The sequence below is a fragment of the Caballeronia sp. AZ7_KS35 genome (genome assembly GCF_023631045.1).
Lineage (GTDB): Bacteria > Pseudomonadota > Gammaproteobacteria > Burkholderiales > Burkholderiaceae > Caballeronia > Caballeronia zhejiangensis.
In genome coordinates this window covers 680,850-736,232 of sequence record NZ_JALQDV010000001.1, presented here as the reverse complement: position 1 = coordinate 736,232, position 55,383 = coordinate 680,850, and the positions used below count along the sequence as shown (strand labels likewise).

General features: G+C 61.2%; 60 protein-coding genes and 1 tRNA gene (2 of these 61 running past the window's edge). 39 read left to right on the top strand and 22 right to left on the bottom strand.

Translation table 11 applies throughout. From position 1 onward, the window contains the following. The 4 genes from waaF to NCT05_RS03545 form a co-directional block, all read left to right on the top strand. A protein-coding gene (gene waaF / locus NCT05_RS03560) for a lipopolysaccharide heptosyltransferase II (RefSeq protein ID WP_008351335.1) crosses the window boundary here: on the top strand, window positions 1-648 show its 3' portion. 426 nt of this gene lie to the left of the window's left edge; only the last 648 of its 1,074 coding nucleotides appear in the window; the start codon falls outside the window, past its left edge; its stop codon occupies window positions 646-648. Between the two features lie 165 nt (window positions 649-813). After that, window positions 814-1,260: a nuclear transport factor 2 family protein gene (locus NCT05_RS03555; RefSeq protein WP_008351336.1), complete on the top strand. Its 447-nt coding sequence runs from the start codon at window positions 814-816 to the stop codon at window positions 1,258-1,260. A 33-nt stretch (window positions 1,261-1,293) separates the two neighbouring features. Further along, a complete protein-coding gene (locus tag NCT05_RS03550; RefSeq protein WP_034470719.1) occupies window positions 1,294-2,376 on the top strand; it encodes a YheT family hydrolase in 1,083 nt (360 codons plus the stop codon). Window positions 2,377-2,382: 6 nt separating this feature from the next. Beyond that, window positions 2,383-2,967 (top strand): DUF2946 family protein, encoded by a 585-nt coding sequence (locus NCT05_RS03545; RefSeq protein ID WP_008351340.1) that lies wholly within the window; start codon window positions 2,383-2,385, stop codon window positions 2,965-2,967. A 5-nt stretch (window positions 2,968-2,972) separates the two neighbouring features. On the opposite strand, the gene NCT05_RS03540 is transcribed toward NCT05_RS03545, so the two are convergent. Continuing rightward, window positions 2,973-4,943 carry a M48 family metalloprotease gene (locus NCT05_RS03540; RefSeq protein WP_244807709.1) on the bottom strand — a complete coding sequence of 657 codons (1,971 nt, stop codon included), beginning with the start codon at window positions 4,941-4,943 and terminating at the stop codon, window positions 2,973-2,975. A gap of 167 nt (window positions 4,944-5,110) precedes the next feature. Here NCT05_RS03540 and moaC point away from each other — a divergent pair, with 167 nt between their 5' ends. Further along, entirely contained in the window at window positions 5,111-5,608 is a 498-nt protein-coding gene (gene moaC / locus NCT05_RS03535) for a cyclic pyranopterin monophosphate synthase MoaC (protein ID WP_008351343.1), read from the top strand. A 4-nt stretch (window positions 5,609-5,612) separates the two neighbouring features. On the opposite strand, the gene NCT05_RS03530 is transcribed toward moaC, so the two are convergent. From NCT05_RS03530 to recA, 8 genes are all read right to left on the bottom strand, one after another. After that, window positions 5,613-7,418, bottom strand: coding sequence for a PglL family O-oligosaccharyltransferase (locus NCT05_RS03530; RefSeq protein ID WP_250433790.1), 1,806 nt, complete (start codon window positions 7,416-7,418; stop codon window positions 5,613-5,615). Window positions 7,419-7,580: 162 nt separating this feature from the next. Next, window positions 7,581-8,171: a pilin gene (locus NCT05_RS03525; protein WP_008351347.1), complete on the bottom strand. Its 591-nt coding sequence runs from the start codon at window positions 8,169-8,171 to the stop codon at window positions 7,581-7,583. A 111-nt stretch (window positions 8,172-8,282) separates the two neighbouring features. Beyond that, the gene (locus tag NCT05_RS03520) at window positions 8,283-8,993 is read right to left on the bottom strand and encodes a TerC family protein (protein ID WP_008351349.1); all 711 of its coding nucleotides are present in this window, start codon (window positions 8,991-8,993) and stop codon (window positions 8,283-8,285) included. 108 nt (window positions 8,994-9,101) lie between these two features. Further along, the gene (gene sucD, locus NCT05_RS03515; protein ID WP_008351350.1) at window positions 9,102-9,983 is read right to left on the bottom strand and encodes a succinate--CoA ligase subunit alpha; all 882 of its coding nucleotides are present in this window, start codon (window positions 9,981-9,983) and stop codon (window positions 9,102-9,104) included. 97 nt (window positions 9,984-10,080) lie between these two features. After that, window positions 10,081-11,247, bottom strand: a complete 1,167-nt coding sequence (gene sucC / locus NCT05_RS03510) for an ADP-forming succinate--CoA ligase subunit beta (RefSeq protein ID WP_008351353.1) — start codon at window positions 11,245-11,247, stop codon at window positions 10,081-10,083. Between the two features lie 105 nt (window positions 11,248-11,352). After that, window positions 11,353-11,991, bottom strand: a complete 639-nt coding sequence (locus NCT05_RS03505) for a DUF2889 domain-containing protein (protein WP_034470713.1) — start codon at window positions 11,989-11,991, stop codon at window positions 11,353-11,355. 112 nt (window positions 11,992-12,103) lie between these two features. Then, complete coding sequence (gene recX, locus NCT05_RS03500; RefSeq protein ID WP_250501758.1) at window positions 12,104-13,051, bottom strand: recombination regulator RecX; 948 nt, start codon at window positions 13,049-13,051, stop codon at window positions 12,104-12,106. A 19-nt stretch (window positions 13,052-13,070) separates the two neighbouring features. Continuing rightward, entirely contained in the window at window positions 13,071-14,141 is a 1,071-nt protein-coding gene (gene recA / locus NCT05_RS03495) for a recombinase RecA (protein WP_008351360.1), read from the bottom strand. 282 nt (window positions 14,142-14,423) lie between these two features. Here recA and NCT05_RS03490 point away from each other — a divergent pair, with 282 nt between their 5' ends. The 7 genes from NCT05_RS03490 (at window position 14,424) to NCT05_RS03460 (ending at window position 22,044) form a co-directional block, all read left to right on the top strand. Continuing rightward, window positions 14,424-15,152, top strand: a complete 729-nt coding sequence (locus NCT05_RS03490; protein ID WP_034470819.1) for a response regulator transcription factor — start codon at window positions 14,424-14,426, stop codon at window positions 15,150-15,152. Between the two features lie 5 nt (window positions 15,153-15,157). Continuing rightward, entirely contained in the window at window positions 15,158-16,729 is a 1,572-nt protein-coding gene (locus tag NCT05_RS03485) for a sensor histidine kinase (protein WP_008351363.1), read from the top strand. 233 nt (window positions 16,730-16,962) lie between these two features. Next, the gene (locus NCT05_RS03480; RefSeq protein WP_008351365.1) at window positions 16,963-18,621 is read left to right on the top strand and encodes an MFS transporter; all 1,659 of its coding nucleotides are present in this window, start codon (window positions 16,963-16,965) and stop codon (window positions 18,619-18,621) included. An 88-nt stretch (window positions 18,622-18,709) separates the two neighbouring features. Then, window positions 18,710-18,786: transfer RNA gene (locus NCT05_RS03475), tRNA-Met, on the top strand. Window positions 18,787-18,948: 162 nt separating this feature from the next. Further along, window positions 18,949-20,088 (top strand): ParB/RepB/Spo0J family partition protein, encoded by a 1,140-nt coding sequence (locus NCT05_RS03470; protein WP_250501757.1) that lies wholly within the window; start codon window positions 18,949-18,951, stop codon window positions 20,086-20,088. A gap of 23 nt (window positions 20,089-20,111) precedes the next feature. Beyond that, window positions 20,112-21,125 carry a hypothetical protein gene (locus tag NCT05_RS03465; protein WP_250501756.1) on the top strand — a complete coding sequence of 338 codons (1,014 nt, stop codon included), beginning with the start codon at window positions 20,112-20,114 and terminating at the stop codon, window positions 21,123-21,125. Next, window positions 21,118-22,044: a DNA adenine methylase gene (locus NCT05_RS03460; protein WP_250501755.1), complete on the top strand. Its 927-nt coding sequence runs from the start codon at window positions 21,118-21,120 to the stop codon at window positions 22,042-22,044. Before NCT05_RS03465 ends, NCT05_RS03460 begins: the two co-directional genes overlap by 8 nt. A gap of 108 nt (window positions 22,045-22,152) precedes the next feature. Here the strand turns inward: NCT05_RS03460 and NCT05_RS03455 are convergent, their stop codons facing one another. The 3 genes from NCT05_RS03455 to NCT05_RS03445 are packed head-to-tail and all read right to left on the bottom strand — an operon-like array spanning window position 22,153 to window position 23,996. After that, a complete protein-coding gene (locus NCT05_RS03455; protein WP_250501754.1) occupies window positions 22,153-22,491 on the bottom strand; it encodes a hypothetical protein in 339 nt (112 codons plus the stop codon). Beyond that, window positions 22,472-23,500, bottom strand: coding sequence for a phage integrase (locus NCT05_RS03450; protein ID WP_250501753.1), 1,029 nt, complete (start codon window positions 23,498-23,500; stop codon window positions 22,472-22,474). The genes NCT05_RS03455 and NCT05_RS03450 overlap by 20 nt, the downstream gene beginning before the upstream one ends. Beyond that, on the bottom strand, window positions 23,475-23,996 hold the full coding sequence (locus NCT05_RS03445) for a hypothetical protein (RefSeq protein WP_250501752.1): 522 nt from the start codon (window positions 23,994-23,996) through the stop codon (window positions 23,475-23,477). Before NCT05_RS03445 ends, NCT05_RS03450 begins: the two co-directional genes overlap by 26 nt. A gap of 116 nt (window positions 23,997-24,112) precedes the next feature. Here NCT05_RS03445 and NCT05_RS03440 point away from each other — a divergent pair, with 116 nt between their 5' ends. From NCT05_RS03440 to NCT05_RS03385, 12 genes are all read left to right on the top strand, one after another. After that, window positions 24,113-24,319 (top strand): hypothetical protein, encoded by a 207-nt coding sequence (locus NCT05_RS03440; protein ID WP_250501751.1) that lies wholly within the window; start codon window positions 24,113-24,115, stop codon window positions 24,317-24,319. A gap of 5 nt (window positions 24,320-24,324) precedes the next feature. After that, window positions 24,325-25,635 (top strand): replication initiation factor domain-containing protein, encoded by a 1,311-nt coding sequence (locus NCT05_RS03435; protein ID WP_250501869.1) that lies wholly within the window; start codon window positions 24,325-24,327, stop codon window positions 25,633-25,635. Between the two features lie 12 nt (window positions 25,636-25,647). Continuing rightward, entirely contained in the window at window positions 25,648-25,953 is a 306-nt protein-coding gene (locus NCT05_RS03430) for a hypothetical protein (protein WP_250501750.1), read from the top strand. A 2-nt stretch (window positions 25,954-25,955) separates the two neighbouring features. Further along, window positions 25,956-26,153, top strand: a complete 198-nt coding sequence (locus NCT05_RS03425) for a hypothetical protein (RefSeq protein WP_250501749.1) — start codon at window positions 25,956-25,958, stop codon at window positions 26,151-26,153. Next, complete coding sequence (locus tag NCT05_RS03420; RefSeq protein WP_250501748.1) at window positions 26,150-26,452, top strand: hypothetical protein; 303 nt, start codon at window positions 26,150-26,152, stop codon at window positions 26,450-26,452. Before NCT05_RS03425 ends, NCT05_RS03420 begins: the two co-directional genes overlap by 4 nt. Before the next feature lie 32 nt (window positions 26,453-26,484). Then, window positions 26,485-26,718, top strand: coding sequence for a major capsid protein (locus NCT05_RS03415; protein ID WP_250501747.1), 234 nt, complete (start codon window positions 26,485-26,487; stop codon window positions 26,716-26,718). A 175-nt stretch (window positions 26,719-26,893) separates the two neighbouring features. After that, a complete protein-coding gene (locus tag NCT05_RS03410; protein WP_250501746.1) occupies window positions 26,894-28,492 on the top strand; it encodes a hypothetical protein in 1,599 nt (532 codons plus the stop codon). Between the two features lie 10 nt (window positions 28,493-28,502). Beyond that, the gene (locus NCT05_RS03405; RefSeq protein WP_250501745.1) at window positions 28,503-28,793 is read left to right on the top strand and encodes a DUF2523 family protein; all 291 of its coding nucleotides are present in this window, start codon (window positions 28,503-28,505) and stop codon (window positions 28,791-28,793) included. Between the two features lie 4 nt (window positions 28,794-28,797). Beyond that, window positions 28,798-29,898 carry a zonular occludens toxin domain-containing protein gene (locus NCT05_RS03400; RefSeq protein WP_250501744.1) on the top strand — a complete coding sequence of 367 codons (1,101 nt, stop codon included), beginning with the start codon at window positions 28,798-28,800 and terminating at the stop codon, window positions 29,896-29,898. Further along, window positions 29,895-31,256: a type II secretion system protein GspD gene (locus NCT05_RS03395; RefSeq protein ID WP_250501743.1), complete on the top strand. Its 1,362-nt coding sequence runs from the start codon at window positions 29,895-29,897 to the stop codon at window positions 31,254-31,256. The genes NCT05_RS03400 and NCT05_RS03395 overlap by 4 nt, the downstream gene beginning before the upstream one ends. A gap of 18 nt (window positions 31,257-31,274) precedes the next feature. Continuing rightward, a complete protein-coding gene (locus NCT05_RS03390) occupies window positions 31,275-31,418 on the top strand; it encodes a hypothetical protein (RefSeq protein WP_250501742.1) in 144 nt (47 codons plus the stop codon). 130 nt (window positions 31,419-31,548) lie between these two features. After that, window positions 31,549-31,812: a hypothetical protein gene (locus tag NCT05_RS03385; RefSeq protein WP_250501741.1), complete on the top strand. Its 264-nt coding sequence runs from the start codon at window positions 31,549-31,551 to the stop codon at window positions 31,810-31,812. A 568-nt stretch (window positions 31,813-32,380) separates the two neighbouring features. Here the strand turns inward: NCT05_RS03385 and NCT05_RS03380 are convergent. Next, a complete protein-coding gene (locus tag NCT05_RS03380; protein ID WP_250501740.1) occupies window positions 32,381-32,752 on the bottom strand; it encodes a BP74-related protein in 372 nt (123 codons plus the stop codon). A gap of 55 nt (window positions 32,753-32,807) precedes the next feature. Beyond that, a complete protein-coding gene (locus NCT05_RS03375) occupies window positions 32,808-33,317 on the bottom strand; it encodes a hypothetical protein (protein WP_250501739.1) in 510 nt (169 codons plus the stop codon). Window positions 33,318-33,704: 387 nt separating this feature from the next. On the opposite strand from NCT05_RS03375, the gene NCT05_RS03370 reads away from it, so the two are divergent. Then, entirely contained in the window at window positions 33,705-34,973 is a 1,269-nt protein-coding gene (locus NCT05_RS03370; protein ID WP_250501738.1) for a hypothetical protein, read from the top strand. A gap of 335 nt (window positions 34,974-35,308) precedes the next feature. Continuing rightward, complete coding sequence (locus NCT05_RS03365) at window positions 35,309-35,782, top strand: hypothetical protein (protein WP_250501737.1); 474 nt, start codon at window positions 35,309-35,311, stop codon at window positions 35,780-35,782. Between the two features lie 167 nt (window positions 35,783-35,949). Here NCT05_RS03365 and NCT05_RS03360 read toward each other — a convergent pair whose 3' ends face one another. Further along, window positions 35,950-36,120 carry a hypothetical protein gene (locus tag NCT05_RS03360; protein WP_250501736.1) on the bottom strand — a complete coding sequence of 57 codons (171 nt, stop codon included), beginning with the start codon at window positions 36,118-36,120 and terminating at the stop codon, window positions 35,950-35,952. Between NCT05_RS03360 and NCT05_RS03355 the strand changes: the two genes are divergently transcribed. From NCT05_RS03355 to NCT05_RS03345, 3 genes are all read left to right on the top strand, one after another. Beyond that, a complete protein-coding gene (locus NCT05_RS03355; RefSeq protein WP_244807706.1) occupies window positions 36,113-36,973 on the top strand; it encodes a MurR/RpiR family transcriptional regulator in 861 nt (286 codons plus the stop codon). The two genes, NCT05_RS03360 and NCT05_RS03355, sit on opposite strands and share 8 nt — an antisense overlap. 107 nt (window positions 36,974-37,080) lie before the next feature. After that, a complete protein-coding gene (locus NCT05_RS03350; RefSeq protein ID WP_250501735.1) occupies window positions 37,081-38,412 on the top strand; it encodes an aspartate aminotransferase family protein in 1,332 nt (443 codons plus the stop codon). Between the two features lie 8 nt (window positions 38,413-38,420). Further along, a complete protein-coding gene (locus tag NCT05_RS03345) occupies window positions 38,421-38,975 on the top strand; it encodes a carboxymuconolactone decarboxylase family protein (RefSeq protein WP_175979832.1) in 555 nt (184 codons plus the stop codon). A gap of 16 nt (window positions 38,976-38,991) precedes the next feature. On the opposite strand, the gene NCT05_RS03340 is transcribed toward NCT05_RS03345, so the two are convergent. Further along, window positions 38,992-39,879, bottom strand: coding sequence for a glutamate/aspartate ABC transporter substrate-binding protein (locus NCT05_RS03340; protein ID WP_250501734.1), 888 nt, complete (start codon window positions 39,877-39,879; stop codon window positions 38,992-38,994). A 321-nt stretch (window positions 39,880-40,200) separates the two neighbouring features. On the opposite strand from NCT05_RS03340, the gene NCT05_RS03335 reads away from it, so the two are divergent. Then, entirely contained in the window at window positions 40,201-40,692 is a 492-nt protein-coding gene (locus NCT05_RS03335; protein WP_008351375.1) for a hypothetical protein, read from the top strand. 321 nt (window positions 40,693-41,013) lie between these two features. On the opposite strand, the gene NCT05_RS03330 is transcribed toward NCT05_RS03335, so the two are convergent. Genes NCT05_RS03330 through NCT05_RS03320 form a run of 3 tightly spaced genes read right to left on the bottom strand, consistent with a single transcriptional unit; the run spans window position 41,014 to window position 42,938 of the window. Beyond that, a complete protein-coding gene (locus NCT05_RS03330) occupies window positions 41,014-41,409 on the bottom strand; it encodes a hypothetical protein (RefSeq protein ID WP_008351376.1) in 396 nt (131 codons plus the stop codon). Window positions 41,410-41,417: 8 nt separating this feature from the next. Then, the gene (locus NCT05_RS03325; protein ID WP_033536569.1) at window positions 41,418-41,966 is read right to left on the bottom strand and encodes a lipoprotein; all 549 of its coding nucleotides are present in this window, start codon (window positions 41,964-41,966) and stop codon (window positions 41,418-41,420) included. Window positions 41,967-42,008: 42 nt separating this feature from the next. Beyond that, on the bottom strand, window positions 42,009-42,938 hold the full coding sequence (locus NCT05_RS03320; RefSeq protein WP_034470705.1) for a peptidoglycan DD-metalloendopeptidase family protein: 930 nt from the start codon (window positions 42,936-42,938) through the stop codon (window positions 42,009-42,011). Between the two features lie 314 nt (window positions 42,939-43,252). Here NCT05_RS03320 and NCT05_RS03315 point away from each other — a divergent pair, with 314 nt between their 5' ends. Further along, a complete protein-coding gene (locus NCT05_RS03315; protein ID WP_008351379.1) occupies window positions 43,253-43,504 on the top strand; it encodes a GlsB/YeaQ/YmgE family stress response membrane protein in 252 nt (83 codons plus the stop codon). A 58-nt stretch (window positions 43,505-43,562) separates the two neighbouring features. Here the strand turns inward: NCT05_RS03315 and NCT05_RS03310 are convergent, their stop codons facing one another. Continuing rightward, the gene (locus NCT05_RS03310) at window positions 43,563-44,222 is read right to left on the bottom strand and encodes a DedA family protein (RefSeq protein ID WP_008351380.1); all 660 of its coding nucleotides are present in this window, start codon (window positions 44,220-44,222) and stop codon (window positions 43,563-43,565) included. 181 nt (window positions 44,223-44,403) lie between these two features. Then, the gene (locus tag NCT05_RS03305; protein WP_250501733.1) at window positions 44,404-45,705 is read right to left on the bottom strand and encodes an esterase/lipase family protein; all 1,302 of its coding nucleotides are present in this window, start codon (window positions 45,703-45,705) and stop codon (window positions 44,404-44,406) included. 502 nt (window positions 45,706-46,207) lie between these two features. Here NCT05_RS03305 and mutL point away from each other — a divergent pair. The 3 genes from mutL to NCT05_RS03290 all read left to right on the top strand — a co-directional run bounded on the left by mutL (window position 46,208) and on the right by NCT05_RS03290 (window position 49,706). Continuing rightward, a complete protein-coding gene (gene mutL / locus NCT05_RS03300) occupies window positions 46,208-48,169 on the top strand; it encodes a DNA mismatch repair endonuclease MutL (RefSeq protein WP_250501732.1) in 1,962 nt (653 codons plus the stop codon). After that, complete coding sequence (gene miaA, locus NCT05_RS03295; protein WP_250501731.1) at window positions 48,166-49,113, top strand: tRNA (adenosine(37)-N6)-dimethylallyltransferase MiaA; 948 nt, start codon at window positions 48,166-48,168, stop codon at window positions 49,111-49,113. Before mutL ends, miaA begins: the two co-directional genes overlap by 4 nt. A 155-nt stretch (window positions 49,114-49,268) precedes the next feature. Beyond that, complete coding sequence (locus NCT05_RS03290) at window positions 49,269-49,706, top strand: hypothetical protein (protein ID WP_244807701.1); 438 nt, start codon at window positions 49,269-49,271, stop codon at window positions 49,704-49,706. Between the two features lie 63 nt (window positions 49,707-49,769). Here NCT05_RS03290 and purM read toward each other — a convergent pair whose 3' ends face one another. Next, on the bottom strand, window positions 49,770-50,825 hold the full coding sequence (gene purM / locus NCT05_RS03285; protein WP_008351388.1) for a phosphoribosylformylglycinamidine cyclo-ligase: 1,056 nt from the start codon (window positions 50,823-50,825) through the stop codon (window positions 49,770-49,772). Between the two features lie 250 nt (window positions 50,826-51,075). Here purM and hda point away from each other — a divergent pair, with 250 nt between their 5' ends. The 5 genes from hda to NCT05_RS03260 form a co-directional block, all read left to right on the top strand. Next, window positions 51,076-51,870, top strand: coding sequence for a DnaA regulatory inactivator Hda (gene hda / locus NCT05_RS03280; RefSeq protein WP_008351391.1), 795 nt, complete (start codon window positions 51,076-51,078; stop codon window positions 51,868-51,870). Window positions 51,871-51,881: 11 nt separating this feature from the next. Next, the gene (locus NCT05_RS03275) at window positions 51,882-52,568 is read left to right on the top strand and encodes a histidinol-phosphatase (protein WP_008351393.1); all 687 of its coding nucleotides are present in this window, start codon (window positions 51,882-51,884) and stop codon (window positions 52,566-52,568) included. Further along, window positions 52,561-54,138 carry a polynucleotide adenylyltransferase PcnB gene (pcnB, locus tag NCT05_RS03270; RefSeq protein ID WP_008351395.1) on the top strand — a complete coding sequence of 526 codons (1,578 nt, stop codon included), beginning with the start codon at window positions 52,561-52,563 and terminating at the stop codon, window positions 54,136-54,138. The genes NCT05_RS03275 and pcnB overlap by 8 nt, the downstream gene beginning before the upstream one ends. 78 nt (window positions 54,139-54,216) lie before the next feature. Further along, window positions 54,217-54,771: a 2-amino-4-hydroxy-6-hydroxymethyldihydropteridine diphosphokinase gene (folK, locus tag NCT05_RS03265; RefSeq protein ID WP_008351396.1), complete on the top strand. Its 555-nt coding sequence runs from the start codon at window positions 54,217-54,219 to the stop codon at window positions 54,769-54,771. Further along, window positions 54,768-55,383, top strand: partial view of a deoxynucleoside kinase gene (locus NCT05_RS03260; protein ID WP_008351398.1) — the 5' portion only. The gene runs 65 nt beyond the window's last position; 616 of the gene's 681 nt are visible here — the first part of the coding sequence; it begins with the start codon at window positions 54,768-54,770; its stop codon lies off the right edge, out of view. The genes folK and NCT05_RS03260 overlap by 4 nt, the downstream gene beginning before the upstream one ends.

Genomic DNA, 55,383 nt, shown 5'->3' with positions numbered 1-55,383 from the left:
GCGCCGGGCGCGAAGCTGCCGTTCGTCGACCGGTTCGCGCAGCCGGAAGCCGCCGCGCTTCCCGACGCGCAGACGCTGCCGGTGCCGCGCCTCGAAGCCGATCCGAACGAAGCCGCGCGCGTCTCGACGCGCTTCAACCTCGACACGCGCGCGCCGCTCGTCGTGTTCTGCCCCGGCGCGGAATACGGTCCGGCCAAGCGCTGGCCGCCGGAGCATTTCGCTTCGCTCGCCCAGTTCATCGCGCAGTCGTTTCCGTATGCGCGCATGATCGCGCTCGGTTCGAAGAAGGATGCGCCGATCGCGCAGGCCATCGCGGAGCGCGCGCCTATGGTGCGCAACCTGTGCGGCCAGACTTCGCTCGGTGAGGCGTGCGCGCTGATTTCGCGGGCGAGCGCCGTCGTCACGAACGATTCGGGGCTGATGCACGTCGCGGCCGCCTCGCGCCGGCCGCTCGTCGCGGTCTACGGCTCGACCGATCCGCGCCACACGCCGCCCTTGTCCGATCTCGCAAAGGTACAATGGCTGCATCTTGAATGCAGTCCGTGCTTTGCCCGCGAGTGTCCGCTCGGCCATCTGAACTGCCTTCGCGAACTCTCGGCCGAACAGGTCTTCGCCGATGTGCGCGGCATGCTGCTCGCGCATCGTTGATGTTGCGCTCACGCGTCGAAACGCGTGTTCGTACCGGCGGTTTCCGGCCGTGTGTGCGGGTGCGGACACGCGAATGTCTCCGAACGGGGGCATGCTTTGACCAATGACCGTTGCAGCGCGCCGTTTCGTTGGCGTGAAGCATCGAATGCCAGAGACCCACGAGCCATGCCACGTTTCGCCCGCCTCTTCGAAGCCGCCGCCGATACCCTCAACGCTTACTATCAGGCAGTCGCGGACAACAGCATCGACACGGTGATGTCGTTGTGGATCGACGAGGAGTTCGCCACCTGCGTGTGCGCGGACGGCACGCATCTGCACGGGCTGGAAAGCATCCGCGCGGGTCTCGCGAAGCAGTTCGAGACGCAGCCCGTGACCGTCGAGCCGCTCGATATTCGCGTGTACGACAGCCTGGGCACGGTCGTCTATGCGATCGCCGAGGCGCATCAGCCGGCCGAGCCAGCCAGCGCGCCGCGCATGATCTACACGACGTATGTGATGGTTCACGAACGCGGCGAGTGGCGCATCGCGCATATTCACGCAAGCGAGATGCCGATCGAAACCGCGGGCCAGTTCGCCGCGAAGCTGCGTCACGGTCAGGGACCGCTGCACTAAGAAATTCGAAGAAGACGTCTGTCGGGAGGGGCCATGAAGCGCGATCCGTTGTTGAAGCACGATTCGTCGTTCGTGGACAAAGCGCCCGCCGTGGCACTGAAGGAAACCGCGCGCCTGCTTTCGCCGGGCGCCGCCGAATGGCTCTACAGCGCGCCGCGCTGGCTGCCCACGAGCCATGCGCAAACCATCGTCCCGGCGCTCTTCGGCCGCAAGCCCGACGTGCGTTACCGGCGCGAGCGCTGGAATACGCCCGACGGCGATTTCATCGATCTCGACTTTCTCGCGCACGATCCCGCCGATCCCGCCGATCAACCCGCCGCGAACGCCCCGCTCTTCGTGCTCTTCCACGGCCTCGAAGGCAGTTCCGATTCGCACTACGCTCGCACGATGATGGCCGCCGCCCGGGCGCGCGGCTGGCACGGCGTCGTGCCGCATTTCCGCAGTTGCAGCGGCCCGCTCAATCTGCTGCCGCGCTTCTACCATCTCGCGGACAGCGCCGAAGTCGACTGGATTCTGCGGCGGCTCGCGCAAGTGCATCGCGGGCCGATCGTCGCGGCGGGCGTGTCGCTCGGCGGCAACGTGCTGCTGCACTGGCTGTGCCAGCGCGGCACGGACGCGTCGATCATCAGCGCGGCGGCGGCCATTTCCGCGCCGCTCGATGTCCACGCGGGCGGCCTCGCGATCTCGCAAGGCTTCGGCATGGTCTATACGCGCAGCTTCCTGAAGTCGCTCAAAAAGAAGGCGCTCGCGAAGCTCGGGCAGTATCCCGGTCTCTACGACCGCAACGCCGTGCTCGCCGCGCGCACGCTGTACGAGTTCGACAACGTCGTCACCGCGCCGCTGCACGGCTTTCGCGACACCAATCACTACTGGTCGACGGCGACGATCCGCGCGCATCTGAAGCACATCGAAGTGCCCGCGCTGCTGCTGAACGCGCGCAACGATCCGTTCCTGCCCGAGTTCGCGTTGCCGTCGACGGCGGAAGTATCGGCGCGCGTGACGCTCGATCAGCCGAACCACGGCGGGCACGTCGGCTTCATGACGGGACCGTTTCCGGGCCGGATCGACTGGCTGTCGCAGCGCGTGTTCGGTTATCTGGAGAACTTCGTTTCGTGAACCGTCATGGATGACATCGTCAAGCAGGCGCTCGCCAAATGGCCCAACGTTCCGCACTGCACGGGCTGGCTGCTGCTCGACCGGCGCGGTCAGTGGCGCATGCGCGACGACGCCGCGCAAGCCGCCGGCGAACTCGGCACGCCGATCCGGCATGAGGCGCTGCTGGGCTTCATCAACCGCAACTACGAAAGCGATGCCGACGGCCAGTGGTTCTTTCAGAACGGTCCGCAGCGCGTGTATGTTGAGCTCGTGTACACGCCGTGGATCGTGCGTCTGCATGCGGCGGACGGCGCATTGCGGCTGATCGATCAGGGCGGCGCGCCGTTCGAGCCGGCGCATGTCTGGATCGACGACGCAGGCGGCATTCTCCTTTCCGATGACGCCTCGCCCGCACGCATCGCCGCCCTTCACGATCACGATCTCGAACTGTTCGCGGACCACGCGTCGCTCGACGATGCCGGCACACGCGGCGTGTTCCACTGGCGCGACGGCGTCGATCTGACCGTGCAGCCGATCGCCCGCGCCGATGTCGCCGCGCGCTTTGGCTTCGTCGCGAGTCCGGCCGAACGCGCCGCCGCGAAGAAAGACTGAGCTAGCTAGCCGTTCTTCTCCATCTCGCGCTCTTCCTTGTAGCGCGTCTCGAAATCGCGCAGCCGGGCGGAAATCGTCGAAAGATCGTAGAAACTCGCGGTCTTGACGTCGCGCGCTTCCTTCAGTTGCCGGATCGCGGATGCCCACGCGCCATCGAGCGCGAACTTTTCCGCCATCGCCTGATGCTGTTGCAGCGGATCGTTGAGACCCGCGCTTGCCTGCGCGAGATAGAACCACCAGTCGGGGCGCGTCGGCTCGGCGCGTGTTTCGCGGCGCGCGAGCATCTGGGCGTCGGCGAAGCGGCGCGCGGAAAGCAGCGTCTGCAGATGCACGTCGATGGCGGCGTGCGACGCCGGCCAGCGCTTTTGCGCGAGGTCCGCGAGGCGGATCGCATCGTCGTTGCGACCGGCGCGGCGCGCGATGTCGGCGGCGAGCACGTCGAGGCTCGGCGTGCTGCGCAGCGCCGGCGGTGCGGATTGAGGTTTCGCCGGCGGAGCCGATCGGGCTTCGACGCGAACCGGTGGAAGCACGATGTCGCTCTTCGCGCGCAATGCATTGCCGTTGCCGGAGTCTCCGAGATTGAGCGGCGTGCGCGCGTTGTCGAGCGGCGTCGCAATCGTCGACGCATCCGCGTTGCGCAGCGACGGCTCGCCGCTCTTCTTGCGCGGAGCCGGCTGCGTTTGACCAACCGCGCGATCCTCCTTTTGCACTTGCGCCGATGCCGCCGCCGCGCTCGCCTCCTCGCCCTCGAATAGCGCGCGCGCCTTCGCGAGCGCGTCGCTGGCCGCGTCGTGATTGCCCAGCAGCGATTGCGCGAGCGCGATGCCGTACCAGTTGGACGCGGGATTGAGCGCCGTCTGATCCTCGATTTCCGATTTGAGCCGGCTCGCCACCTCGCGATAATCACTCGCGTAATTCACCTGCAGCACGCGCGCCCGGGCGCGCACGAACGCATATTCGGCCGACTGACGCGGCTGCCGGTACGGCACGCGCCGCGCGCGGCCTTCCATGTCGGCGATGCGGTCGATCGTGAGCGGGTGCGTGCGCACGTACGGCGGCACGCCGTTATCGGCCATCGACGCGCGATCGAGACGCTCGAAGAACGCTGCCATCGCGTAAGGATCGTAGCCGGCGGCCGCGAGCATCTGGAAACCGACGCGGTCGGCCTCGTGCTCGGCCGCGCGCGAGAAGCGCAACTGATTGTCGACGGCGAACGCCTGGCCGCCCATCGCGATGCCCATGCCGAGATCGCCGCTATGGGCGAGCAGGCCCGCGAGCAGGCCGGCGAGCATCCCGGCGAGTGCGGCGTAGGAACTCTTTTCCTGCGTGCTGAGCATCCGCGCGATGTGCCGCTGAAGGACGTGCCCCATTTCATGGCCGATGACCGACGCCAGCTCCGATTCCGTTTGCGTCGCGGCAATCAGCCCCGTGTTCACGCCGATAAAGCCGCCCGGCATCGAAAACGCGTTGATCTGCGCGTCGCGCACGGCGAAGAGATCGAAATCCGGCCGATAGCCGCCGAGATACTGCGTCGCCGCCGCCGCTGAAAGCTTCGACGAGATCGAGTCGAGATAGTCGCGCAGCAGCCAGTCGTCGAGATAATCGGGATCGGCGCGCACTTCGCGCATCATCTTCTCGCCGACCTTGCGCTCGGCCTGCGGCGTGAGGGAGCCGCCGGAGCCGTCGCCGAGATCCGGAAGCTGCACCGACGACAGCGGCGCGCGCAAACCGGACATCGTCCCGGGGCGGTTCGCGAAACGGCTTTCCGCGCCGCCGTAGACGCCGAACACGCCTTCCGCGATGTTGCCCGGCACGTCGCCGCTGGCGCTTTCCTGCGACGCGCGCAGTTGCGCGGCCGCGAGCGTGCCGGTCGAGCCCGCGGAAGGCGAACTGGATTGCGCCAGCGCCGCGGGCGGCATGGCGAGGGCGACGCAAAGGAGGGAGGCGAGCGCGCGGCTCGGACGTGTGAAATGCATGGCGCGAAGCGCCGATAGTCGGCTCGAGAATCGAAACGGGCTTATCGTATCAAGTGTTGCGCGCGGCGCGTCTCAGGTCCGCGGTGCGTCGCGCCGGACCGTGGCTTTGTGCGGAAAATCGCGCGGATTCACGCTGGTATGATAGGCGCCCATTCGAAGGAGACGCTATGTCCGGACTCACCCATTTCGATGCCGCCGGCGAGGCGCATATGGTCGATGTCGGCGCGAAAAACGAAACGCGCCGCGTGGCCGTTGCACGCGGCTCGATCGCGATGCTCGCGCCCACGCTCGCGCTGATCCGCGAAGGCCGAGCGAAAAAAGGCGATGTGCTGGGCGTCGCGCGCATCGCCGCGATTCAGGGTGCGAAGCGCACGGCCGATCTGATTCCGCTGTGTCATCCGCTGGCGCTGACGCGCGTCGCGGTGGATTTCACGATCGATGAAGCGCTACCCGGCGTGCACTGTGAAGTGCGCGTGGAGACGGTCGGGCGCACGGGCGTGGAAATGGAAGCGCTGACCGCCGTGCAGGTCGGATTGCTCACGATCTACGACATGTGCAAGGCGGTGGATCGGGGGATGACCATCACCAATGTGAAAGTGATGGAAAAGCACGGTGGGAAGTCGGGGGATTGGGTGGCGGACGACCAGCCGTCGCCCGCGCCCTGACCGCTCACTCTTCTTCCTCATCCTCCGAAGGCTCCTGATTCGGCAGCGGCACACCATACAGCTTCACCAGATCCGCCTTGAACGACGCCAGCGGCTTGCCCGCTTCGTCCGCCAGATCGTAGACGGCCAAAAGCTGCTTCGGCCAGTCGTGCAACTGCGTCGCGAAGATCTTCAGGCGCGCCATCGTGTCGAGCGCCTCGGCCTTCTGCCCGGCGAGCGCCTGCAACACCGCGTAGCGGCGCAGCACGGTCTCGCCCGGCAACAGCGCAATCGCCTTCCGATGCGCCGCGAGTTTCTCCTCGACGTTCTGCGCGTTGATCGGCAGCAAGGTCGCCGCACCGTATTCGCCCCACGCCGTGAACAGGAAAGACGGATTTTCACGATACTGCTCGGCCGGGCGCGAGCCGTAGTACAGCACTTCCGCGCGGTTGTAGTCGCGTAAGGTCGGATACAACGCCGCGAGCCCGCCGAGCACCAGCACGACATATACGCCATAAGAGAGCGGACGCGGAACCAGCCGCAAGGGACGCGTCTCCAGAAGGCCGATGACGAGCATCGCCGGCATCAGAAAGAACATGTACTGCTGCGGATACTCGACGAGCGCATGCATCATCAGGACGCCGAGCAGCGACAATCCGAAAATGCGCGCCGGCGTCTGCGGCGCGCGCAGCACGCGAATCAGCCAGAAGACGACGCTCGCGACCAGAATCGCGACGCCGAGCGCACCCGTTTTCGCGAGCAGATCGATGAAGATGTCGTGCGCGTTGTTCGCGATCTCGACGCCGCCCAGATCGCGCACGAGGTCGAACTGATAGCGCGGAAACTCGCCCCATCCGACGCCCAGCAGCGGATGCGTCTTGAACATCGTCCAGCCGTACTTCCAGAGCGCGAGCCGCGGCGCGATCTGACTCGCTTCCTGCATGCGCTCCGCCGCCGATTGCGCGAGCCCGAAATCGAAGCGCACGTTCGCCCAGCGCACGGCCGCGTTCACCGCGAAAAAGACGATCGCGAGCAGAATCGGGACGATCCACGCGCGCGTATCGCGGCGGCCGGGGCCGTCGAAGCCTTCCGACGCGACCGGCCGCCCGAGCACGAACGCCATCCAGAAGCCGGCGACGACTATCACCGCCGTCTGCAGCCACGGCCCGCGCGATACGGTCAACGCGAGCCCGAGCGAGTAGATCGCCGACAAGATCAGCCACAGAACGAGCGGCAGCCGACGCGCCTGCACGAAATAAAGCGCGCCCGCCAGCGCGAACGCGATCACGGTCGCGAGGTGATTCGCCTGCGCCATGTTGCCGAACGGGCGCCGTTCGATCATCACGTTGTACGCGACCACGAACGGCGTGAATTTCACTTCGAGATGCAGCAACTGCACGATCTGGCAGAAGACCGCGAACAGTCCGCCGACCATCAGCGCAGCCGCGCCGATACGCAGCGTCTTCTCGCCGAGCCCCGCCCGCACGAGACCGAAGCCCGTATGCACCGCGAGAAACGAAGCGAGCAGATACGCGCCGCCGAGCCAGTTCATCGATGGCTGCGCGATCGGCAACAGCACCGTCTGCGCGACGAGCAACAGGCCGAACGCAAGCGGCATCAATGCGACGACCGGCGATGCGAACGGCACCTTCGGCTCGGAGACGCGCACGAGGAGCGCAACCGTCGCACCGAGCGCCAGATAAAGCGCGAGCGCGCTGTATTCGGCGTAGAAGGTCGGAATCGGATACGTGTGGTTGACGACCGCGAAGGGAAACGTCAACGCAAGGCACAGAACGGCGAAGCAGAGAAAGCGCGCGTATTGGGAAGGCATGAGGAACTGGGAACGTCGGCGACCGGCGCACTATACAAAACTTTGCCCCCGCTGTCCGTCGAACGGCCGGTTTTGCTACCAAATCGCCAACTTTCGCGCAAAAACGACGGCGCGACGGCGCGGCGGCGACGTAAATCCTCCCGCCGCGCTTCGCCTCAGTGCTTACGCGCGGCACTCCGGCGGTGCGAGATTGCCTGGCAATGTCGGCGCCTGCGCGGGCGTCGGACCGGCGCCCGGCGCGGGCAGCGACGACTCGGTCTTCTTGCCCGCGAAGCATTCCCACGTCACCGACCCCGATTGCACGGAACCGCGGCTGAGCGACACGCGCGCCGTAGGTGTATCGGCGTTGTCGGGTGTCGAAGGCACGAGCACGAGCGTGTTCGAACCCGCCGGCGCGACGCGCGTCGTATAGGCGATCGTGATCTGCCCGTTGTCGCTGTCGACGTGAATCGACTCGACGTTGCGCGTGCCCGGCGGCGACGCGAATCCGCCCGCCAGATCCGCGCCGCTCGCCGCGTTCTCCGCCACTGCGAGGCGCGCGGCCGCCGCGAGCGTCATGCCCTCGCCCACGCGGCTTCGGGCAAGATAATCCTGATACGCCGGTATCGCATACGCCGCGACCACGCCGACGATCGCAAGCACGATCATCAGTTCGATCAGTGTGAAGCCGCGTGTCAGCGCATCTTTCGTGCGCCCGAACCACCATGCGCGCCGTTCGCGCGGCACGTCCAAAACCGAAGCCTTCGTCGTCATTGCTACTCCCTGAAAAACAGAAAAGCGCCCTTCCGCGCAATGCGGTCAGGACGCTTCGATCGTATTCAGGGAGCCGCTCCGGCGGCAGTCAGCCGAACGGCCTAGGAGAAATCAACCCGCCGCGCGATTGCCGTCGGCGAGCGCGCGCCGCTTGAGCAGCCAGCCCAACGCGACGACAAGCAACGCGCCCGCCAGACGCGCCGCATATCCGACGAGTTCGGTATTGAGCGCGGGCCATCGGTCGATGAATGGATCGTCGATGATGAGGCCGCCCGCGATCCAGCCGAGCAGACCCGCGCCGAGCAGCACGACGGCGGGCAAGCGGTCGAGCAGCTTCAGCACCAGCGTGCTGCCCCAGACGATAAGCGGAATGCTCACGACCAGGCCGAAGATCACCAGCGTGAGCCTATGACGCGGATCGGCGGCTTCGGCCGCGCCCGCGATCGCGATGACGTTGTCGAGGCTCATGACGGCGTCGGCGACGATGATCGTCTTCACCGCCGCCCACAGCCGGTCGGATGCGTCGATCTGATGATCGTCGTGGTCCGGCTGCATCAGCTTTACGCCGATCCACAGCAGCAGCAAGCCACCGAGAAACTTGAGAAACGGAATGTCGAGCAGAAAGACCGCGAACGCGATGAGCACGACGCGCAGGATGATTGCGCCGAGCGTGCCGAACACGATGCCGCGCGTGCGCTGCCGATCCGGCAGATTGCGGCAGGCGAGCGCGATCACGACGGCGTTGTCGCCGCCGAGCAGAATGTCGATCACGATGATCTGAACGACCGCGCCCCAATGGAGCGTCGAAAAGAATTCAAGCATGAGGCTGAAATGAAAAAAGCGAGGAAGCAGCGCTCCCTCGCTTTTCAATGGCTTTTACGAAAGGAATCAGTAAGAGTACCAAACCCTCGCGAAATTTGCCTGCTTCGATCAGAGAACCGACTTCAGCAGACGTGCCATCTCCGACGGATTCTTCGTGACCTTGATGCCGCACGCGTCCATGATTTCGAGCTTGGCGTCAGCCGTGTCCGCACCGCCCGAGATCAGCGCGCCTGCGTGGCCCATGCGCTTGCCCGGAGGCGCCGTCACGCCCGCGATGAAGCCGACGACCGGCTTCTTCATGTTGTCCTTGATCCAGTAAGCGGCGTTCGCTTCGTCCGGACCGCCGATCTCGCCGATCATGATGACGGCGTCCGTTTCCGGATCGTCGTTGAACATCTTCATCACGTCGATGTGCTTCAGACCGTTGATCGGATCGCCGCCGATACCGACCGCCGACGACTGGCCGAGGCCCAGCGCCGTCAACTGGCCGACCGCTTCATACGTCAGCGTGCCCGAACGCGACACGACGCCGATGCGGCCCTTCTTGTGGATGTGACCCGGCATGATGCCGATCTTCAGCTCGTCCGGCGTGATCGTGCCGGGGCAGTTCGGTCCGAGCAGCAGCGTCTTGCGATTTTCGCGGCGCATGCGGTCCTTGATTTCGAGCATGTCGCGAACCGGAATGCCTTCCGTGATGCAGATCGCGAGATCGAGATCGGCCTCGACGGCTTCCCAGATCGCGGCGGCAGCGCCCGCGGGCGGCACGTAGATGACCGAAACGGTCGCGCCGGTTTCGGCCTTCGCTTCCTTCACGGACGCGTAGATGGGAATGCCTTCGAAGTCTTCGCCGGCCTTCTTCGGGTTCACGCCCGCGACGTACGCTTCGCGGCCGTTCGCGTATTCGCGGCAGGCGCGCGTGTGGAACTGGCCGGTCTTGCCGGTGATGCCCTGCGTGATGACCTTCGTGTCTTTGTTGATCAGAATCGACATGTAGTGACCTCTGTTCGTTTGGCGTCGCCATGCAAAAAGCCAGGCGCCGCCATTCGTATCTGGTGGAACGCTCTCTTAAGGCAACAAGCGAACGCGCTTACTTGCCTTCGGCCGCCGCGACGACCTTCTGCGCGGCTTCTTCCATGCTGTCCGCCGAGATGATCGGCAGGCCCGAGTCGGCCAGCATCTTCTTGCCGAGGTCTTCGTTCGTGCCCTTCATGCGCACGACGAGCGGCACCTTCAGGTCCACGGCCTTCGACGCAGCGATCACGCCTTCGGCGATCACGTCGCAACGCATGATGCCGCCGAAGATGTTCACGAGGATCGCCTTCAGGTTCGGGTTCTTCAGCATCAGCTTGAACGCTTCGGTCACTTTCTCGGTCGTCGCACCGCCGCCGACGTCGAGGAAGTTCGCCGGCTCGCCGCCGAACAGCTTGATGGTGTCCATCGTGGCCATCGCGAGGCCTGCGCCGTTCACGAGACAGCCGATGTTGCCGTCGAGCGAGATGTATGCGAGGTCGAACTTCGACGCTTCGACTTCAGCCGGATCTTCTTCGTCCAGATCGCGGTACGCGACGATTTCCGGATGACGGAACAGCGCGTTCGAATCGAAGTTGAACTTGGCGTCGAGCGCGATGACCTTGCCTTCGCCGGTCACGATCAGCGGGTTGATTTCCGCGAGCGATGCGTCGGTTTCGAAGAACGCCTTGTACAGGCCTTGCAGGATCGCGCGCGCTTGCGGGATCGATGCATCGGGAATGCCGATCTTGCGTGCGAGATCATCGGCGTCCGCGTCTTGCAGACCGGTCGACGGCTCGACGGCGAACTTGTGCAGCAGTTCCGGCGTCTTTTCCGCGACTTCTTCGATGTCCATGCCGCCTTCGCTCGACGCCATCACGACGATCTTCTGCGAAACGCGGTCGAGCACGAGGCCGACGTACAGTTCCTTCTTGATGTCCGCGCCTTCTTCGATCAGCAGGCGATTGACCTTCTGGCCTTCGGGGCCGGTCTGGTGCGTGACGAGCTGCATGCCGAGGATCTGGTTCGCGTATTCGCGGACCTGTTCGATCGACTTCGCGACCTTCACGCCGCCGCCCTTACCGCGTCCGCCGGCGTGAATCTGCGCCTTGACGACCCAAACCGGGCCGCCCAGCTCTTCCGCGGCCTTGACCGCATCATCCACCGAGAACACGGGTTTGCCGCGCGGGACCGCGACGCCGAATTTCCGCAGGATTTCCTTACCCTGGTACTCGTGAATCTTCATGCGTGATTCCTTCAGTCTGAGAGTTGGAGTGAACTTCTGTTTGCTTGAACCGCTGATTCTTTTCTTGTTTGAATTCCGTGCGTGAGCGCGAGCGCTGCTTGCGCGCTACGAGGCGGACTTTGTCTCCGGCCTGTCTTGCACCGTTGTTCCGGATCTGGATGGTTCGCCGGGCGCGTGGCCGAACCAGCGCGGGTAGTGTTCCCTGACCGCGGGTCCGTCGAAACGCAGCGCGTGGCATCGGCCGAGCTGAAACGGCGGCTCGTCGCGCTGCGCGTTGGCGTCGGCTTGCTTGAATGGATTGCCGTCCTCGATCTTCCAGACGTCGCCCGCGAATGCCTGAATGGCTGCGGTCGGCAAGACCCCGCACAACTCGGTGAGATGCGTGCAGCCGGCAGTGCCGCGCAGCAGCGTGTTGGCTTCGCGGCGAAAATTCTGGAGGAGATTGAGCCCGATGAGCTTGCGATAGACCGCATTGGACTCGGCGCACAAACCGCCATACGGCGCCCAGTCGGACGACGCTTCGACGTCGACGATGCTGAGTGTGCGATCGATGGTGATGCGCAGCCAGAGTTCATGGATCGGCAGGCCGTGCGGCCGGACGCCCGTCGCGAGCTGGAAGTCGCGCGGCTTCTCATCGGTTAGACAGGCTTCGATATCCCACAGGCCGTCGTCGCGTTCGAACGCTTCCACTCGAATCGCGCGGCTATGACGCAATTGTCGGGGAGCGGGAGGCGAGAGAGGCATGCTGGAGTGAGCCGGTACGGGGAAAACCGTGGAATTTTAGCATATCGGGTATTTCGAGCCGGGCATGTGCCTGACGAATGGAACGCGCGTGCGGATCAAGCCGAACGGGCGCTCAGTCGTCGACGATTTCCTCGCTCCAATCTTCGTCACCGCCCTTCAATATCTTGCCGATCGTACCGCTCGAAAAACCGCGCGCAGCCAGAAAGCGCGCCTGCTTGGCGCGCTCGGCGGGCGTCTCCGGCGGCACGCCGTATTTCTTTTCCCACACCGCCCTGGCGCGCGCGGTTTCGGACTGCGCGAGCTTGTCGGCGGTTTCGCTGATGAGCGTTTCGCCGACGGCATGCCGCTTCAGCTCGCTGATGATCCTGCTGCCGCCCATGCGCGACGCCCGCCGATGCACGACGCTCTCGACGAAGCGCTCGTTCGACAGCCAGCCATCGCGCTCGAGACTGTCCAACAGGGATTCGAGCGGAGCGGCTTCTTCGACGTACGGACGCAGCTTGCGCGACAACTCCGCGCGGCTGTACTCGCGACGCGACAGGAACGCGAGCGCGCGGCCCTTCAACGAGCGTTGCGGACGTTTGGGATTGTTGACTTCGTTTGCCGATGTCTTGCGGGTGCGCTGGCTGGAGCGGCTATAAACCGTTTCGCCGGAAACGGCTGGCGATGGCTCGGAAGGCACGCATTGTTCGAAGGGCTCGAATCGATCGGCGTCTTCGAATGGGTCCGGCGGGTTAGCGGACGGCGGGCTGCGATCGGCGGGGGGCGCCTTCGGCTGCGCTGTCGCCTGCTTCAGTAAGGCGCGAGCTTGTTCCAGGCGGGCCGCGCGATCATTCGCGTCTACGCTGCTTTCATCCCTTTTAACAGGCTCGAAAACGCGATGCGCCGACGCGAATGACTTCGCGCCGGCGCGTTCCTTGTTGCTGCGCCTGAAGCCGCCTGACTTCGACGATGCACCGCGCCGCTCGCTGCTTCGCTCGTAGCGATCGACGGAATCGGAATCGTCGCCGGTTCCGTTATCCGCCGGGTCTGCCTTGGATCCGAGCCGGCGCGTCTGCATCTTCCTTCAGGCTCGATGCTTACTCGTCGTCGGCCGCTGCGGCGCTTGCGACGACAGCTTCGCCCAATGCAGCGACGCCCAGCGATTCGCGGATCTTGTTCTCGATCTCGCGCGCGATGTCCGGATTTTCGCGCAGGAATTCCCGCGCGTTGTCCTTGCCCTGACCGATGCGATCGCCGTTGTAGCTGTACCAGGCGCCCGCCTTGTCGACCAGCTTCGCCTGCACGCCCAGATCGATGATTTCACCCTGACGCGAAATGCCTTCGCCATAAAGAATGTCGAAGATGGCTTCGCGGAACGGCGGCGAGACCTTGTTCTTCACAACCTTCACGCGCGTCTCGTTGCCGATGACTTCGTCGTTCTTCTTGATCGAACCGATACGGCGGATATCCAGACGCACCGACGAGTAGAACTTGAGCGCGTTGCCGCCCGTGGTGGTTTCCGGGTTGCCGAACATCACGCCGATCTTCATGCGGATCTGGTTGATGAAGATGACGAGGCAGTTCGTGCGCTTGATCGTGCCGGTGAGCTTGCGCAGCGCCTGCGACATCAGACGCGCTTGCAGACCCGGCAGCGAGTCGCCCATTTCGCCTTCGATTTCCGCCTTCGGCACGAGCGCCGCGACCGAGTCGATCACGATCATGTCGATGGAGCCGGAGCGCACCAGCGCGTCCGCGATTTCGAGCGCCTGCTCGCCCGTGTCCGGCTGCGAGATCAGCAGTTCGGGCACGTTCACGCCGAGCTTGCCGGCGTACTGCACGTCGAGCGCGTGTTCCGCGTCGATGAACGCCGCCGTGCCGCCGAGCTTCTGCATCTCCGCGATCACCTGCAGCGTGAGCGTGGTTTTACCCGACGACTCCGGACCGTAGATTTCCACGACACGACCGCGCGGCAAGCCGCCGACGCCGAGCGCGATGTCCAGCCCGAGCGAACCGGTGGAAACCACTTGAATGTCTTCGACCGCCTCACCTGCGCCGAGCCGCATGATCGACCCTTTGCCGAATTGCTTTTCGATCTGCGAGAGCGCGGCGGCCAGGGCCTTGCTCTTCTCCGCAGTCATGCCAGCCGGGCCTTTCTTGCTTTCTTCCATGAATCGTCCTTTGCTATGATGAACGGCGTCTGAGGCAGTGTTCACGGGGTTTTTCGCCGCTCGATCGAGCATACGAAACCGCCCTTCCCACTCACGCAGACACTGTATAAAAAAACAGTAGTTTTTGCAAGCCTGTCGCGGCGTGGCGCAGCTTTTTTTCCACGTCGCCCAAGCACGCAAGAACCACGAACACCTGGAGACCGCCGCGCCGGGCGACACACGGTGCCGGCAATGCCGATGCGCTTGATCGCGCATGCATGGCGTACAAAGGCGCACACGACGATGCGAATCCTCATTGCCGAAGACGACAGCATACTCGCGGACGGGCTCGTCCGATCACTCCGCCAATCGGGATACGCCGTCGACCATGTGAAGCATGGCGTCGAAGCGGACACCGCCCTTTCCCTGCAAACTTTCGACCTGCTGATCCTCGATCTCGGCCTGCCGCTGATGCCCGGTCTCGAGGTGCTGCGCCGCCTGCGCGCGCGCAATTCGCAGATGCCCGTGCTGATCCTCACCGCCGCCGATTCCGTCGACGAGCGCGTGAAAGGTCTCGATCTCGGCGCGGACGATTACATGGCGAAGCCCTTCGCGCTCAACGAACTCGAAGCACGCGTCCGTGCGCTCACGCGCCGCGGCGCGGGCGGCGGTCCGACCGTCGTCCGGCACGGCTCGCTCGCCTTCGATCAGATCGGGCGCATTGCGACGATCGGCGATCAGGTCATCGATCTGTCCGCGCGCGAACTCGGCGTGCTCGAAGTGCTGCTGCAGCGAACCGGCCGGCTCGTATCGAAGGAGCAGCTCGTCAATCACCTGTGCGAGTGGGGCGAGGAAGTCAGCAATAACGCGATCGAGGTCTACGTGCATCGGCTACGGAAGAAGATCGAGCCGAGCGGCGCGAAGATCATCACGGTACGCGGTCTCGGTTACACGCTGGAGAAAGCGGCCGCCACGACGAACGGCGCGGGCGGGCCCCACGCCGGCGAGTCCGCCAGCCATCACTATAAGTAGGCCGCATGGCGTCGCCCGTTTCCCACGAAACTCAGCGAAACGCACAAGCGAACGACGACTCCGACGCGCTGCGCGACGCGCGCTACGCGAATCCGTTCGCGCCGCCCGACGAGCTCGAGCCCGACGCCGAAACGCATCCACGCTCGCTCTTCGGCGAGATTCTCGACTGGATGCTCGCGCCGCTGCTGCTGCTCTGGCCGATGAGCATCGCGGTGACGTATCTGGTCGCGAAATCGATCGCGAACGGGCCGTTCGACCGCGCGCTCGAAGCCGACGCCTACGTGCTCGCGCGCCAGATTCAGCCGGTAAACGGCGTCGCGGAACTCCGCCTGCCCGACGCGACGCGCGATTTCCTGCGCGCCGATAACGTCGACAGCGTGTTTTTCCAGGTGCTCGGCACGCGCGGCGAACTCGTCGGCGGCGATCGCGACATGCCCTTGCCGCACGACGACGATCGTCCGCAGCCGGGCATCGTCGAGTTTCGCGACGATGTGCTGCGCGGCAACGATATCCGCGTCGCATACACGACGGTCGATCTGCCCGGCCTCGCGCCCGGGCGCGATCCGCACAGCGCGCAGCCGGTGCTCGTGCAGGTTGCGGAGACGCTCGACAAGCGCAGCCAGCTCGCCAACGACATCATCAAGGGCGTGATCCTGCCGCAGTTCGTGATCCTGCCGCTCGCGATCATCCTCGTATGGTTCGGGCTTTCGCGCGGGCTCGCGCCGCTGCACGCGCTGCAGTCGAACATCCGCGCGCGCCGCCCCGACGATCTGTCGCCGCTGCAGGCCGGCAGCGCGCCGCCGGAGATCGCGCCGCTCGTCGCGTCGTTCAACGACCTGCTCACGCGCCTCGAACAGAACATGGAGTTCCAGAAGCGCTTCATCGCCGATGCCGCGCATCAGATGAAAACGCCGCTCGCGGGCCTGCGCATGCAGGCGGAACTCGCGATGCGCCAGGACGTCTCGACGGAAGTGCAGCGCTCGCTAGAACAGATCGCGATGAGTTCCGAGCATGCCGCGCGTCTCGTCACGCAATTGCTCGCGCTCGCGCGCGCCGAGAATCGCGCGACGGGGCAGATATTCACGCGCATCGTCCTGACCGATCTCGCGCGGCTCGCGGTGCGCGACTGGGTTCAGGCGGCGCTCGCGAAACGCATGGATCTCGGTTACGAGGAGCCGCCGTTTGCGGTCGAAGTGGAAGGCAATGTCGTGATGCTGCGCGAGATGCTGTCGAACCTGATCGACAACGCGATCCGCTACACGCCGGCGGGCGGGCGCATCACCGTACGCGTGCGGACCGACGACGACGATCTCGATCTCGTGCATCTGGAAGTGGAAGACACGGGACTCGGCATTCCGGCGGCGGAACGCGAGCGCGTGGTCGAGCGCTTCTATCGCATTCTCGGGCGCGACGGCGACGGCAGCGGACTCGGTCTTGCCATCGTCAAGGAGATCGCGGCGATGCACGGCGGCGCGCTCGCCATCGAGGATCACGTGTATCAGGACAGCCCGCGACTCGCCGGAACGCTTGTCCGCGTCAGTCTTCAGCGGGTTTTTCCTGCCCGGGACAAACCCTGAGCGCGAGCGCGGCAGATTCGCATTTCGCGCGCACGAAGCACGAGCATAGACGAATTTAGACGATCGTTCGCAACACATATGCGCGGCTTCGGCGCAAATCGTCGTTTCGGACGTCACTCGCGTCCGGATACGCCGCGTCAGAACGCCGTAAGTTTTCGTTCCAATAATCCTTTGCACCGGGAGCCGCCTTATCGCGGACCGATGTAATCGAAAATCAGAACAGGAGACGATGCATGGCTACGGTCGAAGGGCGCGTGTCACACGCACCGATGACGGCGGAGGAGAAGAAGGTCATCTTCGCTTCGTCGCTCGGCACGGTGTTCGAATGGTATGACTTCTATCTGGCGGGCTCGCTCGCCGTCTATATCAGCAAGACGTTCTTCTCGGGCGTCAATCCGACGGCCGGCTTCATCTTCACCTTGCTGGGCTTCGCGGCGGGCTTCGCGGTGCGTCCGTTCGGCGCGATCGTGTTCGGGCGGCTCGGCGACATGGTCGGGCGCAAGTACACGTTCCTCGTGACGATCGTCATCATGGGTCTGTCGACGTTCCTGATCGGCTTCCTGCCGGGATACGCGACCATAGGCATCGCGGCGCCGATCATCTTCATCGCAATGCGGTTGTTGCAAGGCCTCGCGCTCGGCGGCGAATACGGCGGCGCGGCGACGTATGTCGCGGAACATGCGCCGTCGAACAAGCGCGGCGCGTGGACGGCGTGGATCCAGACCACGGCGACGCTCGGCCTCTTCATCTCGCTGATCGTGATTCTCGCGGTCCGCACGATCATGGGCGAAGAGCAGTTCGGCGCTTGGGGCTGGCGCATTCCGTTCCTCGTATCGATCCTGCTGCTCGCGATCTCGGTGTGGATTCGGATGAAACTGCATGAATCGCCGGTGTTCGAGCGCATCAAGGCGGAAGGCAAGACCTCGAAGGCGCCGCTCAAGGAAGCGTTCGGCGAGTGGAAGAACCTGAAGATCGTGCTGCTCGCGCTCTTCGGTCTGACGGCGGGACAGGCGGTCGTGTGGTACACGGGCCAGTTCTACTCGCTCTTCTTCCTCACGCAGACGCTCAAGGTCGATGGCACCAGCGCGAACATCATGGTCGCGGTGGCGCTGCTGATCGGTACGCCATTCTTCGTGTTCTTCGGGTCGCTGTCGGATCGCATCGGCCGCAAGCCGATCATCATGGCGGGCTGCCTGATTGCCGCGCTCTCCTTCTTCCCGCTCTTCAAGGCGCTCGCGCACTACACGAATCCGACGCTCGAAGCCGCGACGCAGAAGTCGCCGATCGTCGTCATCGCCGATCCGGGCGAGTGCTCGTTCCAGTTCAATCCGGTGGGCACGGCGAAGTTCACGAGCTCGTGCGATATCGCGAAGAGCGCGCTGTCGAAGGCCGGTCTCAACTATGAGAACGTGGCGGCGCCGGCGGGCACGCAGGCGCAGATCAAGGTCGGCGAAACGGTGGTGAACACGTACGACGGCAAGGCCGCCGACGCGAAGACGCAAGGCGCGGCGTTCGACAAGACGCTCGCCGGCACGCTGAAGAGCGCGGGTTATCCGGCAAAGGCCGATCCGGCGCTGATCAACTGGCCGATGGCGATCGTGGTGCTGACGATCCTCGTGATCTTCGTGACGATGGTCTACGGCCCGATCGCGGCGATGCTGGTCGAGATGTTCCCGGCGCGCATCCGCTATACGTCGATGTCGCTGCCGTATCACATCGGCAATGGCTGGTTCGGCGGCTTCCTGCCGGCGACCGCGTTCGCGATCGTCGCCGCGAAGGGCGATATCTACTCGGGCTTGTGGTATCCGATCGTGATCGCGTTGATCACCTTCGTGATCGGCATGCTGTTCGTGAAGGACACGCGCAAGTCGAATGTCTATCACGAGGATTAATCGACGGGCTTCTGCGCGATTTGTTAAATAAATCGCGCAGAAGGGGTTGACACCCGCTTCGACGCTCGCCATAATCTCGTCTTCTTTCGGCGAATTAGCTCAGTCGGTTAGAGCGACGGAATCATAATCCGCAGGTCCGGGGTTCGAGTCCCTGATTCGCCACCAAATTTGTCGCATGAAAACAAGGGCCTAGAGAAATCTAGGCCCTTTGTTTTTGGTCAGCAGTGAGTCCTGTGTCAACGGAGTGTCGACGCACCTTAGGCGTCTGGCAATGGCACGCCTCTGATATACTTTCGGCAATAGTTCACTCTCAACACTTTGCGTCAAGTGACTGATTCCATTCAAAACCTTCCAACAATCGGTCAAGTTAGCAAGGTGGCTTTCGCCGACTTGAGATTCGATCGGTCGAACCCGCGTCTTATGACCGGGGATGAGTGGTCTGTCTCTGATGATGTCGCGCTGATCAACGCCTACAGAGAGATCGCGGCGTTGGATGAGCTAGTACTTTCGATCGCGACAAATGGGTACCTTAACCTTGAACCTCTGATCATCCATGGGGACGACGGTGGCCCCTACACGGTTCTTGAGGGCAACAGGCGTCTCGCAGCCATGAAGTTGCTCGCCGACAGCGAGTTGGCTCGTGCGTGCAAGATCTCGGTTCCGAATCCAGTTCCGGCCGCTGTGATCGACTCGTTTCGCCTTGTGCTCGTGTTTCGAGTCAAGGATCCGAGCGACGCTGAAGCCTTCATCGGATTCAAGCACATCAATGGCCCGCAGCGTTGGGACGCTTATGCTAAGGCGCGATTCGTAGCCCAGTGGTACCGCAAGGGAAGGGCTAATGGGCTAACGATCGACCAAATAGCGAGGCAGACTGGCGACACCAACGACACCGTTCGCTCCTATATTGGTTCTATCTTCGTTCTCGACCAGGCCGAACGTGAAGGTCTCTTCGAAATCAAAGACCGTTTCAATAAAGGTAAGTTTGCGTTCTCGCATCTTTACACCGCGCTAGATCGACCCGAGTATCGAAACTTTTTTGGCCTTTCTCTCGGATGGAATAATGACCCATCCGAGAAGCCAATTAGCGATGGATCTAAATCTCACGTAGGCGAAACGCTGCGATACATTTACGGCTCAAAGCGCGACAAAGTTAAACCTTTGGTCCAAAGCCAAAATCCGCATCTGGCTCAGCTCGCCCGTTGTTTGACAAGTGAGCGATCTTTGCTTCGGCTTCGTGCGGGTGAGCCGCTTGCCAATGCATTCGCGGAGATTGAAGGCGGCACCATGTTCAACCAGGCATTGGGTGAACTGATGGCCAAAGCAGAGAAGGCCTTAAGCCTCGCAACTAAGTTTGACGGAAACCCGGAGCTTCTTAACTTTGCCGGCGAAATCAAGCTTAAGGTCATGACCATAGAAAATATCATGTCGACTAAGGTCTCCCAACTCTCGACTTCCAAGCGTGACTGAGAAGATAAAAAAAGTCGAAGATTATGATTTTGAGCACGCCTCCGGTTCTCGAGGATCCGCATGTAATCTGTGATTGGTTAGAGATTGCTGTCCTTAGTGAACAATACAGAACCTACCCTTTCGACACCTTGTCCCGCGCTTGGGACATCATGCGGAATCAGGAGGACGCTGATCCCGAGGGCAGTGATGCGACCCAGGAAGCTTTCGAAGAAAATGTAAAAGCCGAAATACGCGCTCGTAGCGACCTGCTAGGGAGCTGTTATCCGTTTTCCTTTTCTGCCTCTGGGGACAGCCTTGAGTTTGATCCGGACAGCTGCACTGACGGTGGAGCGATTTACCTATTCTGTTTGTTGCTCTCGCATGCTACAGCGGGGGCTGTGTTCAACGGAAAATATCTGCCCAGCATAACGAACGCAGTCCGTAACTATTTTCAAGCCTGCGCGACGTACGCAGCCGCCGGGGAACTGGAGGGGCATTCGTATGCCTTCGGCTTTCCGCGTCCTGATAAAACAGGTTTCCTCGACAAGCTCGCAGCCGTTTACAAGCACTTTGGGGAAGGCGTTAGCGCCCGGAAAGTGCCATTACCAGGCGCGTCTACGGGGCAGAAAGACGCTCAAATCGACGTAATAGCTTGGCAGCCGCGCGCGGACAACGCTGCGGGAAAGAAATACCTTCTTGGGCAAGTCGCGTCCGGTGCCAACTGGGCCGTGAAGACTATCAAGGGCGGGCCTATCGACTCGTTCCATCAAGGATGGCTTGACCCCGTGCCCGGCTCCATTCCAACTCCTGCAATGTTTGTACCGATTTGCTATGGCAGTTTGGTTGATGGAACGAGTGAGTCCGCTATAAATTTCCGTTCGTATGAGTTCGGTCACATTTTCTACCGCTTTCGAATTCCACCGCTCGCAGAAAAAGGTTTGCAGTTGGCGCGGTCAGGACTCGGCTTCGTTGTGGAGCGGATGGATGACTTACCGCTGATGAGAGCGTGGGTTATGGGGGAAGCGGAGAAAATAAGAGTAGGACAGTCGCATGCCTAAGCTGTTAAACAGTCCCCTTAGATACCCTGGCGGGAAGAATGGACTCGTTGACTGGTTCGAGTCGTTCCTACATCGGAACAGTCTTACTGGTATTCAGATCGTAGAACCCTACGCTGGAAGCGCGGCGCTTTCGCTCAATCTTCTCTCCCGAGATGCGGTTTCGGCCGCTATGCTGTTTGAACGAGATCCTCTCCTTTTCAGTTTCTGGCATAGCGTTTTTCGTAGCACGGATAAACTGATCTCCTTGATTGAATGCTTTGAGCCTAGCTTGGATACTCGCCAGGAGTTAGGTTGGCTCCGAGATATGGATACCGTCTATGAAGACATTGAACTCATGGGATTCGCAGGTCTCCTATTCAATCGGACCAGTTTTTCTGGCGTGCTAAGTGCGGGACCGATCGGTGGTGCGGAGCAGCGATCCATTTATACCGTCGACTGCCGTTACAACAAGACCGACCTCATACGGCGGATTGAGCAATGCGCCAGGTTATCAGACCGAATCGACGTCTATTTCGGTGATGCCATTCAGGCTCTGAGCGACGCAAGGCAAGTGAGCCAAGAGGATCGGCTTTTCTACATCGACCCTCCTTATTACGTCCAAGGTAAGAAGTTATATCGCTACTCGTACGACTTTTCAGACCATCTGAAGCTTGCAGATACACTTGCGGACGCCAACTTTCGCTGGGTACTTAGCTACGATGACCACGCCGCAATTCGACACTTCTATCGAGCTTTCCGCTTATACGAACCGACACTTCGGTACAGCTCTCGAGTACCTAAGAACGAGACAGAACTAGTTTTTACCAATGTTGGGCTTTGGGATGAAGTCGATGCTGATTCCCAGCCGGGGACAGGGTCGTCGGCGGGGCACGAACTCATCGATCAAGTGGGTCAATCTGTGGTCCCTGACGTAATTTAGCGAGTTACCGGTGGTGCGGGAACTTTAGCCGCTAAATTCCCGCACGCGTCTTGGGCGATGCTGCCGACCTACCTCACGAGTTCGTTGCTGCGCTCGTCAGGTTGCCAGTTACTGCCGGGAGAGAATCATTGCGATCGTTGCTGGGTCGTACTCGCGTCCCATTTCCCGACGCAACTCTTCCAGCCCTAACTCAGTTCGGTACCGCAATGCATAGTCATGCATAGCGTCAAGCGGTATAGTCATTCGCTGCTGATTTGGGCTCTCCATTTCAAGCAAGTGAATCAATACGGCAAAGCAAAGCGCGCCAGATACTTCGCCGCCGCTAGCAAACCCCAGCAGGGCATCCGCAGATCGAGATAAGATCGCTAACCATTCGTCCGTGAGGCGACGCGGGATACAAGCCTCTGGGCCGTGGGCGAAGACTTCATCATTTAACCGTTCCAGCATTTGATGAACCTCTTAAAGCGTTGAGAGGGTTGAGCCGCCGTGCTTCCGAAAGGTGGTCAGGTGAAAGATGGGCGTATCTCATTGTCATGATTAGACTCTGATGTCCGAGAATGCGCTGTAAGGTCAGAATGTTGCCGCCATTCATCATAAAGTGTGACGCAAACGTATGCCGCAAGGCATGCGTCATCTGTCCATCCGGCAGAGTGATACCCGCCCGCTCGACACCTTCTCTAAACGCAGACCACGCGTACTCAAAGAAGCTATCGCCTTTGCCGAATCGCTCGTGATGGTTCGAAAGCTCCGTAATGATCTCTTCGTCGACGGGAACCGCGCGAGTTTTCCCTGACTTAGTTCGCGCGAACTGGATGATGCCGCCGCGGACTTGACTTACTCTTAAGCTCTCAACCTCGCTCCATCTTGCGCCTGTCGCAAGGCAAATTTTCGCGATCAACAACACATGTGGATTGCGTGCTTCTTCAAGTGATTCCAGCAATGATCTAATCTGGTCGGTTGTTAGAAAGCTTAGTTCGTTTTCCTGTATTTTGAACTGACGAAGCTTCCCAAGAGGATTTTCCTTGCTCCAGTGTCCAAGCCGCGCTAGCTCGTTGAACGCGGCACGGAGGTAAGCGTGCTCGCGATTCAGGTTATTAGCAGAGACGCCTTCGGCCAAACGCTTTGTCCGATACTGTGCGAAGAGATCAACTGAAAATCGATCGGCTGTCGGATCTCCCATAGCGTTAGCAGCAGCCAGCAAACGACGCATTGTGTCGTCGCCCGAGCGAAGTCCCGAGCCGTGGTGGTTAAACCACAATTTGATAAGTTCCGAAAGTTTCCTCAAATCGCGCTTTGCTGGTTGCCACTCCGGCGTTGTTCGCACCTGCGTTGACAGCCAGGAATCGTATGCCTTTGCTTCGGCCTGCGTGTCGAACGTCTTTCGGAAGCGTCGCGCTCCCCTTCCGCCCGGTTGAACGTCGACCAACCATTTATTTCCGCTTCTTTTTATTGCCATGTATGTATCGCTCAGCGAGTAGCTGACGCTCAGAATTCGCCATCTCTTCTAACGTCCCTGCTTCCGTCCATTGGCTCGGTTCATCCCGCATCAATACGCGAACCGCGTCTTCCTTCGTCACGACTTCTGCGTTTCCCGCTTGCAACTGCGTGTCGACCGACATCTTCATATGGACGCGGTGTCGTAACACGCGCTTGGCATACACGTGCTCCCCAACATTCAAACCGACTAGCCAGTCCCATCCCGGCCGGCCTGGTTCCTCGTGTCCAGCCCCCGGATAGGGCGCGCCCGTCACGAGCCAGAACGCGTGCTCCGGCCAGCTTTGCGCGACTAGTTCGATCATTTCGCCCGTGGGCCGCTGGCGGCCATGCCAGCAGTTCTTCCACGAGTCGGCGGAAATCCGGTCGCCGCTTAGGGCCTGCAACTCCGCGAAACGCCGACTTGGCGAGGTGTGCTCTGCGATCACGAGCCTTAGGCGTTCTGCAAGGTTTTCCATGGTTGCAACTTGACAGTAAATTTATCAGGTCATATAGTCACCTCACTGTGTTAATAATACACAGTGACGGACTTTAATACACACACAGGCGTTTAGCCACACCGGAGGCGGTTCAAATGTACGAGAAGCCGGAGCAGTCCTTCAACATCAGTGTACCGCTGATGACCCGCGAGGCTTTCGCGAACGCGGTCGGACTCCCGGTCACGGTGCTAGTGGCGCAAGCGGAGCGCGGCTATTGGCCCGAGGTACGGATCGGGAAGCGCGTGTTCATCAACGTCGAACTCGTCCGTAAGCAAGCGTTGGAGAGGGAGTTCTCCCTGTGACCACCATGAAGAGTTCATTTTGTGGCGTTGAATGGGCTTTTGTCGCCGACCGCCGTGCCGCCCGCAGCGACAGCGAGGACGGCGGGGCGGCCGGCGCTTGCGCAGTCAGTCATCAAGATGCCGAAGCGAACTGCCCCCCCTCTAGTAACACGGGGGGAACGGTGCAGGGACCGCAGAGTAGGTCTTGGAAGGAAGAAGCGTTGGCTGGCGGACAGCGAATTTCGCTCGTCCTTTCGGACACCGGCGAACTGAAGCAATTGATGGTTCGGCGTCCAGTCGAAGGACATTGTGCGTTCATAGACTGCCTCCGCCTTACGGTAGCGGAAGAAACCTGGCTTGCAACGGCGGCTGAAGGTTTGTTCTCGGACGACGACTATATTCGTGAAGCGTCGCGGTGGATGGAACACATCTTCGGCTTCGGAATCACAGAGCATCTCAAAAGGCCACGAGACTTCTATCTCGATTCGTGGGTCTTGGGAGACGGGTTCGGTCTAGTCTGTTTCGGTGGTCAGAGCCAACGCGGCACCATGTTGATCGTCCTTCACGGTAATGGGTGCCTTGCTGCAAAAGAAGGATGGGAGCGGCGTCTACACGACTTCCTAACGTCAAAGGCGATCCGGCCAGTGCTAACACGCGTGGACCTGGCTCACGACTGCTTTCACGGCGACTACGTGAATGTAGATATCGCGGACCAATGGTTTGAAGAGGAGGGTTTTACATGCGCATACCGCGCCCCGTCGCACGAATATCGAGGAAATTGGAAGCGCCCAGATGGTAAAGGCCGATCGTTGTATATCGGCAAGCGAAAAAACGGAAAATTGTGTCGTATATATGAGAAAGGCCGAGAGCAAGGTGACGAGGATAGCGAGTGGACTCGTATCGAGGTCGAATTTCGAAACACCGGCAGAATAATTCCGCTGGATGTGCTACTTGAGCCGTCTACCTACTTCGTCGGCGCGTATCCGTGTCTTCAATGCCTCTCGGTTAAACAAACGCCTTCGAGGATCGCGTGTAAAACGAAATCGGCGGAGATTAACGTTTCCGCCTGCCTGCAGAACATTAAACGAACTTATGGTAAGCACTTGAAGGTTCTCAGGGGCGTTCTCGGCGACGAGGAGCTTCTTGCGAAGATCGAATCAGATTCTGACGAATGGCCCACGCGACTAAAGGTGCCAGACTATCAATGGTCCGACACCCCCTTACATCGGCTCGGCCGTAATCAAACACGAATTAACGAGTTCGACATTTCGAACGACGGCTTTTCTCCGCCCGTTTCCGGCAGTTCGGGCGATTTCGGGACTAATTGCTGCCACTAAACGAGGGTCGTTATGAAGTTCAACACGCAGATTAAGGTATTGGGCATGAAGTCCAATAAGGGGACGATGGACAACGGTCAGAGCTACGACAGTACGAAGGTGTATGTTGAAACTGCGCTTGATGATACGAAAGGGAACGCAAAAGGTTTTGCAGTGGCGGAGTATTCCTTTGGACTAAGCGATGAGTTCGCAAAGTATAAGCATCTGCCCTTTCCTTTCATGGCTGAAGCGACTGTTGAGATCGTGACGACCGGCAAGGCACAGAAGACACAACTTGTGGAACTGAAGCCGGTCGAGCTCTCCAAGAAGGCGGCCTGAGCATGAGCGGGCGCGTTTTCATTGTGCAGGACAGGGAAAGCGCGCAGTTTCTCTTTCCCGAATCCGGGGACGTCGGCTTCACAACATGGGTCGACAAGGCTGGCTATTTCGAAAAAGAGGAGGAGGCCATCGAGACCGCGACGCATCATTGCAGTGAAGGTTTTGTCGTTTTCTCGTTTTTTAAAGGGTTCCCGTCGTGACAGCTGGAACCGTGCAGGAAGTTTTGATTTGTGCCGCTGTGCCGGCGAACGAGCAGTTGCGATCCGTCGATCAAGACGTATGTCCGGTAGTCGGCGGTGTGCAATATCAACTGCGAACCCAACAAGCTTATGTGCTCGCGCCGGAAAGCGCGGGTTATATCGACTCAATCACCCGGTCGTTCGATTACGAGACGGCTGCCGGTTTTTGGGGTTTCGCGTTCGGGAGCGTTTTAACGTTGTGGCTCACGGCGTATGGGGTGGGATCGGTGATTAATGTGATTCGCCGAAACCTTTATTAATGCGGGTAGACCGCTTTTACGAGGAAGAAGTCATGAAGATGCTGATGCGGAAGTTGGGTGCTAGTGCTGCTGCTGGCGTGGTTACGTCGACGGCGTTCGCGCAAGTCGCAAATGCTGCGACTGGTCCGGATTTTTCGACCATCACGGGCGCGATTGCGATGGACAGCGTTTCGACGGCCGTGATGGCTGTCGGCGCGATGGTGGTCGGCGTGATCCTCGCGGTCGCGGGCGTGAAAGTCATCATCCGTCAGGTCCGCAGCGTCTAAACGGCTCGCCTAGTCGTGCCGTTTCTCGGGGGTTCCGGCCCCCGTTTTTTTGTTAACGGGGGGGTGTGATGGACGTGAACTCGGCGTGGTATCTGGTGATGTTTCTGTTCGGCCTGACTTCCGCGTGGGCGGTTATTCAGGGCTTCAAGGGGGCATGGTAATGGTTAGGCGCTTCGTGCTTCTGTTCTCGCTGCTGTGCATGTTGGGCTCGCAGCAAGTCCATGCTCAGGCGCTGCTTGCGCCCGCTGAGAATTTCGTTATCAATCGCGCTGAGGCCGCGATTGTTTCGCGCGTTGCGATCGCTCGCGGGTTCGCTGCCAATGATCCTCGGATCGCGGCGACGATGACGGCGATGGGCGACGCTTCCGCTGCTCTCAATATCGCTTCGACGGCGGCTGCTACGGGGTTGGGCTTCTTGGGTGCGCCGGTGTGGCTCACGGTTGCGGCCGGCCTCGGGGCGCTGGTGGCCGGGTCTGCGTTGGCTTTGCATCTGGCAACGGATTCCTCCGGCTCGGGTGGTCAGGTCGCGACCGGAACGGTTTCGGTGTCGAGGTCGTCGGATGGCAAGTCGGTTTTGGTGAGCCAGCCCGAGCCTAGGTCGCTTGCTGATTCTTATCCGACTACGGGGATTCCGGCACCGGCCCAGCCCGCGCCAAGCGCAATGCAGAGTCCGATTGATCACGGTGTGATGGTTCAGGGTGCCGTGATTTACAGCACGTCGAATTGTATGAGCGGCGATACCTGCTCGGCATATCCCCCGATGCCGTCGGGTCAGCTGAATTACGTGCGTAACTATCAAACGGAAGTCGTCGTTCTTCGGACGTTGAGTGACGTTCAGGCGTATGACGCTTACGAGCAACAGTACAACTCGGCCAGCGGTGTAGTTGGTCAGAGTGGGTATGACCAAGGTTTTTACGACGCTATCAGTACGACGGTCTATTGGAAGACGAGTGCTGATGGAACATCGGTGACGCTGTATGAGGATCGGACAATCAAGCAGCGGGATGCCAACGGCAACCCGCAGCTTGTGACGAACTCCCAGCCAGCTAGCTGGTGGCTTCCGGGTCCGGGGGTGAAGCCGTTGTCCGGGAACGATCTGTCGCAGATTTATCCGCAACTCACCGATGCTGCGAAAAAGGCGCAGGTAGATCCCATGACGTTGGCTCAGATGGTCAATATGACATGGCAGCGCGCGTCGATGCAGCCGGGTTACCAGGGGTTGCCGTATTCGGTTTCGTCGCCGGTTACGTCTGCTGATGTTCAGCCGTGGGTTCAGGCTAATCCTTCGTCAGCGCCAACGCTCGATGATCTGTTTCGGCCTGCAGCTGATCCCAATGCGCAGACGGTTCCGATTAGTCCGACTGTGACGCCTTCCACCAGCCCGAGCACGGACCCGACGACGAATCCGGGTACGAATCCAAGTACCGATCCGACGACAGACCCTACGACTAGCACCAACCCGTGTGCGGTTCCTCATGCGTGCGTGATGGACGTTGACGTTCGGGGCGATCCGGGGGCCCCTGCTCCGACGCTTGAGAACACTCCGACGATCGACATGATTCTTGGCCCGATCTTCAATTTGTTTCCCGATCTGAAGGCGTGGACGGTTCCGGCCCATACCGGGAGCTGTCCTACTCCGTCGTTTGATGCGTTCGGCCATACGTACACGATGACAACGCAATGCGATCTGGCTGAGAAGTACAGGACGGAAATAACAACGGTGATGACAGCGGTTTTCGCGTTGGCGGCGCTGTTCATCGTGCTTCGCGCGTAAGGGGGGCGATATGTTCGGCATTCTGGTTTCTGCGTTTAACGTCCTGTTGAGCTACGTGCTCCGGTCGGTCATCATTAAGTTCGTGTTGTATTTCGGCATGTACTTCTTCGTCACTGAGACGATCACGTATCTGCAGTCGCAACACATCCTGCCCTCGGCGTCGTCCCTTCAAGTGTTCGGGTCGATCGGGTCGGGGACGTGGTATTTCCTTGATCTGTTCGCGTTCAGCGTGGGTGCTCCGATGATTGTCACGGCGCTCGTCGCGCGTTTCATCATCCGTCGTTTGCCGTTCATCGGGTGACCATATGGCGATCAACTGTTACTGCGGGGTCATGGGGTCGGGCAAGTCGTATGAGGTCGTGTCTGGCCCCCTTCTTGATGCGGTTGCGGCCGGGCGTCGGGTGGTGACCAATATCGACGGCGTGAACGAGGATTTAATTCACGCCTATCTTGCGTCGAAGCGCGGCCTAGATGTGTCGAAGCTCGGCCGGATCGTCCATGTGACGACGGGCGCGGTTAATGAGCCTGACTTCTTCCCGGTCGAGAACGAGGCCAAGGAGGGGGCGACGGTCACGCCGGGTTTCGTCCGGGCTGGCGATCTGGTCGTCATTGACGAGGCGTGGAAGCTGTGGGCGCAGGATTGCAAGATACCGAAGGAACACATCGCGTTCTTTCGAATGCATCGTCATTTCGTGCATGAGCATACAGGTGTGTCCTGTGACGTGGTGATGATGGTTCAGGCGATTGGCGATCTGCACAGGATGCTTAAGCCGGTGGTCGAGCTCTCGTTTCGGATGGTCAAGCTGAAGTCCGTGGGAATGCCATCGAAGTACCGCGTCGAGATGTACGAGGGCTGGAAGCAGAACAAAACGGCGCGCACAGGTACGTTCGTGCGCTCGTACAAGAAAGAGATTTTCCCGCTGTATAAGAGTTACGCGGGCAAGGCCGGGAAGGAAGCGCAGGTTGATAGGCGGCAGAACATCCTTGCGAACAAATCGATTTGGGTGATAGCGGCGGGCCTGTTCGTTTGCTGCTGTCTGGCGTTGAGATTCCTGTGGGCGTTTTTTCATCCACACCCGAAGGGCGATGCGGCGGCGGTGGCGGCTTCGGCTGCTGCTGCGAAGTCGTCGGCTTCGGCTCCAATGCTGGAGAACGCTGCGAGCCCGACAGCCGGTCGGTCTGGCTCGTTCAAGGGCTTCTCCGATACCTGGCGGATCGTGGGCGGCTACTCCACTAACGGTGTCGCGTTCGTTGTCGTCGCGGATCAGGCCGGGTATCTTCGCGTTGAAAGCCCGTCTGCATTCCAGAACTACGGGGCGGCTCAGGTCGGTGTGATCGACGGGGAGCGCGTTTCGACGTTCTCAGGCGGCAAGATTCAGACGGTCGCGGCGGCGGTGACGAAATGAGAGCGCTCCTTTTGTTGCTGCTGGCGCTCTCGCTCGCGGCTCGAGCTGCGGACGCGGTGCCGCCAGTTCCTACAGTTCCAGCGCTGCCGCCGTTGCCTGAAGCGTTGGCTGGCGGCCCGTTGCCGTTGTCACCAGGCGCTCAGGTTGCGGCGATTTCCCCGCTGCGTATAGGGAACGCCAAGAAGGCGAATTTCCAGTTCGTGAACGTCGCGCAGGTGATCAACTTCGTGTACTCGGAAATGTTGCAGACGCCGTTCGTAGTGTTGCCCGAGGTCAACGATGACAAGCGTTTGGTGTCGTTCCGTTTCGATGCAAAGAAGGGGGACATTCGCGATGCGCTGGGTAGTTTTCTGGATTGGCTGGGGCTGGGGGTCAGGACGACGGACGGCATCGACTATATTTACAAGCGCAAAGAGGAAAAGGAGAAAGCCGAGCTGCCGCCGGATCGCGATGTGTTCGTCTATAACCCCAAGTACCGGAGTGCGGATTATCTGGCCCGGCTCGTGCAACCGTTGTTCAGCGGTCAGTTCACGACGAACCGGGCAATTCCTGCTGCGGCCGGGGCGAAGATGACGGGTGACGCGCCGATGAACTCCGCGGCGGCGATGGTCGATCAGTCATCGGATGCGATGGTGTTCCTTGGCACGGACAAGGAAATCGCGATGCTGAAAAAGGTGTTGCCACAGGTGGACATCAAACAGGGTGAGGTAGCAATTCGCGCGTGGGTGTACGAGGTGTCTACGGGCGACGACAAAACAAGCGGTTTTCAGCTTGCGGCTAGCGTGCTGGGTGGCCGTCTCGGCGTCTCGTTAGGGGTTGGGACCGTCGACGCGAACGCGAACGCTCTTAGGCTTCATACGGGCTTCCTCGATGCCGCCATCGCTGCGCTTGATTCCGATTCGCGGTTTCGAGTGGTGACGTCTCCGAATCTTCGCGTGGCGTCTGGCAAGCATGGACGTTTGAATGTCGGGCAGTCGGTGCCGGTGGTCGGCTCGGTGTCGTTTAGCGGCGCGAGCGGCACGCCGATTCAGTCAGTGGCTTATGAGGATGCGGGCGTGATCTTCGATGTTCAGCCGGTCGTAAAGGGCGATGTGACGGACGCTGATGTGACTGTCGAGATTTCGGATTTCCAGAAGACAAGCACGGGCGTCAATAACTCACCGACGAAGAACACGCGGAAGTTTGAAACGTCGATGCAGCTTTCGGATGGTGAGGTCATCGTCACCGGAGGGCTCACGCAATCGAAGGATTCGAACCTTCGTAGCGGTATCTCGTGGTTGCCGTCGTTCATGGACGGGCATACGTGGAGCAAGTCCGATTCCGACATTGTGCTAATTTTGCAGATCACGAGGGTTTAGCGGCTAAGAGGGGGCGCTATGGCTGTGGATCGGGAAGAGGCGGAGCGGCAGTCTCGCGCGGTTGCGGAGTCTGCCGACGAAGGGTCGTTGATTGATCTGTGCGAGCTGGCCGCGCTTGACGTCCTGAAGGATGCGGCCGACGAAGAGGGGAACCAGTTGTGAGAGGCCTGTTGCGGGTTGCCTCGGCGGTTGGTGCGGTCGTGTGGCTCGGTCTGCTCGTGTTCTCAGAGCGGCATCGAGAGGCGACGCGGCGTGCGATTGCGGCGGTTGATGACAAGATCGGAAGCGGGCCATGAGTACTAAAGCAACGTTGTCGCATCACACTTCTGAGACGACTGAAGAGCCGTCGTGGCATCTCTACGAGGAAGTGTTCGAGCCGGGGGTTGTGTATCTGGAACTGGAAGGGATTCCGGTCGATTTCACGACGCTCGGCAACATGGAGCATCGAGCTGGGACCGTGATGCTTAGGCTACCGATCAAGACAGCGCAGCAACTCGGGCTGCATACGACCGTTCCGCCCGATAGGTGGGCGAGTCTTCGTGCCGAAGAGCAGTAACTATGCTCGATATCCGGTTTTCATTCGTAATTCACGGCAAAGCGTTTTGCTGACGGTACGAGGGCGTTTTCGGAGTGTTGGCGCGGCCCATCCTACGGTGTGGTAGGGAGTTCCAGGGCGTAGGTCCTCTGTCACGGGGCATCTCGACAGAATGGTGGCAGCGCAAGACCTCCGCGATACTCGTTACTTCTAGACAGGCACCTTTTGCGGTGTTGCCTTTCGTACTGACCGGGACCGGGACACCGTAAATTGTGAACTGGCCGAATCAGGCCACAAGCTGACATTCAGTTCTGGTTAAAACATGCCGCTGTGGTGACCGATCCTCATTTCATACAGGGCATCTGCAAACAGGACGGAGCGACGGGTTTGTAACCGTGTCCTCGAAGAGAGCAGTCGCTCGCGCATGAGTTTCCATCCTCAGCGTTACAGTTCTTTACGCCTTTGCGGACCGACGCTTTCGTGAAGCCACGGCACCGCTTCCAATCTAAAGTTCGTTCCAGGTAGTAGGCCGCGAGACGGTAACATGCGACGACTAGCGCCGATTGGTCGCTCGCCCAGATGTACACCTTCATTCTCTGCGGCCAGCCGTATCATTAATCTCCGCCATCAGTTTCGAAGACCAAGGACACCAGAAACACCTCGGCAGGAACGAGCCACCGATCTCATCAAGGTGCTTCTCGACCAGCGTAACGTTAGCGTCGCAAACCTCCATTTGCATTTCGAAAAATCCAATAGATTTCGGGTCAAGGTGAAATGACCAATCGGGGTTATAGGCTACGGGACGTGGGATTATCGTTCCCTGCACGTGGACCTTCAGCGATTCACCATTCCTGAGGATTCTTCGCGCTTCTTCTATCTTGGTCGGGTTATCTAGTTGGAAAATGAATTGTTTCATTTTGCCGTCAGGACTTTCCTGTTCGAAGACGAAATAAGCTTCCACGGCAACATCTCCTAGTGATTCGCATAGGTTCGGACATCGACGCGGCACCTCGGCTTCACTTCGATGCGCTGGTCGGCTCCATCGGTTTGGGCTCCACTCCTAAATATGCATAGGCTGCTCCGATTACCAGGCCCAGCCATGATGTGCCTAGATCAACCAAGCTCGAGAATTGCACTTTAGCTTGTGCAGAAAGTAGAAAATGGCCTACCACGAAAGCGGCCCCGCCAGCCACCAACCATACTAGACAGTATGCGAGAGCGATCAAAGAAGCAAGGTCCAGTCGGTGAGTAGAAGTCGATAAGCCGCCAAACCGCGCGAGATTAGGAAGCGATTTTGACGGCGTCACAGCCAGTACCGCAATGATGATCGCGGATACAACGCTCTGTAGCGTGGCAATCAACTCAGTCGGCTGTCCAATCGTTCGACAATTGCCTCTTCCATCCGCACACAAAGCATCATTGACGAGCGTCGCGACTGCGAATGCGTAAAGAATCAACAAACTTATTGTGATAACCGCCAAGATTGCGTTGCGGGCTGTAGGAGGAATTTTCGGCGCTGTATCCATTCCATCTCTCCGGTTACGTTCTATTGTATGCAGATACTTGGGCACCTATTAGTGAGGCTGAACTCTTACCTAGAGCATTCCCTCGGGTCACGCCACAAAATGTGCGCTACCCCACATAAGTCGGAGAGACACAGTGCAACTGCTTGCAATTCTTTCTATATATAAAAGCGTCTGGTAACCAGCAGGTGCATTTCACAATGCATCGCGGACTGTGCTAACTACTTTTCTGGTTCGCCTTTAATTTTAGAAGAACAGTGCGCCCCAGTCTTTCTTATAGACGTCTGATTAAAAATTCCATGGTCGTGTCGAGGCTCCTTCGGTACTTTGCATTGCTTGATAATGTCGATCGGTAGCTTGTAACGCGAAATATAAACAAGGAGTGTGTACATGTCGATTCAACAGGACTATTCCCCTGATTTATCCTTTAATCGGGAACCTCCAACGATTCCGGGGGGTCGCTCGCTGTGGTCCTTTATATCGAGCTCAGACACAACGTGGAACGAGTGGGAGCATTACCGCGTTGCAAGGGCCGGATATTCTTCTGCAGTTCCTCCATCGGTCTTCAAGACCGGCAGTGTGACCCAAGTTCCAACCAATCCTGCCTCGCCGGAGTCCAAAGATATATATCTGCAATGGGCTCTGCATGAACGATGGTCAGTTTCAGAGGGGGCCGATTTCACAGCGCGCCCTCCGGTGTTCGGTAGCACAGTCGGAAGCTTCGACACCTTTTCGCCCGTGACGCAGACTATCGAACTTACTATCTACGCGATGCTAACAATCGCAGATCGAGCCACTGATAAAGAGAGGGCCGCGATTCAAAGCGCCTTTTCGAACTATGATGGCAGTGTGGATGCTCATGAGTTCGCCCGTAAAGAGATGGAGAAAGCAGGCATCTCGGATGCGGATCTCTTCGACGTTGCTTGCACCTTTTCTGTAAATAAAAAGGGCGCGCCGACTGAGCATACTGAGCAAAGAGACGCTACGCTTGCCCCTTATCAAAAACGAGGCGGTGGCATGGTAAATCACGGGCCGGAGGTTGGCAAACCTCAGGAGAGAGAGGAGCTTGGAAGCTATTTCGATAAACGGAAGCTGACCGCCATCCTAATCTTTCGCGAGGAGGTAATGATACTCCCAAGTCCTTCCACGGAGCCAAACCGAATACAAGATCCGCCGAACCCGGAAAAATCCATTGAGAAGCTTGCGAACGACGAAGGAGCGAAGACCGAGGGCTGTGGCGGCGCTCAGTTCAGAGTTCGAAGCTACGACATAGTTACTCTACTAGAATACCCGGAATTCAAAGTGGATTGGCGCCGGTTCGAGGTCAAGGTGGGGTGCGTGCGCGTCGTAATCTCCCTGCCCATAGTCCAAACACGTACCGGGCAACTCGACCTTTGGGCGTATGTGCGCACGCCTGATAATGCCGATGCGAATGGGAAGTACTTTGTACAAGTTCTTGAACGTTGTGTTTTCCGCGCGGCATTGTCGGGGGGAGTCGTCGGAATTGCAACGGGAAATCTCCTCGCTGCGATCGAAACGTTTCGCGCGGTGTTCATTGAATGCCTGAAACAAGCGCTCAATGATCTGGTAAATTGCTTATTGCCTTCGCTTGCCCTTATCGGGAAGACAAAGCCCGGTAGCGATTGGCACGATATTTGAAGGCCGCAAAGTCCTCCACCAAGTGTTGCCGTTCGTATCGGACTCGGCGCGAAAGTCGGTTTGCGAACTTCGACGGCTATCGGTTTGTCCGCATGGCGCTAGTCCGCGGTAGAGCAGTTTGACGGAGAAAGAGTGAAGTCCGTTATCACCTTAGAAACGACCTGCCGATACCAGAGACCGATGAGCGATCGACAGGGTCGGCACTCGTGTGCGCCAATGGCCGGCACCTTTGATCATTGTGAGATCGCTAAACGGGGATTTATGTGGCGGTCGGTTCAGTGGCCTGGGTCGCCATGAGGCATTGGGGCGACGTCGCGCGTAGCACGAGCGCGTCGTTGAAAGGCAACAGCCCTGAATTTGAGAGGCAAGAGATTTTTGAGACGGCCTTGGGAGACGCGCCTTTGAATGGCAACACCCGTCGAGGTGCCTACTTGTATTTATCCTTGATATCCGATTCTTCTATGCCTTGGTCAGCTCGGAAGGTGTGCCGATCGACGCGCTTTGAGCGCGAGTTTCGGCTAGATTTGAAAGCGATTTTGCGTGAGCGGCCGTTTGAGGACGCTTTGAAGGGTGGCTACGCATATCTGGGCACGCCTGAAGGCGTTGAGGGCATCTTGAAGGTTTGGCCGGATGGGCGTCGGCAACTCGTGACATTTGATCTACAGGGCGAACATTGGATTGCCGATCTTCCGCCCTACTCCGGGCGTGGCGCATATTTCTTCAAGCCCCGGCTCGGGAGACTGCCGAAGGCGGCGGACGGGCTTGACGGCTCCAGCAAAGGCACGCTCGCTAAGGTGCGGGGTAGCTAGCCCCACCCCGGCCCAGCGGCGAGCGTCCTGCGATGTTTGTTCGGACACGAACTGTCAACGCAGCGTCAACGGCAAAGCAAGACAATGCGGATACAAAGCAGCGTCATCCTTCGTAGATCGTTGTTTTGTAAAGCATAGCAGCCTTATAGCAGGGCTTTGAGACGGAATCATAATCCGCAGGTCCGGGGTTCGAGTCCCTGATTCGCCACCAGCTTCAAGAAAAAGCCGCTGTTCCACAAGGACAGCGGCTTTTTTGTTTTCTGCGCGCGACCGCTCTCCACGTCGCGCTCATGCTTAAATAGCGCGTCCGCTTCCTCAAGCATCCAGAACGTGCCCACCTTCGACCAACTCGCGGCGACGATCCGCGACCGCTTCCCCGATCTGAGCCCGCAATTCCAGGCCGGCGCCGCCTTCCTTCTCGACTATCCCGACGAAGTCGCCGTCCTCTCGATGCGCAAGGTCGCCGAGCGCGCCAAGGTCCAGCCCGCCGCGATGGTCCGTCTCTCCCAGCAACTCGGCTTCCCCGGCTGGAACGAGTTGCGCGAAATTTTCGTGAGCCGCGTACGCACGCGCCCCGAGCCGCTGACGACGCGCGCCCGTTCGCTCGTCAAAGGCGGCGCCGACAATCACCTGAGCCGCGATCTCGCACACGCGCAATCGCACAATCTCGAACTCACGCTCGCGCAAAACGCGCAGAGCGTCGTCGATACGGCGAAGACGCTCAAGAAAGCGCCGCATGTGCACGTCGCGGGCTTTCGGTCGTGCTATCCCGTCGCGTTCGGCCTGCTTTATGGATATCGCCTGTTTCGGCCGTCGGTGAGTCTGGTCAGCGGCGAAGCGGGCACGCTCGAAATGCAACTGCGCGGCATCGAGAAAAAGCACGCGGTGGTCGTCGTCAGCTTTGCACCGTATTCCGTCGAAGCCGTGCGCGTCGCGCAGGCGGCGATCGAGCGCGGCGCGAAACTCATCACGCTCACTGACAGCGCCGTGTCGCCCATCGCGCTGAACGCCGATCACACGCTGATCTTCGCGCACGAATCGCCGTCGTTCTTTCCGTCGCTCGTCGCGGCGTCGGCGCTGGCGGAGATGCTCGTCGCGCATCTGCTCGCGCTCGAAGGCAAGGACGCCGTCGCCCATCTCGAACAGGCCGAAGCCGCGCTGCACGCGCACGGCGCCTACGCGGCGAGCTAATCGGCCGCGCGTTGCGTCACACGCGATATTGACAACATATGTTGTTATCACGCTAGAATGCCACATCGCGTGTTGCACGCGCATTCCGCATTCGAAAGGCAGGCACCATGACCACGGTATTTCATCGCGCGCCGCGCGCCACGCTTCCGGTCGCCGTCCGCGGCGACGGCATCGAGATCGTCGATTCGACCGGCAAACGCTACATCGATGCATGCGGCGGCGCAGCCGTCTCGTGTCTCGGACACAGCCATCCGCGCGTGATCGAAGCCATCCAGCGGCAAGTGCAGCAGTTGCCGTACGCGCACACGTCGTTCTTCACGACCGAGCCCGCCGAAGAACTCGCCGACCGGCTCATCGATGCCGCGCCGAAAAATCTCGGCCACGTCTACTTCGTGTCCGGCGGCTCCGAAGCGATGGAAGCCGCGCTCAAGCTCGCGCGCCAGTATTTCGTCGAGAAAGGCGAACCCGCGCGCCGGCATTTCATCGCGCGCCGGCAGAGCTATCACGGCAACACGCTCGGCGCGCTCGCGATCGGCGGCAACGCGTGGCGGCGCGAGCCCTTCCTGCCGATGCTGATCGAAGCGCATCACGTCACGCCCTGCTTCGCGTATCGCGAACAGCGGGCGGGCGAAACCGACGAAGCCTTCGCGCAACGTCTCGCCGATGAACTCGACGCGAAGATTCTCGAACTCGGAGCCGAATCGGTGGCGGCGTTCGTCGCGGAAACGGTCGTCGGCGCGACGGCGGGCGCGGTGCCGCCCGTGCGCGAATACTTCCGCAAGATCCGCGCGGTCTGCGACAAATACGGCGTGCTGCTGATCCTCGACGAAGTGATGTCGGGCATGGGCCGCACCGGTCATCTGTTCGCGTGCGAGGAAGACGGCGTGTCGCCCGATATTCTCGCGATCGCGAAGGGTCTCGGCGCGGGCTATCAGCCGATCGGCGCGACGCTCGTCAGCAACGCGATCTTCGATACGATCGTCGGCGGCTCGGGCTTCTTTCAGCACGGCCACACGTATATCGGTCACGCGACGGCGTGCGCTGCGGCGCTCGAAGTGCAGAAAGTCATCGCCGAAGACAAACTGCTCGACAACGTGAAGGCGCGCGGCGAACAACTGCGCGCGTTGCTGCGCGAGCGGCATGCGGATCATCCGTTCATCGGCGATGTGCGCGGCCGCGGCCTGTTCACCGGCGTCGAACTGGTTCAGGATCGCGCGGGCAAGATGCCGTTCGATCCGAAGCACAGGCTGCACGCGGTCATCAAGAGCGAGGCGATGAAGCGCGGCCTCATGGTGTATCCGATGGGCGGCACCGTCGACGGCCGCATCGGCGATCACGTACTCATCGCGCCGCCGTTCATCACGACGAGCGCGCAAATCGAGACGATCGTCGAGCGGCTCTCCGATGCAATCGATGGCGCGCTTTCCGTCATCCAGTGAGAACAAACATGAAGAAGCGACTTCCCGATTTCGACATCGCGCAGGCTTCCGATGCGCAAAGAGCCGTGTTGCAGGACATCGTGAGCGGACCGCGCGGCAATCTGAACGGGCCGTTTCTCGGTTGGATCTTCAGCCCGGAACTCGCGCAGCACGCGCAAAAACTCGGCGCGTTCTGCCGCTACGAGACCGGCCTGCCGCTGCGCCTTTCCGAGCTTGCGATTCTCGTGACCGCGGCGCGCTGGCGCTCGCAGGCGGAATGGCACATTCATCATCCGATCGCGCTCGATGCCGGCCTGCCCGCCGATCTCGCCGAAGCGCTGCGCACGGGAAAGACGCCGACATTCGCCGATGCCGACGACAAGCTCATCTTCGATTTCGCCAGCGAACTCTACGACACGAAGCGCGTGAGCGATGCAACCTACGACGCCGCCGTCGCGCGCTTCGGGCACACGGTCGTCGTGAATCTCGTCGGCTTGCTGGGCTATTACGCGCTCGTCGCGATGACCCTCAACACGTTCGCGATGCGCGCCGAAGGGCAGACGGATCTGCCCTTCGCGGAATGACGCGCGCGCCGTCGCGCTATTCGAACGCCTTGTCGTTCGGTTCGGCGTAGAGCTTCTGCATCGCTTCGCTCATCGGAAAATCGAAGTTGATGTTCTTCGGCGGCACCGGCTTCATGAACCACTTGTCGTACATCGTCTTGATCTCGGGGCTTTTCATCACCTGACTCATGGCGTCGTCGACGAGCTTTTTGAACTCGGGATCGTCGCGACGCATCATGAAGCCGTACGCCTCCGACGACTGCGGCGTGCCGACGAGCACCCAGTCCGACGGCTTCGCCGTCAGCGAGCGCGTGCCGGCGAGCAGCACGTCGTCCATCATGTAGGCCACCGCGCGGCCGGTTTCGAGCGTCGCGCGCCCTTCGCCGTAATCCTTCGCGCTGATGATGCTCATGTTCATCTTCTTCTCTTCGTTCATCTTGCGAAGAATGCGCTCGGACGTCGTGCCCTGATTCGTCACGACGGTCTTGCCCGCGAGATCGGGAAAGTCCTTGATGCCGGAATCCTTTTTCGTCAGCAGACGCGTCGTCGCGACGAAGAACGTGTCCGAAAACGCAACCTGATTCTGCCGCGACGTGAGATTCGTCGTCACGCCGCATTCGAGATCGACCGTGCCGTTCTGCACGAGCGAAATCCGATTCTGCGATGTCACCGGAATGAAGCGCACGCGTAGATCCGGATGCTTCGTTTTCGCCTTGACCGCATCGATCACCTTGTTGCACAAGTCCTGCGAAAAGCCGATGACGTCGTTGTTCGCATCGACGTACGAAAACGGCACCGACGTCTCGCGATGCCCGATCGCGATGAGATTGGCGCTCTGGACCTTGGCAATCGTGGATTGGCCGTAGCTTGCGCCCGGAACCAGAGATAACGCGACAGTCGATGTGAGCAACGACGCAAATTTCATGACGTCCTCTTTGAGAGTGGAATGATACATATGTTGCCATCGACAAAATTAACACAACATATGTATTCACCCTAGGCCACATCGCACAGCGGCCTCTTGCGACTTTTACTTACAAATGTCACAGCACATGCGTCCACCGCCGTCGTCGCGCGGCGTTATAGCTGGCAGGCATCCGGCGGTTACGCGCCTTAAGACACAGCTAATTTTCCGGTGCGATGATGCTTTCAACGTCAAACGCATCCAAACGCATCCAACGCATTCGCGTCCCGGCGCGACAGACAGCACCGGCGTTAAGCGAACACCTTTTTCGGGAGCTCTGCCGTGAAGAAGAAATCGACGAACATGAAATCCGCCCGTCCCGCGATGTCGCCGCTTCTGCGCGCGCTGACCTACAGCCGCGCCGCCCGCGAACCGATGATCGACGCGATGCTGCTGCGCTGCTATGTGGCGCTCGACGCGTTTCATCGCGGACACGGATCGCAGCCGCTCTTCATGACGCTATGCCGTCACATGTTGGTCGCGGAAGAGTTGTGCCAGTTGGGCCACGCGGCGGAATGCGACCACGACATCACGCTTGCGCACGAAGCGCTCGTCGAACTGGACGCGCGTCATTCGGACGAAGGCGTCTGGACGCTCGATGCCGGTCAGCACGCACGTCTGTGCACGGCGCTCGCCGTTTTCGCGGCGCAACTGGAAGAAGCGACGCTCGAGCACATCGCGCAGGCGGAAGCGCGCATGGTCACGCAATCGCTTGTCGCGGCGAACATGCGTTCGGGTATCGGGCGTGTGGAAACGGTGTCGTCGGCCGACTGAAGATCGCTTCGCGGATCGGGACTTCCCCGCAGATGCTTATCAATTTGCGAATGTGTTTGCGAGCGTACATTCTTAGGAATGGCCATTTGCAATACTTTTTCCAGCGCACGGGGGGCAGCAGCAAAACGCGCTGAGAGACCGACAAACAGGATGGGCGGCACTCGATCAGGTCGTGGGTAAAAGCAAAGCGCGAGAATAAAAAAGCAAAGCGCGAGTTTTTGCCAACGGCGCGACGAGTCGCAGGCGAAAGAGGCCAGCGCCCCGACAAAGAAGCTCAAAAGCCGGCATTCGCCGGCTTTTTCTTTGATGCCGTTGGATCGGTCAGCGGACGGCCGCGAACACGGTGCGCGCGCACTCGCTGCACCAATGGCGCGACACCGCATCGGGAGTCGCATCCCAAACGTGACCGTACGCGCATCGCCAGCTCAAGGGCGTCGCGGCATCGACATAGCGGTGCGAAAGCAGCGCGCCGCCGCGCGCTTGCGCGATGTCCTGCAGACGCTTCGTCTCCAATTCGCGCCGCTCGGTCGCGCAATTCATGCAGCGCACGTTCTGCGCGATGTCGAGCGTCTTGTCCCAGCGATGCCCGCGCCCGCAATCCCAGAGCACAAGCTGCTTTGCGCCGGCCTGGCGCGACGCCTGATCGCGATAGCGCGACGCTTCGTCCATCAGGCGAAGGCGCGTGTCGTATGTCACCGAATCACTCATCGTCGTCATGCCCGGAATCAGCGTTGACCGCCGCGGATCGCTTCGGAACGCGACGTCGTCACCACGGTGCCATCCGGTCCGAAGTGCACGTTGAACATGGCGTCCTGATTCACGCCGTCTTCGAGCCAGTGCCAGCTCCAGACGCGCTCCTTCTTCAGCCGATACTCCGCGATTTCGGTCGGCTTGCCGAGCAGTCTGCGCACTTCGTCCATCGTCATGCCGAGGCGCACTTTCGCGAAGTTCTCGGCGGTCAGCACCTGCGTCACGGAAACGAAATGCCCGCGGGGGTCGAGATCGACCATGTAGGTGTTCGTGCCCGCCGGGCCGCGCGGATATTCGAGGCGCTTGCTTCCGTCGGTGAACGTGCGCTCCGTCTCGGGTTCGCCCATTTGGTCGCGGATCTGCGCCTCGGTCGTCACGCCGGGCTGCAGGTTCTTGAGCAGCAAGTTGTCCGGCTTCACTGCATTGAAAAATGCCTTGAGCTTGTTCAACGCTTCCTCGCTCTGCTGCTGCTCGCAGCCGGAAAGCAGCGACGTCAGCGACGCCGCGGTCAGCGCGGCGATCATGATCTTCTTCACCTTTCGGCTCCCTTCCCGCCCGGCCAGGAATCAGCCGCCGGCCGCGCCGAGCAACGGCATCGGATCGACCGCGGTGCCCGACTTTCTCACTTCGAAATGCAGCGCGGGCGTGCCGCCCGGGCCGGTGCCCATGTCGGCGATGGTCGCGCCCTGCTTGACGGAATCGCCTTCCTTCACGAGCAGCTTCTCGTTGTACGCGTAGGCGGTCAGATAATCGTTGCCGTGCTTGACGATGATCATGCGCCCGTAGGAACGCAAGCCGCTTCCCGCATACACGACCTTGCCCGACGCCGCTGCCTTGACTGGCTGCCCGACCTTGCCTTCGATGTCGATGCCCTTGTTGCCGCTCGCGCCGAACTTGCGCACGACGTCGCCGTGCGCGGGCCAGACGAAGGTGCCCTTGGATGCAGTCGCGGTGACTGCGGATGGATGTTCTTCGCTGGCCGCAGCGGCGGGCTTTTCCGCCGCTGGCTTCTGCGCCACAGATTTCTCCGGCGTCGGCAGAAGCGGCGGCTGCGCCATCTTCGATCCGGCGGTCGCCGAACTCACCGTCGTTGACGACGCACCCGGCGGCATCACGCGCAACACCTGCCCGACGTTCACCTGCCTGCTTTCCGGCAACGTGTTCCACTTGGCCAGATCAGCGGGCTTCTGCTTGAAGGTGCGCGAAATGCCGTAAAGCGTGTCGCCCGGCTTAACGCGATAAAAGCCCGGTTCGACGGGCGCGGGTGTCGTCGGCCCGAGCGGCACGACTGGCGCGGGCGTCACGATCGGCGACCCGCTCTGCACCACCGGCGGCGCGCTCAGCGCGGAACTTTCGACGATCGGCGCGGGCTCGCGCGGCGTCGATGAACATCCCGTCAATCCGGCAGCCAACCCCGCTGCGAGCGCCACGCCCGCGATCGCCCCGCGCGGGCCCGATCCGAAACCTTCCTTGTGCATCACCACCAGCTTTCTCATGCTTGTCGTCTTGAACTTTTTCAACCAATTCCGCCAGCATAAAACATTACAGATACAAATTCGCCTCAGTGACCTAAACGACACACTTCGCCCAAGCGCCGACGGAACCTTTTGGCAATCCAAATTTTTGACGTATTTTGCCCCGGCCATGTGTCATCTGTCGTCCGCGCTGTTTGCCGACGCTGCATCGACAATCCTTGACAGTTGACAATCCCCCGCCACGGTCATTTCCGCTACATTGCCCGCGCCCGATTGCAGGTCCCGCCTGCGTCCCGCATCTCTCAATTCGACTGGAGTCTCAACGCATGCAAATCATGCAACACGGAATCATCCTCAGCCTCATCATCGGCGGCGTGGCGGGCTGGCTCGCCGGCCTCATCATGAACGGCAGCGGCTTCGGCGTGATCGTCGACATTCTCGTCGGCATCGTCGGCGGCGTGATCGGCGGATGGCTCTTCAGCACGCTCGGCATCTCGTTCGGCGGCGGCATCCTCGGCACGCTGATCACCGCGGTGATCGGCGCGGTCGTGCTGCTTTTCGTGATCCGCCTGTTCCGGCGCCGTTAAGCGGTTTCGCGGCGTGAGCGAGGCCGGCATCCGACGGCCTCGCGCATCCCGCTCTTCCTCAAGCCTTCGAATTGCGACGGCTCATCTTCCATAGCGCGCCGATCGCCACCGGCACGATGGCCGCGCCGATCCCCACCAGCACGATCACGTTCAGATACTGCTTGATGAACGGAATGTTGCCGAAGAAATAGCCGAGCAACACGAGCAACAGCACCCAGATGAGCGCGCCCAGAATATTGAAGAGCTGGAAGCGCCCGTGACTCATCGACGACACGCCCGCGACGAACGGCGCGAACGTCCGCACCACCGGCACGAAACGCGCGATCACGATCGTCTTGCCGCCGTGCTTCTCGTAGAAGTTGTGGGTTTTCTGCAGCGCGGCGCGGTCCAGAAAGCGCTCGAGCACGGGAATGTTCGTATCGAAAACTTTCGGCCCGATGGCGCGGCCGATCCAGTAATTCACCGTGTTGCCGGTCACGGCCGCGATGAGCAGGAGCGCGATCAGCGCGAAGAGATCCATTTCGTGCGACGCGGCGAACGCGCCGCCGATGAACAGCAGCGAATCGCCCGGCAGGAACGGAAACACGACGAGCCCGGTTTCGCAGAACACGATCAGGAACAACACCGCGTACACCCAGGCGCCGTAATTCTGGATGAAGACACCGAGCGACTTGTCGATGTGAAGGATGAGTCCCAGGAATTGCAGCAACGTGTCCAAAAATTTTCCTCAAAAAGTAAGCCGGCGCCGGAAAAGCGGCGCATCGGCAACAAATGCGGGAGTCGCGCCATGATACCGAAGTGGCGCGGCGCCGGGCTCGCTCACACGAATGTTCACCCGGAAGCGCGCGCAAACCGGCGCCCGAAAGCCCCACAGGAAAGATCAGGCTCCGGCCGGGTCGCTAAATTGGCAGCGCCTTGTTATAGGCCGCGATTTTCCCAAAAAATTCCTCCAGCCACTCGAGCGTCGTGCTGCCGACCGGCTGCACGATGCCGATATGATCCACGCCGGCGATCGGAGGATGAACGTACCAGACGCCCTTCTTCGGCGGATGAGCGGGGTGGTGCTCGACGAACTCGTGCGCGTGCCCGATCGGGTACTGCGCCGACGGAACCGGGACGCAACCGTCATTGGGACGCCAGTTCAGGAATCCGCCCGCAAGATCCCTTTCATTGAGGCCGAGCGCCGCGCCGCCGCCGAGGAGCAACGGGTTCATGTTCGACATCGGAACACGCGTGTCGGCGAGGCCGGGCACCGTTCCATCGGCGCAATACGAAGCGTAATAAGTGTGCGGCGACGTCTTTACCCAGATGTTCTGCAGTCGGGCCGCGGCGAAGGAAAGATCGTAGATTGCGCTGTCAGTCGTCTTCCAGGCCTTGCTGAGGATGATCTTTTTGGCGTATTCGACCAGATCCTCGCCCTTCTCGCGGTGGATGCCCCACTGCTTCAAGTCGAAGTCGAAAAGCAGATCGCGGTTATCGGCGCCGCACAGGCTCGCCAGGCTCAATAGCAGGTCGGACATCGGCTCGCCGAGATCGTCTGCGACCGGGGTGCCGTTGTTGACGCCAGCGATGGACGTGATGCTATGTACCCATTGCTTGCCGCCCTTGAAGAGTTCGGAGGTGCCGGCTTCCCGCGAACTCGGCGCGAAGGCAATTTCATCCGGATCGCCATGTTCCAGCAATTGCACGAGAGTGCGGATGGTCGGGCCGCCCATGCTGTGCCCGATCAGATGAACCTTGTGTTCTTCGCTCCATTCGGGAAATACGCCGGGATACGAACGTCCATAACGTTCGTGGCCGTAACGCGCCGAATGCACCGCGCCGTAATCCACCACGCCGCCCCTCAAGAAATAATAAAGCTCGCAGGCCCGGTCCCAGTTACTGGATAACGGTCCGACCGCAGCGGTGAAAGTCTGGTAACCCCTATTATTGAGATATTCCTGAATATCGCCTGTGCCGCCGAAATAGTGATAAATCTTGCTCGTCAGCGTTTCGCGACCCCAACCGCAAAACCCATGCACGAGCACATTCGGAAAGTTGTTTCCGCTTTTACCGTTTGCCGCCACACGACTTTTCTGAGTTTTTGCTTCCGCGTTCTTATGACTGGAATGCGCGCCTGCCTGCTGGCCTTTCGTCGGCGGCGCTTCGGTCACGGCATGATTTCCAGTCGGTTTCTTTTTTTCTGAAGCGATACGGGACATGAATTATCCTTTTTCTGAAGTTTCGAAAACATTACCCAATACATTTGGCCTCCGGCGGAATCCCGTGGCTGAATCGCTCCGCATTTGCGGATAACCGGCATGATCAAAATCGTCGCGGCCATACGAAAACTCTTAAACAATTAATGCCCGAAATGATTATTAGGCCGTGACGATTACCCGATTCAACGGTCGCGAACGCGGCATTCGGAACACAAACGAATTCATACTCAGCAGGAATCGCCGCCTCGATGGCAAACAAATTGGCGGTGCGAGCGAAATATTGCGTGAGTGAGATCGACGGATTGATTGCGCGCGGCCTGGCAGAACTCTCTTGCGGCGGCGTAATGCATTGTACGCGTGGACCCGAAAAAAACTCAGTAATGCAAATAAATTGCGGCGCAAGAAAGTCCCGCTCTGGCCCGCGCTCTTGGATACGTGCGCGTCCGGACCGATGCAGCCGGCCACTCGAAGCCCGAACGTTGCGAATCGTTATAATTTCGCCATGTCCGACCTAAACGAAACCTCCGCTGGCGCTTCGACAGCCGATGCCGCGCGCCGTCCGCGCGCCATCGCCCCGCTGCCCGATCAGCTCATCAGCCAGATTGCCGCTGGCGAAGTGGTGGAGCGGCCTGCGTCGGTCGTCAAGGAACTGCTGGAAAACGCACTCGACGCCGGCGCGACGACACTGCGCATCACGCTCGACGAAGGCGGCGTGAAACGCATCGTGATCGCCGACGACGGCTGCGGCATTCCGCCGAACGAGCTTCCGCTCGCGCTGATGCGCCACGCGACCAGCAAGATCCGCTCGCTCGCGGAACTCGAAGCCGTCGCGACGCTCGGGTTTCGCGGCGAGGCGATTGCGTCGATCGCGTCGGTTGCGGAACTGTTCATCACGAGCCGCACCGAAAGCTGCCCGCACGCGACGCGCATCGACGCGCAAACCGGCGCCATCTCGCCCGCCGCGGGCACCGTCGGCACGACAATGGAAGTGCGCGAGCTGTATTTCAACACGCCCGCGCGCCGCAAATTCCTGAAGAGCGAGCAGACCGAGCTCGGGCATTGCCTCGACGTGATTCGCCGCACGGCGCTCGCACGGCCCGACGTCGCGATTTCAGTGATGCACAACGGCAAAGCCGTCGAGCACTGGAACGCGAGCGATCCGCAGACGCGCGTCGCGAAGATTCTCGGCGAGGTGTTCGAAACCGCGCATCTGCCGCTCGACGAACGCGCCGGGCCGCTTGCGGTCTACGGCTGCGCGGGTTTGCCGACCGCGAGCCGCGGGCGCGCCGATCAGCAATATTTCTTCGTGAACGGCCGCTTCGTGCGCGACAAGCTGCTCACGCACGCCGTGCGCGCCGCGTATGAAGATGTGCTGCACGGCAATCGCTATCCGGCGTACGTGCTGTTTCTCGATTTGCCGCCCGAATCCGTCGATGTGAACGTGCATCCGTCGAAGATCGAAGTGCGCTTTCGCGATTCGCGCTCGATTCATCAATACGTCTTTCACGCCGTGCAGCGCGCGCTGGCGCGGCATGCGGGCGCGTCGCCGGAAACGACGGCGGGCGGACACGCGGCGCAATTGCAGCCGACCGGGCCGGCTTCGTTCAGCGCAAAGCCTTTCGCCGGCACGCCGGATTCGCTCACGCTGAAAAGCGAGAACGGCACGAACTGGATGCGCCAGTCGCGCATGACGCAGGGCACGCTGCCCGTCGCGCAGCCGCTCGCGCTTTACGACGCGCTGTTCGGTCGCAAGGACATCGGCGCGGGTACGTCAGGCGCGACGACGACCATCGACACGCCGTATCCGTCGATGAACGAGCGCCCTCCCGCGCCGCTGATCGCCAGTGACAGTGCGGACAGTGCGCTCGATCACGCCGATGAACAGCCGCTCGGTTTCGCCGTCGGCCAGATTCACGGCATCTATGTTTTGGCGCAGAACGCGCGCGGCCTCGTGATCGTCGACATGCATGCCGCGCACGAGCGCATTCTTTACGAGCAATTCAAGCACGCGCTCGCCGATCGCGCGATCGCGGTGCAGCCCCTGCTGATTCCCGTGTCGATGACAGCGGAGCCGGTCGAGATCGGCATCGTCGAGGAAGAGCGCGCGACGCTCGATGCGCTCGGCTTCGATGTCGCGGTGTTGTCGCCGACGTCGATCGCGATCCGCGCCGTGCCCGCGTTGCTGAAGGACGCCGACCTGCAATCGCTCGCGCGCGCCGTGCTCGCCGATCTGCACGCCTATGGCGGCTCGCGCGTGCTCACCGAACGTCAGCACGAATTGCTCGGCACGCTCGCGTGTCATAACGCGGTGCGCGCGAATCGCCGGCTCACGCTCGACGAGATGAACGCGCTCCTGCGCCAGATGGAAGCGACCGAGCGCGCCGATCAGTGCAATCACGGCCGTCCGACGTGGTATCAGCTCACGCTCGCCGATCTCGACCGACTCTTCATGCGCGGACAATGAGCGCTTCCGCCTTGCCTGTCGCGTGTCTTCTCGGGCCGACGGCGTCGGGAAAGACCGCGGCCGCGCTGGCGTTCGCGGCGCTGCATCCGGTGGAAATCGTCAGCGTGGATTCGGCGCTCGTCTATCGCGAGATGGATATCGGCACGGCCAAGCCGAACGCCGAGGAGCGCGCGGCGGCGCCGCATCATCTGATCGATATCATCGATCCCGCCGAAACGTATTCCGCCGCGCAGTTTCGTGCGGATGCGCTGCGGCTCGTCGGCGAGATCGTCGCGCGCGGCAACGTGCCGTTGCTGGTCGGCGGGACGATGCTGTACTACAAGGCGCTGACACAAGGTCTGAACGATCTGCCGACCGCCGATGCCGACGTGCGCGCCGCCCTCGACGCCGACGCCGCCCGCGATGGCTGGCCCGCGCTGCATGCGCGGCTCGCGGCGGTCGATCCGCAAACCGCCGCGCGGCTTGCGCCGAACGACTCCCAGCGCATCCAGCGCGCGCTCGAAATCTTCATGCTGTCCGGCCAGCCGATGTCCGCGCTGCTCGCCGCGCCGCGCGTTCAGGATGCGGATGCGCCGTATCGCTTCGTGCCGGTCGCGCTGGAGCCGTCGGATCGCGCGGTGCTGCATGCGCGCATCGCCGCACGTTTCGATGCGATGCTCGCGCACGGCTTCATCGACGAAGTGCGCGCGTTGCGTGCGCGCGGCGATCTGGATATTTCGATGCCGTCGATGCGCTGTGTCGGCTATCGGCAAGCGTGGGACTATCTCGACGGCACGACGGGTTACGACGAGATGCGCGACAAGGGCATTTTCGCGACGCGGCAGTTGTGCAAGCGGCAGTTGACGTGGCTGCGCGCGATGCCGGAGCGAGTCGTGGTGGATTGCTGCGCGGGGGACGCGACGGAGCGGGCGGTAGCAGCGATTAGGAAAACTTCGAAAGTCTGAAAAGTCATACTGAAATTTTGCACACGATCGTTCTATAAGCTCAGTATCAAAAGGCTTGGCTGAGCGGCGCCACTGCGCCACGGGCTCGCCAATGTCAGACAGTCACGGCCGCGACCGAAAGCTTCCAAGGCAGGAAGGACACTTTAACGCTCCTGATGCCGCGGCTGTCGTTTCCGTCCGGCGATACAGCGTTGATGCCACCTGGCTTGAAGATGTACGTGCCGCGCTACGAGGCGCTTACGACGTTCCTTCGGGTCGATCTATCCGAAAAATACAGCGACCCACGCACGCTCGATCAATTGAGCGCGTGGTACAAGCGAGAAATCCAATCGTTTGGCGGCCATCGCTACATGCGGGTGCAGGGGACCTCTATCGGGCTGCTCACGGAGAGCGCGAACTGGATCGTCGAATACAACGGCGCGTTGTACAAGGGCGAGTTGCTTACACCCGGATTGCGCCCGCCTTACCTGCCCAACGGCGTTTCGCACGTCGATCCAAGACCGGCCTATAACAAGACAGCTATGGACTTCCTCCTCACGCAACTGGGGCCGAATCCGCAGCAAATTCGGTCGCCTTACATGCGGCCGATGTAATCCCCAAACAAAAAACCCTCGCACTTCGCGAGGGTCTTTCTTATCAGCGCGACAACGGCACTATCAAACCACCACCGTCTGCGCCTCACCTTCCTTGCTCTCGCGCACGACGCCGATCTTCCACACCTGCTCGCCCGCGCCCGACAACAGGCCGGTTGCCGCATCGGCATCTTCCGCCGCAACGATCACCGCCATGCCGATACCGCAGTTGAACACGCGATGCATCTCCGCATCCGCGACGCCGCCGTGCTTCTGCAGCCACGCGAACAGCGGCGGCAGCGGCCACGCGCGATGATCCAGCTCCGCCGTCAGCCCATCGCGCAGCACGCGCGGAATATTCTCGACGAGACCGCCGCCCGTGATATGCGCCATGCCCTTCACCGTGACGCTTTGCATCGCCGACAAGAGCGGCTTCACGTAGATGCGCGTGGGCGCCATCAGCGCGTCGGCAAGCGTTCGGCCGTCGAAATCGGCGTTGAGATCCGGATTCGCGCGCTCGATGATCTTGCGCACCAGCGAATAACCGTTCGAGTGGATGCCGCTCGATGCCAGGCCCAGCACGACATCGCCCGGCTTGATCGTGCTGCCGTCGATGATCTTGCTCTTTTCCACCGCGCCGACCGCGAAGCCCGCGAGGTCGTATTCGCCGTCCGGATACATGCCCGGCATTTCCGCCGTCTCGCCGCCGATCAGCGCGCAGCCCGCCAGCTCGCAGCCCGTGGCAATGCCCTTCACGACGTCCGCCGCGGTGTCGACATCCAGCTTGCCGCACGCGAAGTAATCGAGGAAGAAGAGCGGCTCGGCGCCCTGCACGAGAATGTCGTTGACGCTCATCGCGACGAGATCCTGGCCGACCGTGTCATGCCGGTTCAGCGTGAACGCGAGGCGCAGCTTCGTGCCGACGCCGTCCGTGCCCGATACGAGCACCGGCTCCTTGTACTTCTTCGGCACCTCGAAGAGCGCGCCGAATCCGCCGATGCCGCCCAGCACGCCGTCGCGCAACGTTTTCTTGGCAAACGGCTTGATCCGGTCGACGAGCGCGTCGCCCGCGTCGATGTCCACGCCCGCGTCGCGATACGACAAACCTTGGGCGTCCGGTGCGGATTTCGGTTGATTCATGGAGGGAGGAGCAAGAAGGTCGGTAAAATGCGATTTTACCCGATGATGACCCGTCGACGGTCGGCCAGCCGGATTTTCCCGCGCACGCCAGAATCCGCGAAGGCGCTTTTTTCGAGATCGCAGACAATCTCAGAAGCGCCCGAGCCATTGGCGCGCAAGGCCGTCCGCCGCGGCTTTGCGCGTATACCCGCAGCTCATCCGGCAGTTTTCAAGATTCGCCCGACTCAAGGCCCGACGATACCGATCTCCCGTGCAACGCCAACTGACGCTCGATCTGGGCACGCCGCCGCCCGCCACCTTCGATAATTTTTTCGCCGCCGGCAATCACGAACTGATCGCGCGGCTGCGCGAACTCGAAGGCGCGCTCGCGGCCGGGCCGGTCGCCGACCGCACGTTCTACGTGTGGGGCGAGCCGGGCAGCGGCCGCAGCCACCTGCTGCAGGCGCTCACGCACGAGGCGAACGGCCATGCGCGCTATCTCGGCCCGCAGAGCGCGCTCAACGCATTCGGGTTCGATCCGCGCGTGACGCTTTACGCCGTCGACGATTGCGACCGCCTTTCCCCCGCGCAGCAGATCGCCCTTTTCAATCTCTTCAACGAAGTGCGCGCATATCCGGCGAGCGCGCTCGTGGCCACCGGCAACGACGCGCCGCTCGCGCTCACGGTCCGCGAAGACCTGCGCACGCGGCTCGGCTGGGGCCTCGTGTTCCATCTTCAGCCGCTTTCCGACGAAGCGAAGGCATCGGTGCTGAAGCACGCGGCGCGCGAACGCGGCATCGTGCTCGCCGACGACGTGCCCGCCTATCTGCTCACGCACTTTCGCCGCGACATGCCGAGCCTCATGGCCCTGCTCGACGAACTCGACCGCTTCTCCCTGGAACAAAAGCGCGCGGTGACGCGAGCGCTGCTGCGCACGATGCTCCAGCAAACCGGCCGGGCCGCGCCCCTCGTTCCCGTATCGGCGCCGGAAGAAACGCCCGCCGATCCGAACGGCCCCGAATCCGGCCCCGCCGCGCCGGACAACGATCCGACCCGCTTCAAGTAGAATGCGCTCCCATGAACCTTGCCCTCTTTGATCTCGATCACACGCTCATTCCCACCGACAGCGACCACGAATGGGGCCGCTTCATGGTGAAGCTCGGCATCGTCGAGGCGGAATCCTTCGCGCGTCAGAACGACGCCTTCTACGCCGATTACAAGGCGGGCGTGCTCGACATCAACGCGTATCTGCACGCGATGCTGGCCCCGCTCGCAAAATACTCGCGCGAACAGCTCACCGACTGGCACGCGCAATTCATGCGCGAAGTGATCAACCCGCGCATCGTGCCGGCCGCCGTCACGCTCGTGCGCGAGCATCAGGACGAAGGCGATCTCTGCTGCCTCGTCACCGCGACGAACGCGTTCATCACCGCGCCGATCGCCGAAGCCTTCGGCATCGAAACGCTGATCGCCTGCGAAGTCGAAACGGTCGACGATCATCCGCTCGGCGCGCTCACCGGCCGGCCGACGGGCACGCCGAGTTATCGCGAAGGCAAGATCGTGCGCGTCGAGCAATGGCTCGCGACGCTCGGCAAGACGCTCGACGACTTCAAGCACAGCTATTTCTACAGCGACTCGCACAACGACATCCCGCTGCTCGAGCGCGTCACGGATCCGGTCGCGACCAATCCCGACGACACCCTGCGCGCGCACGCGCAAGCCAAAGGCTGGCGCATCCTGAACCTGTTCGACACTCGTGATTAAAAAACTCATCCGCAAGCTGTTCGGGCAAGAAACCGCCTCTGCCGACGAAGGCCACGACGTCCCCGCCGCTGCTTCCGAAGCCGCGCCGAAACCCGCTCGCAAGAGCACGCGCAAGAAAGCCGCCGCGCCCGTGAAGCGCGATCCGAACGTGCCGGTCATCCTGTCGTCGGAGATTCACGGCATCGATCCTTCGCTGATCTCGAAGAACGCGATACGCGTGACCGACGGCCTGCAGCAGGCCGGGCATCGCGCGTTCATCGTCGGCGGCGCGGTGCGCGACCTGCTGCTCGGCGTCGCGCCGAAAGACTTCGACGTCGCCACCGACGCCACGCCCGATCAGGTGCAGAAGCTCTTTCGCCGCGCGCGCATCATCGGCCGGCGCTTCCAGATCGTGCATGTGCAGTTCGGGCAGGAGATCATCGAGACATCGACGTTCCGCGCGCTCATGGACGCGCCGCCGGAGCCTTCCGCCGAACCGCCGCGACGCCTCAAGCGCGGCGAGCTCGATGCGCGCACGCACGCCGTCGATGCGAGCGGCCGCGTGCTGCGCGACAACGTCTGGGGCGAGCAGCACGAAGACGCCACGCGCCGCGACTTCACCATCAACGCGATGTACTACGATCCGGCCACGCAAACGGTGCTGGATTATCACGACGGCATGGCCGACATCCGCGCGCGCCTGTTGCGCATGATCGGTGATCCGGCCACGCGTTATCGCGAAGATCCGGTACGCATGCTGCGCGTCGTGCGTTTCGCGGCGAAGCTCGGCTTCGAGATCGATGAAGCCACGCGCGCGCCGATCAAGGATCTCGCCGACCTGATGAACAACGTGCCGGCCGCGCGTCTCTTCGACGAGATGCTGAAGCTGCTCTTGTCCGGCCATGCGCTCGCGTGTCTCACGCGGCTGCGTCAGGAAGGGCTGCATCACGGCGTGTTGCCTCTGCTCGATGTCGTGCTCGAACAGCCGCACGGCGAGAAGTTCGTCACGCTCGCGCTCACCAGCACCGACGAGCGCGTGCGCGCCGGCAAGGGCGTGTCGCCGGGCTTTCTCTTCGCGACGCTCCTGTGGCACGACGTGCAGACGCGCTGGCAGCAATACACCGCGAACGGCGACTATCCGGTGCCCGCATTGCATCGCGCGATGGACGATGTCCTCGATATGCAGACGGAGAAACTCGCGATCCACAAGCGCTACTCGTCCGACATGCGCGAGATCTGGGGTCTTCAGCATCGGCTGGAAAAACGCGGCCGCAGCGCGCTGAAGCTGCTGGAACACCAAAGATTCAGAGCGGGGTATGATTTCCTGCTGTTGCGTTGCGAATCGGGCGAGCTCGATGCGGCCATCGGCCAATGGTGGAGCGACTTCATCGACGGCGATCACGCCGAGCGCGAAGCACTCCTGTCGCAAGGCGGCAAGGATCGCAACGCACCGAAGAAGCGCCGGCGCCGCAGCAACGCGAAGCGTCGCTCGGGCGAACCCGGCGCGCAGGACGAGCAAGCCGCGCAGGCAGGCAATGACGACGCGGTATCGAGTGCGGCGAACAGGCGCGAAGCCGCCGACGACGAGTAACGCCGGATTTGGTTACAGTAGCGAAGAGCGATCCTGTTCTCCCGCTTTCCGCTGTGACCCACGCGTAGGACTTCTGCCATGACGATTGCTTATCTGGGCCTGGGGGCGAATCTCGGCGATGCGCGCCAGACCCTGAAAGACGCAGTCGTGTGTCTCGCCCAGCAGCACACGATCACCGTGCTCGCGAAATCGAGCGTCTATCGCACCGCGCCGATCGATTCATCGGGCGACGATTACTTCAATTGCGTCGTCAAGCTCGAAACGAGCCTGCCCGCGCGATCGCTGCTGCGCCTGTGTCATCACATCGAGTTGCAGTTCGGGCGCGAGCGGCCGTATCGCAATGCGCCGCGCACGCTCGATCTCGACATCCTGCTGTACGGCGCATCGAGCATCGACGAAGCCGATCTCGTCGTGCCGCATCCGCGCATGACCGAGCGCGCCTTCGTGCTCGTGCCGCTCGTCGAGCTCGAGCCGGATCTCATCCTTCCTCAACGCGGTCGCGCCGATGCGTTCATCGACGGCGTCGCCGATCAGCGCATCGAGAAAGTCGCGACGTGTCAGTGCATGGTCGCGACGCAACCGCGCGGCTCCAACGCAACCGACTCCCCTTCCACGAAGACAGACTGCCGATGAGCGTTCCGCCACTCACCGTCACCGCGCCTCAACTGCGGCCGCCGCATCGTTACATCGCGATCGAAGGGCCGATCGGCGTCGGCAAGACCACGCTCGCGACGCTGCTCGCCGAACGGTGGTCGATGCGCACGCTGTTCGAGCGCCCGCAGGACAATCCGTTTCTCGAGCGCTTCTATCGCGACACCACGCGGCACGCGCTCGCCACGCAGTTGAGCTTCGCGTTGCAGCGCGCATCGCAGACGCAGGAAGCCGCCGATATCGTCACGAGCGGCGCCGCGCTGATGACCGACTTTCTCACGCAGAAGAGCGAGCTCTTCGCGCGCCTCACCCTGCCCGACGACGAGTTCCAGCTCTACAAGGACATCGCCTCGCGCATTCATGCGAGCGCGCCCGCACCCGATCTCGTCGTCTATCTGCAGGCGAGTCCGGAAGTGCTTTTTTCGCGCATCCAGAAGCGCGCGCTGCCGATGGAGCTGCAAATTTCCGATTCGTATCTGCGCGCGCTCTGCGATGCTTATAACGACTTCTTCTATCACTACGACGCGACGCCGTTGCTCACGGTGAACGCGGAGCACCTGAACCCGCTCGCCTCGGATGACGACCTCGCGCTTC

Excerpts from the sequence above, each read along its gene's own strand:
- NCT05_RS03460 (WP_250501755.1), top strand. The coding sequence starts at position 21,118 with ATGCCTAAGCTGTTAAACAGTCCCCTTAGATACCCTGGCGGGAAGAAT.
- NCT05_RS03330 (WP_008351376.1), bottom strand. The coding sequence starts at position 41,409 with ATGACGACGATGAGTGATTCGGTGACATACGACACGCGCCTTCGCCTG.
- sucC (WP_008351353.1), bottom strand. The coding sequence starts at position 11,247 with ATGAAGATTCACGAGTACCAGGGTAAGGAAATCCTGCGGAAATTCGGC.
- NCT05_RS03400 (WP_250501744.1), top strand. The coding sequence starts at position 28,798 with ATGGCGATCAACTGTTACTGCGGGGTCATGGGGTCGGGCAAGTCGTAT.
- NCT05_RS03555 (WP_008351336.1), top strand. The coding sequence starts at position 814 with ATGCCACGTTTCGCCCGCCTCTTCGAAGCCGCCGCCGATACCCTCAAC.
- NCT05_RS03290 (WP_244807701.1), top strand. The coding sequence starts at position 49,269 with ATGCCGCGGCTGTCGTTTCCGTCCGGCGATACAGCGTTGATGCCACCT.
- NCT05_RS03440 (WP_250501751.1), top strand. The coding sequence starts at position 24,113 with ATGTACGAGAAGCCGGAGCAGTCCTTCAACATCAGTGTACCGCTGATG.
- NCT05_RS03490 (WP_034470819.1), top strand. The coding sequence starts at position 14,424 with ATGCGAATCCTCATTGCCGAAGACGACAGCATACTCGCGGACGGGCTC.
- moaC (WP_008351343.1), top strand. The coding sequence starts at position 5,111 with ATGTCCGGACTCACCCATTTCGATGCCGCCGGCGAGGCGCATATGGTC.
- NCT05_RS03425 (WP_250501749.1), top strand. The coding sequence starts at position 25,956 with ATGAGCGGGCGCGTTTTCATTGTGCAGGACAGGGAAAGCGCGCAGTTT.
- NCT05_RS03480 (WP_008351365.1), top strand. The coding sequence starts at position 16,963 with ATGGCTACGGTCGAAGGGCGCGTGTCACACGCACCGATGACGGCGGAG.
- NCT05_RS03505 (WP_034470713.1), bottom strand. The coding sequence starts at position 11,991 with ATGCCTCTCTCGCCTCCCGCTCCCCGACAATTGCGTCATAGCCGCGCG.
- NCT05_RS03540 (WP_244807709.1), bottom strand. The coding sequence starts at position 4,943 with ATGCATTTCACACGTCCGAGCCGCGCGCTCGCCTCCCTCCTTTGCGTC.
- NCT05_RS03325 (WP_033536569.1), bottom strand. The coding sequence starts at position 41,966 with ATGATCGCCGCGCTGACCGCGGCGTCGCTGACGTCGCTGCTTTCCGGC.
- NCT05_RS03350 (WP_250501735.1), top strand. The coding sequence starts at position 37,081 with ATGACCACGGTATTTCATCGCGCGCCGCGCGCCACGCTTCCGGTCGCC.
- recX (WP_250501758.1), bottom strand. The coding sequence starts at position 13,051 with ATGCAGACGCGCCGGCTCGGATCCAAGGCAGACCCGGCGGATAACGGA.
- NCT05_RS03315 (WP_008351379.1), top strand. The coding sequence starts at position 43,253 with ATGCAACACGGAATCATCCTCAGCCTCATCATCGGCGGCGTGGCGGGC.
- purM (WP_008351388.1), bottom strand. The coding sequence starts at position 50,825 with ATGAATCAACCGAAATCCGCACCGGACGCCCAAGGTTTGTCGTATCGC.
- miaA (WP_250501731.1), top strand. The coding sequence starts at position 48,166 with ATGAGCGCTTCCGCCTTGCCTGTCGCGTGTCTTCTCGGGCCGACGGCG.
- NCT05_RS03375 (WP_250501739.1), bottom strand. The coding sequence starts at position 33,317 with ATGGATACAGCGCCGAAAATTCCTCCTACAGCCCGCAACGCAATCTTG.
- folK (WP_008351396.1), top strand. The coding sequence starts at position 54,217 with ATGACGATTGCTTATCTGGGCCTGGGGGCGAATCTCGGCGATGCGCGC.
- NCT05_RS03390 (WP_250501742.1), top strand. The coding sequence starts at position 31,275 with ATGGCTGTGGATCGGGAAGAGGCGGAGCGGCAGTCTCGCGCGGTTGCG.
- NCT05_RS03435 (WP_250501869.1), top strand. The coding sequence starts at position 24,325 with ATGAAGAGTTCATTTTGTGGCGTTGAATGGGCTTTTGTCGCCGACCGC.
- NCT05_RS03525 (WP_008351347.1), bottom strand. The coding sequence starts at position 8,171 with ATGACGACGAAGGCTTCGGTTTTGGACGTGCCGCGCGAACGGCGCGCA.
- NCT05_RS03305 (WP_250501733.1), bottom strand. The coding sequence starts at position 45,705 with ATGTCCCGTATCGCTTCAGAAAAAAAGAAACCGACTGGAAATCATGCC.
- NCT05_RS03320 (WP_034470705.1), bottom strand. The coding sequence starts at position 42,938 with ATGAGAAAGCTGGTGGTGATGCACAAGGAAGGTTTCGGATCGGGCCCG.
- NCT05_RS03385 (WP_250501741.1), top strand. The coding sequence starts at position 31,549 with ATGAGTACTAAAGCAACGTTGTCGCATCACACTTCTGAGACGACTGAA.
- NCT05_RS03430 (WP_250501750.1), top strand. The coding sequence starts at position 25,648 with ATGAAGTTCAACACGCAGATTAAGGTATTGGGCATGAAGTCCAATAAG.
- NCT05_RS03405 (WP_250501745.1), top strand. The coding sequence starts at position 28,503 with ATGTTCGGCATTCTGGTTTCTGCGTTTAACGTCCTGTTGAGCTACGTG.
- NCT05_RS03520 (WP_008351349.1), bottom strand. The coding sequence starts at position 8,993 with ATGCTTGAATTCTTTTCGACGCTCCATTGGGGCGCGGTCGTTCAGATC.
- NCT05_RS03450 (WP_250501753.1), bottom strand. The coding sequence starts at position 23,500 with ATGGCAATAAAAAGAAGCGGAAATAAATGGTTGGTCGACGTTCAACCG.
- NCT05_RS03370 (WP_250501738.1), top strand. The coding sequence starts at position 33,705 with ATGTCGATTCAACAGGACTATTCCCCTGATTTATCCTTTAATCGGGAA.
- mutL (WP_250501732.1), top strand. The coding sequence starts at position 46,208 with ATGTCCGACCTAAACGAAACCTCCGCTGGCGCTTCGACAGCCGATGCC.
- NCT05_RS03275 (WP_008351393.1), top strand. The coding sequence starts at position 51,882 with ATGAACCTTGCCCTCTTTGATCTCGATCACACGCTCATTCCCACCGAC.
- NCT05_RS03340 (WP_250501734.1), bottom strand. The coding sequence starts at position 39,879 with ATGAAATTTGCGTCGTTGCTCACATCGACTGTCGCGTTATCTCTGGTT.
- NCT05_RS03550 (WP_034470719.1), top strand. The coding sequence starts at position 1,294 with ATGAAGCGCGATCCGTTGTTGAAGCACGATTCGTCGTTCGTGGACAAA.
- NCT05_RS03395 (WP_250501743.1), top strand. The coding sequence starts at position 29,895 with ATGAGAGCGCTCCTTTTGTTGCTGCTGGCGCTCTCGCTCGCGGCTCGA.
- NCT05_RS03455 (WP_250501754.1), bottom strand. The coding sequence starts at position 22,491 with ATGCTGGAACGGTTAAATGATGAAGTCTTCGCCCACGGCCCAGAGGCT.
- NCT05_RS03545 (WP_008351340.1), top strand. The coding sequence starts at position 2,383 with ATGGATGACATCGTCAAGCAGGCGCTCGCCAAATGGCCCAACGTTCCG.
- recA (WP_008351360.1), bottom strand. The coding sequence starts at position 14,141 with ATGGAAGAAAGCAAGAAAGGCCCGGCTGGCATGACTGCGGAGAAGAGC.
- NCT05_RS03530 (WP_250433790.1), bottom strand. The coding sequence starts at position 7,418 with ATGCCTTCCCAATACGCGCGCTTTCTCTGCTTCGCCGTTCTGTGCCTT.
- NCT05_RS03445 (WP_250501752.1), bottom strand. The coding sequence starts at position 23,996 with ATGGAAAACCTTGCAGAACGCCTAAGGCTCGTGATCGCAGAGCACACC.
- sucD (WP_008351350.1), bottom strand. The coding sequence starts at position 9,983 with ATGTCGATTCTGATCAACAAAGACACGAAGGTCATCACGCAGGGCATC.
- NCT05_RS03415 (WP_250501747.1), top strand. The coding sequence starts at position 26,485 with ATGAAGATGCTGATGCGGAAGTTGGGTGCTAGTGCTGCTGCTGGCGTG.
- NCT05_RS03345 (WP_175979832.1), top strand. The coding sequence starts at position 38,421 with ATGAAGAAGCGACTTCCCGATTTCGACATCGCGCAGGCTTCCGATGCG.
- NCT05_RS03465 (WP_250501756.1), top strand. The coding sequence starts at position 20,112 with ATGATTTTGAGCACGCCTCCGGTTCTCGAGGATCCGCATGTAATCTGT.
- NCT05_RS03485 (WP_008351363.1), top strand. The coding sequence starts at position 15,158 with ATGGCGTCGCCCGTTTCCCACGAAACTCAGCGAAACGCACAAGCGAAC.